The sequence below is a fragment of the Shimia abyssi genome (genome assembly GCF_003014475.1).
GTDB lineage: Bacteria > Pseudomonadota > Alphaproteobacteria > Rhodobacterales > Rhodobacteraceae > Shimia > Shimia abyssi.
In genome coordinates this window covers 57,672-108,568 of sequence record NZ_PYGJ01000016.1, presented here as the reverse complement: position 1 = coordinate 108,568, position 50,897 = coordinate 57,672, and the positions used below count along the sequence as shown (strand labels likewise).

Annotated in this window: 34 protein-coding genes and 5 pseudogenes; 17 read left to right on the top strand and 22 right to left on the bottom strand. The window is 52.0% G+C overall.

The window, feature by feature from the left end; translation table 11 throughout:
- Positions 1-88 precede the first annotated feature (88 nt).
- Genes rfbA through rfbC form a run of 4 tightly spaced genes read right to left on the bottom strand, consistent with a single transcriptional unit; the run spans position 89 to position 3,468 of the window.
- The gene (gene rfbA / locus CLV88_RS18785; protein WP_106609951.1) at positions 89-961 is read right to left on the bottom strand and encodes a glucose-1-phosphate thymidylyltransferase RfbA; all 873 of its coding nucleotides are present in this window, start codon (positions 959-961) and stop codon (positions 89-91) included.
- Positions 954-1,814: a dTDP-4-dehydrorhamnose reductase gene (gene rfbD, locus CLV88_RS18780; protein WP_106609950.1), complete on the bottom strand. Its 861-nt coding sequence runs from the start codon at positions 1,812-1,814 to the stop codon at positions 954-956. The genes rfbA and rfbD overlap by 8 nt, the downstream gene beginning before the upstream one ends.
- Positions 1,814-2,884, bottom strand: coding sequence for a dTDP-glucose 4,6-dehydratase (gene rfbB, locus CLV88_RS18775; protein ID WP_106609949.1), 1,071 nt, complete (start codon positions 2,882-2,884; stop codon positions 1,814-1,816). The genes rfbD and rfbB overlap by 1 nt, the downstream gene beginning before the upstream one ends.
- Before the next feature lie 5 nt (positions 2,885-2,889).
- Positions 2,890-3,468, bottom strand: coding sequence for a dTDP-4-dehydrorhamnose 3,5-epimerase (rfbC, locus tag CLV88_RS18770; RefSeq protein ID WP_106609948.1), 579 nt, complete (start codon positions 3,466-3,468; stop codon positions 2,890-2,892).
- A 200-nt stretch (positions 3,469-3,668) separates the two neighbouring features.
- Here rfbC and CLV88_RS18765 point away from each other — a divergent pair.
- The 3 genes and pseudogenes from CLV88_RS18765 to CLV88_RS18755 form a co-directional block, all read left to right on the top strand.
- Positions 3,669-3,860 (top strand): annotated as a pseudogene (locus CLV88_RS18765) (integrase core domain-containing protein); the annotation flags it as partial.
- 248 nt (positions 3,861-4,108) lie between these two features.
- Positions 4,109-4,597 (top strand): hypothetical protein, encoded by a 489-nt coding sequence (locus CLV88_RS18760; protein WP_106609947.1) that lies wholly within the window; start codon positions 4,109-4,111, stop codon positions 4,595-4,597.
- A gap of 59 nt (positions 4,598-4,656) precedes the next feature.
- Positions 4,657-5,511, top strand: a complete 855-nt coding sequence (locus tag CLV88_RS18755) for a trypsin-like serine peptidase (protein ID WP_133170007.1) — start codon at positions 4,657-4,659, stop codon at positions 5,509-5,511.
- A 188-nt stretch (positions 5,512-5,699) separates the two neighbouring features.
- Here CLV88_RS18755 and CLV88_RS18750 read toward each other — a convergent pair whose 3' ends face one another.
- From CLV88_RS18750 to CLV88_RS18725, 6 genes are all read right to left on the bottom strand, one after another.
- Positions 5,700-7,088 carry a hypothetical protein gene (locus tag CLV88_RS18750; protein ID WP_106609945.1) on the bottom strand — a complete coding sequence of 463 codons (1,389 nt, stop codon included), beginning with the start codon at positions 7,086-7,088 and terminating at the stop codon, positions 5,700-5,702.
- A gap of 168 nt (positions 7,089-7,256) precedes the next feature.
- Positions 7,257-8,678: a mannose-1-phosphate guanylyltransferase/mannose-6-phosphate isomerase gene (locus tag CLV88_RS18745; protein ID WP_106609944.1), complete on the bottom strand. Its 1,422-nt coding sequence runs from the start codon at positions 8,676-8,678 to the stop codon at positions 7,257-7,259.
- Between the two features lie 76 nt (positions 8,679-8,754).
- On the bottom strand, positions 8,755-10,077 hold the full coding sequence (locus CLV88_RS18740; RefSeq protein ID WP_106609943.1) for a UDP-glucose dehydrogenase family protein: 1,323 nt from the start codon (positions 10,075-10,077) through the stop codon (positions 8,755-8,757).
- Positions 10,078-10,232: 155 nt separating this feature from the next.
- Positions 10,233-11,765: a glycosyltransferase gene (locus tag CLV88_RS18735; RefSeq protein ID WP_106609942.1), complete on the bottom strand. Its 1,533-nt coding sequence runs from the start codon at positions 11,763-11,765 to the stop codon at positions 10,233-10,235.
- Positions 11,766-11,940: 175 nt separating this feature from the next.
- The gene (locus tag CLV88_RS18730) at positions 11,941-14,418 is read right to left on the bottom strand and encodes a peroxidase family protein (RefSeq protein ID WP_106609941.1); all 2,478 of its coding nucleotides are present in this window, start codon (positions 14,416-14,418) and stop codon (positions 11,941-11,943) included.
- A 309-nt stretch (positions 14,419-14,727) separates the two neighbouring features.
- The gene (locus CLV88_RS18725; protein WP_106609940.1) at positions 14,728-15,303 is read right to left on the bottom strand and encodes a hypothetical protein; all 576 of its coding nucleotides are present in this window, start codon (positions 15,301-15,303) and stop codon (positions 14,728-14,730) included.
- Between the two features lie 128 nt (positions 15,304-15,431).
- Here CLV88_RS18725 and CLV88_RS23800 point away from each other — a divergent pair, with 128 nt between their 5' ends.
- The 5 genes from CLV88_RS23800 to CLV88_RS18700 all read left to right on the top strand — a co-directional run bounded on the left by CLV88_RS23800 (position 15,432) and on the right by CLV88_RS18700 (position 20,747).
- On the top strand, positions 15,432-15,557 hold the full coding sequence (locus CLV88_RS23800) for an integrase core domain-containing protein (RefSeq protein ID WP_106609954.1): 126 nt from the start codon (positions 15,432-15,434) through the stop codon (positions 15,555-15,557).
- Positions 15,558-15,673: 116 nt separating this feature from the next.
- On the top strand, positions 15,674-17,050 hold the full coding sequence (locus CLV88_RS18715) for a sulfotransferase family protein (protein WP_106609939.1): 1,377 nt from the start codon (positions 15,674-15,676) through the stop codon (positions 17,048-17,050).
- 10 nt (positions 17,051-17,060) lie between these two features.
- Entirely contained in the window at positions 17,061-19,109 is a 2,049-nt protein-coding gene (locus CLV88_RS18710) for a glycosyltransferase family 4 protein (RefSeq protein WP_106609938.1), read from the top strand.
- Entirely contained in the window at positions 19,102-19,872 is a 771-nt protein-coding gene (locus tag CLV88_RS18705) for a glycosyltransferase family 2 protein (RefSeq protein ID WP_165798946.1), read from the top strand. Before CLV88_RS18710 ends, CLV88_RS18705 begins: the two co-directional genes overlap by 8 nt.
- Positions 19,873-19,877: 5 nt before the next feature.
- On the top strand, positions 19,878-20,747 hold the full coding sequence (locus CLV88_RS18700; protein WP_106609936.1) for a class I SAM-dependent methyltransferase: 870 nt from the start codon (positions 19,878-19,880) through the stop codon (positions 20,745-20,747).
- Between the two features lie 656 nt (positions 20,748-21,403).
- On the opposite strand, the gene CLV88_RS18690 is transcribed toward CLV88_RS18700, so the two are convergent.
- The 3 genes from CLV88_RS18690 to CLV88_RS23620 all read right to left on the bottom strand — a co-directional run bounded on the left by CLV88_RS18690 (position 21,404) and on the right by CLV88_RS23620 (position 33,953).
- Entirely contained in the window at positions 21,404-23,197 is a 1,794-nt protein-coding gene (locus CLV88_RS18690; RefSeq protein WP_165798945.1) for a hypothetical protein, read from the bottom strand.
- A gap of 178 nt (positions 23,198-23,375) precedes the next feature.
- Positions 23,376-28,670 carry an Ig-like domain-containing protein gene (locus CLV88_RS18685; RefSeq protein ID WP_106609934.1) on the bottom strand — a complete coding sequence of 1,765 codons (5,295 nt, stop codon included), beginning with the start codon at positions 28,668-28,670 and terminating at the stop codon, positions 23,376-23,378.
- A gap of 141 nt (positions 28,671-28,811) precedes the next feature.
- Positions 28,812-33,953, bottom strand: a complete 5,142-nt coding sequence (locus tag CLV88_RS23620; protein WP_165798944.1) for a calcium-binding protein — start codon at positions 33,951-33,953, stop codon at positions 28,812-28,814.
- A 633-nt stretch (positions 33,954-34,586) separates the two neighbouring features.
- Between CLV88_RS23620 and CLV88_RS18675 the strand changes: the two genes are divergently transcribed.
- Positions 34,587-35,339, top strand: a complete 753-nt coding sequence (locus CLV88_RS18675) for a sulfotransferase (protein ID WP_106609932.1) — start codon at positions 34,587-34,589, stop codon at positions 35,337-35,339.
- A gap of 225 nt (positions 35,340-35,564) precedes the next feature.
- Here the strand turns inward: CLV88_RS18675 and CLV88_RS22880 are convergent, their stop codons facing one another.
- A complete protein-coding gene (locus tag CLV88_RS22880) occupies positions 35,565-35,960 on the bottom strand; it encodes a helix-turn-helix domain-containing protein (RefSeq protein WP_133170005.1) in 396 nt (131 codons plus the stop codon).
- Between the two features lie 750 nt (positions 35,961-36,710).
- Positions 36,711-37,493, bottom strand: a complete 783-nt coding sequence (locus CLV88_RS18665; RefSeq protein ID WP_106609930.1) for an ABC transporter permease — start codon at positions 37,491-37,493, stop codon at positions 36,711-36,713.
- 245 nt (positions 37,494-37,738) lie between these two features.
- Here CLV88_RS18665 and CLV88_RS18660 point away from each other — a divergent pair, with 245 nt between their 5' ends.
- The 4 genes from CLV88_RS18660 (at position 37,739) to CLV88_RS18650 (ending at position 40,054) form a co-directional block, all read left to right on the top strand.
- Entirely contained in the window at positions 37,739-38,782 is a 1,044-nt protein-coding gene (locus tag CLV88_RS18660; protein WP_243403726.1) for a KpsE/RkpR family capsule polysaccharide export protein, read from the top strand.
- Between the two features lie 7 nt (positions 38,783-38,789).
- The gene (locus CLV88_RS18655; protein ID WP_106609929.1) at positions 38,790-39,443 is read left to right on the top strand and encodes an ABC transporter ATP-binding protein; all 654 of its coding nucleotides are present in this window, start codon (positions 38,790-38,792) and stop codon (positions 39,441-39,443) included.
- A gap of 66 nt (positions 39,444-39,509) precedes the next feature.
- A complete protein-coding gene (locus CLV88_RS23615; RefSeq protein WP_279338363.1) occupies positions 39,510-39,632 on the top strand; it encodes a transposase in 123 nt (40 codons plus the stop codon).
- A 200-nt stretch (positions 39,633-39,832) separates the two neighbouring features.
- On the top strand, positions 39,833-40,054 hold the full coding sequence (locus CLV88_RS18650) for a hypothetical protein (RefSeq protein ID WP_106609928.1): 222 nt from the start codon (positions 39,833-39,835) through the stop codon (positions 40,052-40,054).
- A gap of 79 nt (positions 40,055-40,133) precedes the next feature.
- Here CLV88_RS18650 and CLV88_RS18645 read toward each other — a convergent pair.
- From CLV88_RS18645 to CLV88_RS18635, 3 genes and pseudogenes are all read right to left on the bottom strand, one after another.
- A pseudogene (locus tag CLV88_RS18645) lies at positions 40,134-40,334 on the bottom strand (IS3 family transposase); the annotation flags it as partial.
- Between the two features lie 16 nt (positions 40,335-40,350).
- Positions 40,351-41,403 carry an IS110 family RNA-guided transposase gene (locus CLV88_RS18640; RefSeq protein WP_106609927.1) on the bottom strand — a complete coding sequence of 351 codons (1,053 nt, stop codon included), beginning with the start codon at positions 41,401-41,403 and terminating at the stop codon, positions 40,351-40,353.
- A 195-nt stretch (positions 41,404-41,598) separates the two neighbouring features.
- Positions 41,599-41,760, bottom strand: a pseudogene (locus CLV88_RS18635) (DDE-type integrase/transposase/recombinase); the annotation flags it as partial.
- Between the two features lie 79 nt (positions 41,761-41,839).
- Here CLV88_RS18635 and CLV88_RS18630 point away from each other — a divergent pair.
- Positions 41,840-41,965: pseudogene (locus CLV88_RS18630) on the top strand (IS3 family transposase); the annotation flags it as partial.
- Positions 41,966-42,096: 131 nt separating this feature from the next.
- Positions 42,097-42,300, top strand: coding sequence for a hypothetical protein (locus tag CLV88_RS22875; protein WP_133170004.1), 204 nt, complete (start codon positions 42,097-42,099; stop codon positions 42,298-42,300).
- Here CLV88_RS22875 and CLV88_RS18625 read toward each other — a convergent pair.
- The 3 genes and pseudogenes from CLV88_RS18625 to CLV88_RS18615 form a co-directional block, all read right to left on the bottom strand.
- Entirely contained in the window at positions 42,278-43,270 is a 993-nt protein-coding gene (locus tag CLV88_RS18625) for a nucleotidyltransferase family protein (RefSeq protein ID WP_423827746.1), read from the bottom strand. The two genes, CLV88_RS22875 and CLV88_RS18625, sit on opposite strands and share 23 nt — an antisense overlap.
- 164 nt (positions 43,271-43,434) lie before the next feature.
- Positions 43,435-43,712: pseudogene (locus CLV88_RS18620) on the bottom strand (SLOG family protein); the annotation flags it as partial.
- A 380-nt stretch (positions 43,713-44,092) separates the two neighbouring features.
- Positions 44,093-45,097, bottom strand: a complete 1,005-nt coding sequence (locus CLV88_RS18615) for a replication initiator protein A (RefSeq protein WP_106609926.1) — start codon at positions 45,095-45,097, stop codon at positions 44,093-44,095.
- Between the two features lie 396 nt (positions 45,098-45,493).
- On the opposite strand from CLV88_RS18615, the gene CLV88_RS18610 reads away from it, so the two are divergent.
- Both CLV88_RS18610 and CLV88_RS18605 read left to right on the top strand, forming a co-directional pair.
- The gene (locus CLV88_RS18610) at positions 45,494-46,879 is read left to right on the top strand and encodes an AAA family ATPase (protein WP_106609925.1); all 1,386 of its coding nucleotides are present in this window, start codon (positions 45,494-45,496) and stop codon (positions 46,877-46,879) included.
- A gap of 79 nt (positions 46,880-46,958) precedes the next feature.
- Positions 46,959-47,990 (top strand): ParB/RepB/Spo0J family partition protein, encoded by a 1,032-nt coding sequence (locus CLV88_RS18605; RefSeq protein ID WP_106609924.1) that lies wholly within the window; start codon positions 46,959-46,961, stop codon positions 47,988-47,990.
- A gap of 477 nt (positions 47,991-48,467) precedes the next feature.
- Here CLV88_RS18605 and CLV88_RS18600 read toward each other — a convergent pair whose 3' ends face one another.
- Positions 48,468-50,711 carry a calcium-binding protein gene (locus CLV88_RS18600; RefSeq protein WP_106609923.1) on the bottom strand — a complete coding sequence of 748 codons (2,244 nt, stop codon included), beginning with the start codon at positions 50,709-50,711 and terminating at the stop codon, positions 48,468-48,470.
- Between the last annotated feature and the right edge of the window lie 186 nt (positions 50,712-50,897).

Sequence of the window (50,897 nt, the reverse complement as noted above, 5' to 3'; positions counted from 1 at the left end):
GCGAGCCAAAACCGGGGAGAAGGATCATCTGAATTTGGCTGAAGCTGACCGGCTGGAAGCCGGTGGATCTAACCCTAAGAATTGGAAATTAGACTAAAAGGTTGAGCAAGTACTGGCCGTATTGGATCTTCTCGAAGAGTTTGGCCCGGACACGGAGTTGATCAGCATCTATCCACCCTTGGCGAAAGGCGATCTCTTCCGGAGATCCGATCTGTAAGCCTTGGCGTTCTTCGAGCGTTCGGACAAAGTTGCCCGCATCCAACAGACTTGCATGGGTTCCTGTATCCAACCATGCCATCCCGCGGCCCATTTTCTTGACCAACAACACGGCATCATCAAGGTAGCTGTGCAAAAGATCGGCTATCTCGAGTTCTCCGCGGTTCGAGGGGGTGAGATTGCGCGCGCGCGCGGATGCCGTGTTGTCTAGGAAATACAGTCCCGTAACCGCATATTTTGATGTTGGATGCCTAGGCTTTTCCGTGATCTTAAGCGCCCGGTCCTGATCATCGAAATCAACAACGCCGTAGCGCTCCGGATCAACAACTCGGTAACCGAAAACGGTTCCGCCTTCTTTCTGCTCATCGGCCTCAGCAAGCAACGTGGGCAAATGATGCCCAAAAAACAGGTTGTCGCCAAGGATCATGGCGCTGGAGTTGCCTTGTAAGAATTCCTCAGCCAAAATATACGCTTGAGCCAACCCTTCCGGATTCGGTTGTGTGATATAACTCAGCGAAATCCCCCAATCCTTACCATCACCTAGGGTCCGGAAGAACTGTTCTTGGTCTTGTGCTGTCGTAATAACACAAATCTCTCGTATACCTGCCAGCATCAGGACCGACAGGGGGAAATAGATCATCGGCTTATCATAAACCGGCAGCAACTGCTTCGACACGGCCGTCGTGATTGGGAACAAGCGCGTGCCGCGCCCACCGGCCAGAATGATACCTTTTCGCTCACTCATCAGGGAAGTCCTTTTCAAGTTCTGACAGAATTTCTGCCAGGCCCATACGCCAATCCGGCCTCTCAATACCGAATACTTCCTGGATCTCTGTGCAATCTAACCTTGAGTTGAGAGGGCGTGTTGCTGGGGTCCGATAAGATTGGGATTGAATGTCCCGCACCCGGCAATCAAGGCCAGCTTGGGAAAACGTTTCCCGGGCAAGATCTGCCCAGCTTGTATCCGGGTATCCTGAAAAATGGTAGATACCTGCCTTTTGCGGTTGAATAATTAGAGCCCCTGCCATTGTGTAGCACGCCATCGCGATATCGCGCGCGGGTGTAGGACCGCCCACTTGGTCGGACACGATCTCCAGTTTCTGGTTCTCCTGACCAAGCCGCAACATTGTTTTCACGAAGTTTCTGCCGTGTGACGAAAAAACCCAAGAAGTGCGTAGAATGGTTCCGCACCCCCCTTCTTGGAGGATTGCACGCTCACCGGAGAGCTTGGAGCTTCCATAGACATTAAGTGGTGCTGGTGCATCATCTGGAGTGTAGGGGCGGGACCCCCGCCCGTCAAAAACATAATCCGTGGAAATCGAAATGAAGGGAATGGACAGACCGGCACATTCCCGGGCCATTCGTGCCGGAGCTTCGGCATTCACGACGTGCGCCAGCGCGGGATCGTTTTCGACAGCGTCCACATTGGTATAGGCCGCAGCGTTAATGACAGCGTCCGGTGCCTGCGTTTGGATAGTGCGCGCACATGCTTCGGGATCGGACAAATCTGCGTCGGTGCGATCAAGGCACAGGACATGCTCCAAAGCGGCTAATTCGGCTCCTACTTGGCCGGTCTGTCCAAAAACTAGAAACTTCACTACGCGCGCTGCTCAACGTCAGCCGCGAAAGATTCTGCCTTCATGCCAAGGCGTTGACTGGCTCCCTCCCGTTCTAGCAAAGGTCGCCACCAAGCTTCATTATCGAGATACCAAGCGATGGTTTTTTCAAGTCCCTGTGCAAGTGACACCCTTGGCCGCCATCCCAACTCAGTGCGGATTCGCGTGATATCCATGGCATAGCGCTTGTCATGCCCTGGTCGATCCGCGACAAACGTGATTTGCTCCCGGTAAGGTCGCTCTATAGGACGCTTCTCATCAAGAATAGAACATATATGGTTTACGAGATCCAAATTCCGCATCTCGGCTTCACCTCCGATATTATAGGATCTGCCAGTTTTCCCATGCTCAAGAACTGTGAATAGGGCATCCACATGATCTTCCAAATTGAGCCAATCCCGCACATTGCCTCCGTTCCCATAGACAGGAATAGGCTCACCGGAAATGGCTTTGATGATGACCAGTGGTATGAGCTTTTCTGGGAACTGGTAGGGACCATAGTTGTTGGAGCAGTTGCTCAGAACCACCGGCAGATCGTAGGTCTCGTACCAAGCACGCACCAGATGATCCGAACTTGCTTTTGAAGCTGCGTAAGGACTGCGCGGAGTATAAGGGGTTTCTTCAGAAAAAAGCCCTTCCGGCCCAAGTGAACCAAATACTTCGTCTGTCGAAATATGATGAAACCGAAAGCTGGGGCGCCCGACCGACTCCCACCAATCCCGGGCAACCCCAAGCAAAGTACATGTTCCGGCAACGTTGGTGTCCACAAACAAATCCGGGCCATCAATGGAGCGATCAACATGTGTTTCCGCCGCCAGATGCAAAACCGCGTTGGGATTGAAGTCTGCAAACGCCGAGGCCATTGCCGCATGGTCCCGGATATCCGCTTTCAGAAAGGCATATCGTGGATGCTTCTGAACGGGGCCAAGGTTTTCCAGACAGGCCGCATAAGTAAGTGCGTCTATATTGAGCACATCATGCCCTTTGTCCACGGCCATGCGCACCACAGCTGACCCAATAAACCCGGCACCGCCCGTAACAATTAATCTCATACGCTCTAATCCTCCCAAGGCAGCGGACCTGTCCAAGAAAACGGGCTTTCAACATCGGCAAAACACGGTGCTGAGGAATCCCTTGGCGACAAAATAGGCTCTCCACTCAGAAGCCAATCAACCCCAAGATCGGGATCGTCAAAGACCACGGCGCCTTCCTGCGTAGGGGAATAATAGTCCGTGCACCGATATTGCACCACACTCGCAGGTTCCCGTGTAACAAACCCATGCAAAAACCCCTTAGGAATTAGGAGCTGTCGGCCATTTGCAGCATTAAGTTCAACCCCGACCCAATGCCCATATGTAGGACTGCCGCAACGAATGTCCAAAGCGACGTCAAATATTGCACCCTGGCTACACCGAACAAGTTTATCCTGCGCGTGTGGGGGGGCTTGAAAATGCAAACCGCGAACCGTTCCGACCTGTGCTGAAAACGATTGGTTATCCTGCACGAAATCTAGGTCAACCCCAGCGTCGACCAAAGTTTTTCGATTCCAGGTTTCGGAAAAGTATCCCCTCTTGTCCTCAAAGCGATCAGGCGTGAGAATTAGGACAGCAGGCAAAGAAGAGCGTTCAATTAACATTCCAGAGCATTCCATGAAGCCTCTTTGTGAATAACTAGTGGAATGCTACGTATCATCACATCCTTGATGTTTCCTAGCCCAATAAGACTAATGGATATGACGCCACTACTTTTTGCTTTTGGCCATCATCCCAAAAATAGAAAACATGCCTGTGTCCGCTTTTCAGGAGCTAGCCCGCCTCCGCGGCTGATCAGCCCCACCTGAAATACGAATGCGTCTATCTGCACGCGTGGGAGACCGGATCAGAGGCCAAAGCTGGCGTCAGAAAATGGTTCGACTTTTACAACCACAAACGTCCGCATTCTGCCCTTGGCGGCAAACCCCCAGCCGTGGTCTACTGGCTGAGAAACGACGAAACCAAACCCGATCAGCAGGAGCAGAGAGTAGCTTAATTTACGTTAGATACTGTCCAACAAATGGGGAGTAGCTCAGGCCTTTGACATGGTGACGGCTTGAATTGAGATGTGTGGCGAGGAACAATTCCTATCCACAAAATAAACCGGCAGTCACTATCAGTATCTTTCAGTCGATCATAAGACTGATTATCATTAACCCTGAGAACAAGCACCGCAAGCTGATTGCAAATTTTCAATCTTTTGGAAGTACTACCCAACTTCGACGGGACAGGAGAGAGTGCTGAATGGATCACACACAAATTCAAGAGGCGCTAGGACTGGCATCCAGCGCTGTTGGCATTTCAGACAAAGCAACCAAAACCATCAGGGCAGTTGAGACTCAGCTGAACTACGGCAGCGTTGAGGTTGAAGGCGCTCTCGCAGAACTAATTGCCCAGTTGGTGGTTGAACTCACAACAGCCAACATCACAAACACGCAGCTCTACGAAGTAGTTAAAAACCTGAACCGGAAATTTCATGAAAACGTCGCCTTCGAACAAGAGAAGGCACGCTACGAGATGGTCGAAACCGCCGAAGGGGACTATGTATTTCGTATTAAAGACCACATGGTCGACGAACAGCCCATTCACTACATCTGTCCGGTTTGTCTGAATCAGGACAAGAGAATCAGCTATATCGCTGGTCGGCATAGACGAGTGTGTCAAACAAACAGAAAGCATGTATTCAGTTTTGGGAAGAAACCACCTGTCATCAGAACACGTGTGAGGCATTAAACACGGCATAAATGACCGCATGATCATCTGGTAAAGCCTGTATAGGAGCGACAAACCCCGTGAAGATCCTGCGCATATATGTTGTGTGTTGTTTGCTTTCCCTTGGGGTCGTCATGCATGCAGCGGCCGCAGATTCCCCCCTGAAACCGAACTCTGGCTTGCTACGCAAAAATGTCTATGAAAGCACGCTCTCCCCAATATGCAGGATGGGAAATAAACTAAGTGCGGGATGTGCAGCTATCCGCAACAGGGAAATCGTCGACGCGACCCAAATGCCTTGGCGCGCTATTGGGCGTGTGAATTTTGCAAGCACACAGGTTCGAAGCCATTGCACAGGTGTGCTCATTTCCAGCCACGTTGTTCTGACCGCCGCTCACTGCTTATATAATCAGCCTAGGAAATCTTGGATACCGGCGCAAAGCCTCCGGTTCGTCGCCGGATATCAAAGAGGGGCAGCCACGGCAGTTTCAGCTGTTGTGGATTACATTCTGGACCCCGTTAATGATACGCAGAGCCGTAATTTTTCCTCTGCTGTTAGCCAGGACTGGGCTTTATTGCTCTTGGAAGACCCAGTTGGATTGGAGGTTGGTTTCTTGCCACTAAGACAGTTGAGCGCCGAGGAATGGCCCAACCAAAAAGTGGTATTGGCAGGATATGCCGGACTACGAGAGCACGTGCTGTCTGTTGCACATGACTGTGGAGAAGCGCGCTACCGTCCGAATCACGCCACCATACTCCATCAGTGTTCCGCGATGTCAGGCGATTCCGGCGCGCCGCTCCTAGTCACCGAAAACGGGGAGACAAAGGTGATTGGAGTTCTATCCGGGGTCGCGTCCAGCGGATTGAGAAATATCGGCCTCAGTATACCAGTTGCGTCTTTTGTGGACGCACTCTCCACGAAACGCTCTGAATAAAGCCAACTGCACTAAATATATTGAGAGCCTATTGTTATGCGGCGAAGCAATGCTCTGCCACGGCAGCGGCTTCGTTGTAGTGTCGCATGCAGCAAAAAAAGCCGTCCATTTCTCTGCTCGACGTTAACCCCATGCCAAACCCAGTAAGCGACAACATTTGCGCTTGCGGGTGTGCCGTCAAAAGCCAATTACCCCATGAATCGGGACTTTCCAGCATGCCCCTCAAAAAGCTTCCAAGACATGGCCTGTTTGAAAGGAGGTGCGGAAAAATGGCGAAATTGGACATGCTTTCTCGTGTCGAGCCATGCATAGAAGAGTGCGTTCTGGTCTGAATACCAAAGGCTGTTAGTGTCCGACACACTATTTAGGCACGCCTCAAGATAGCTCGACACATATCGGGCAAAATCGCGTGCTCCGGGTGTTTTAGAAAAAAACATCGCATTTGCGGGGAGGGCTTCCCACGGCAGGCGAAACAAACACCTATTTTTTGTCAGAAGTTTGCCCCCGATGATTACTTCAGCATCTGGTCTGGATTCCCCTATAACAGCAATGTTTTGCAAAACCCGCCCATCGATATCGAGCACCATGATCTCATCGTAGATTTCCAGATAATGTGGCAGATAAAGGTAGCGTGAAATGGCATAATATCCGTAGCGATCTCTTTGGCTAAGGCACGCCAACGGCCGCCGATCAACCGAGTACCCAATTCGCACACGTGTTTTGGTTTCCTCAAGAACCGATGTAGGGTCGAACCCGATACAGTGCAGATGCAGGGCTTCACCAGAATTGTGTTCTTCGAAAACGCGGAGAAATCTCTGGAAATATCTTTTAAAATATACTTCATCCACTGAAACCAATGCCGCTGAGCCGCCGGGTTGGCTGTGGATTTTAAAGGGCGGGGTCTGATCGGCCTTTTGAACAAAAACTGGTGCGTGGATACTCCGAATGCTTTCAAACTGACCTAGAAAGGGCAACGTCCATGGTGCTGAGCATAGCACCATCCGGGCTTCTTCATGAAGCCCAGCCATATGGTTTATAAGCGCCTGATAAATCTCCTGTCTCTGGCGGCCTTCATCCCTGACACATGTTTTTTTTAGTCGCGCCAATACCGAGGCGGCATCTACAAGAAATGCTTCTTTTTGCATACCCTCGACGATCCGCGTCGTTTGGAGGCGGACAAACGCCAGAAAATAAAAATCCTTGAGATGGTAAGGCACCCTCTCAAATTGTGCGAGTTCAAGCTCCCCCAACAGACTAAACAGACCTGGCCAGTGTTTTTGCGACATCAATATCCAGCTGATCTCAATGACGGCAGCATCAGATTTTGGAACTGGAATTTCTTTATGCTCCACGATGCGAAGTAATGCATCGCGCAGCTTAGGACAAAAGATGCCCTTCCGTGCTTGTCTGCCAAAATGAAGGATTTTCCACTCCAGCGGCGCCTCGTCATAGGATGACAGGTCTTCTCCACGCGGTGGATCCTGATTATTATAACAAGCGGCCAAAATTTTCGCGTCTTGATCCAGTCTGGGCAGTCGACAATACCTTAGCGCCTTGATCAGCTTCCTCAGGAACAAATGGTGCCTCCCAAACTACTTTTGTCTTGGGGAAAATGGCGAAGGAAACTCGTGTTTCGTTCCGGTGTCGGCAAGAGACAGACACAATCCTTTGCTCCGAGCCTGCCGAAAAAACCTCCGAGGTCGGGACTTGGTATTCTGAAAATCTTCCGAGATAGACGGCAACCTCTATTCTCGCGCATACACATCCTCGTAGCGTACGATATCGTCTTCGCCAAGGTAGGCCCCTGTTTGCACTTCGATAAGCACCATGGGCACCTTGCCAGGATTTTCCATACGGTGCGTGGACCCAAGTGGGATATAGATGCTTTCGTTCTCACTCACCAGTTTCACATTGTTATCTACTGTAACCTTGGCAGTCCCCTCAACCACAATCCAGTGTTCGGATCGATGGTGATGTTTTTGCAGCGATAGCACCCCGCCAGGATGGACGTGAATGCGCTTCACTTGGAATCTATCGCCAATGGCAAGGCATTCAAACCACCCCCATGGGCGGTGATCCTTTGGGAAGGTTGTTGCTTGTTTTACCGACTTGCCTTTAAGAGCGGCCACAGCCAGCTTCACGTCTTGCGCACGCGCTGCATCTGCCACTAGCACGGCATCTGGCATTGCTACGGTGATGATGTTACGCAAACCAATGCCAACGACCTCGAGCGCTTCGTCCTCCGACCGCAGTAACGAATCTTGACAGTCTATGGTCGTCACAGGTCCGGAAGTGGCCACCCCGTTTTTTTCCTGAACGGTTTCCCTCCAGACCGCGTCCCAGCCACCAAGATCAGACCAGCCAGCCGCAAAAGGCACAACGCTCAAATTATCAGCTGCCTCCATTATCGCATAGTCGATAGAAATGTCCTTAACACCGCTCCATGCCTCAGGATCAAGACGCAAAAAATCCAAATCGGGACTGCCCCCATCCACAGCAGCGCGTACCGGCCCCACCAACTCAGGAGCGTAGGCTTCAAACGCCGCCAGAATAGACTTAACAGAAAACAAGAAAATGCCTGCGTTCCAGAGGTAAGTTCCGGCCGCAAGCATCTCTTCAGCAAGCTCAGCATCAGGCTTTTCAACAAACCGTCTCAACGGTATGACCTGTTCAACGTGGTTCCCTGGGGGCTCTGCCAGTTCGAGATACCCATATCCCGTCTCCCCATGTGTAGGCTTGATGCCAAAGGTCACAATTTGTCCAGCTCGCACAGCCTCAGAACCAACCAACACAGCTGCGCGAAATGCTGATGCATCAAACACAACATGATCTGATGGAGTCACAAGCATAAGCCCATCGGGGTCACTTTTTTCCAGCCAAAGTGCAGCAGCCAGCACGGCCGGGGCCGTGTTACGCCCCTCTGGTTCAATCAGGATTGCGCTTGGATCAATGCCGATCTCAGCTAGTTGCTCAGCTACGATGAATCGAAAGTCTGCATTGGTTAGCACCAGCGGCGCCGAGAAATCCGGTCCAGAAAGCCGCTGTGCAGCGGCTTGAAATAAGGTGGTTTCCCCAACCAAGGGCATAAACTGCTTCGGATAGGATTTACGTGACAAAGGCCACAAACGGGTACCAGAGCCCCCGCACAGAAGAACAGGTGTGATCATATCGACACTCTCTCTAATCGGACTTGGTAGGTCCAGTCCAGAATCTCCAGCCGACAGCCATTATGTCTAGATACCCTCACGCTGCTCCGAACCCACCGCGCCCGATGGAACCATAGGCGGCAAAACCAGCGCGTTTGGCATCCCTTGCAGAGTAGATATTACGCAAATCAGCCATGTGAGGGGTGTTCATTTTATTCGCCAGCCGCTTGAGATCGAGGGCACGGAACTCATTCCACTCCGTCAGCAACACCACAAGATCAGTATTATTTGCCGCCTTGTAAGCATCCTCTACCCAACGTACGCCCGGCAGAAGCTCCGCTCCCTCACGATAGCCCTGTGGATCACAGACACGCACCTTGGCTCCCCCTCCTATCAGTGCTGGCACGATGGTCAAGGCCGGGGCCTCGCGCATATCGTCAGTGTTTGGCTTGAATGTAACGCCCAAGACAGCGACGGTCTTACCGTTGAAGGTACCGCCGCACAAACCGAGAAGTTTATCAATCATTCCCCGTTTTATTTCCTCATTTACCTCAATCACTGTTTCGGTGATTTGCATGGGTACGGCATATTCTTGGCCGATCCGCGCAAGTGCGCGCGTATCTTTAGGAAAACACGATCCTCCGAAGCCCGGTCCGGCATGCAGGAACTTGTTGCCGATCCGGTTATCGAGTCCGATACCGTTCGCAACCTGCTTCACATCGGCACCAACCTTTTCACACAGAGCGGCAATCTCATTGATAAAAGTGATCTTTGCCGCCAGGAATGCATTAGCCGCATATTTAATCATTTCGGCACTTTCCAAACCGGTGGTCACAACCGGAAAATCTCGTAGGTAAAGTGGTCGATAGACTTCTTTCATCACTTCAGCTGCGCGCTCCGATTGCACCCCTACAACCACTCGATCAGGTTTCATGAAATCGTCGATGGCAGCCCCTTCCCGCAAAAATTCAGGATTTGAAGCGACGTCGAATTCCAGATTCGGATTGGCCTTGGCCACTGTTTGCTTAACCTTGCGATTGGTGCCGACTGGAACCGTCGATTTTGTCACAACCACGATATAGTTCTTAGCCACTGTCGCAATCTCTTCGGCAGCGGCCATTACATAGGTCAAATCCGCATGTCCATCCCCGCGCCGAGTCGGTGTGCCAACTGCAATGAACACAGCCTCAGCTCCATCCAACGCGCCTTCTAGATCCATGGTAAAGTTGAGACGCCCGGCTTCGACATTTTTTAGCATGAGCGTATCCAGCCCGGGTTCGTATATTGGCACATCTCCCCGTTTCAAGGTGTCAATCTTATTTGAATCTTTGTCAACACAAACAACATTGTGCCCGAAATCTGAAAAACATACCCCTGAAACCAACCCTACATAACCCGTCCCAATTATCGCGATTTTCATGCGAAATACCCCTTAAGATTGCTCAGTTTTCCCAGTGTTAAAACTCTTTTTTCGGCAGAACGTTTCGCTTTGGTACCCTTAGTCTGAACTTCTGGTGGCACCCTACAAACACCATCCAGAACAACAGTCGATGATGGTAGCACGAGCATAAAAAACTAGGAGACCTCACCATAAAGATTCAGAAGCTCATCGACATGTTCGCCGACCTGTTTTGGTGGCATTGCTTCCTGCCAATACGTTTGCAGATCGATGTCGCCACCGAGCAACGCCTCAACCGTGTCATGAAAAGACGAGACAGACCCAGACTGAAAGACCAGCTTGTCACTATTGGCCAGCTCTCGGGCACCACCCAAATTGCTGGTCAGAAGAGGAAGACGACGGGCATGCATTTCAATGGCGACCTGTGGGAGACTATCTTCCCAAAGAACTGGAACAACCCCAACATCGGCGTCCCGCAAAATCTCATCGAGGTTATCGTGCGAATACCCATCTGCAAACCTGATTGAGGCAAAGCGCTCGGCAAGACCAGAAACCCGCGCGAGTGTTGGTTTGTCTGTATTAGCGGCAGCAATAATCAGATGGATGCGTGCAGCCAGCTCCTTCGGAAGTTCCTCCAAGGACTCCAGTAAGAAATAGAATCCTTTGTCCCTTCGAGCATATCCCAAAAATGCCAAACTGAGTGTTCCGTCTGCCCGAGGTAGCTCAAAGTTAGGATCTGTATTCAGGAACCGGTCCGCATGCTGTGTTCCGATATACATGGTTTTTAGCAAAGTATCCTTGATTCCAAAATTGGAAGCTATCCGTGTGACGCGTCGGGACACGCCAATCACACTATCACAATATGCATTGATCAAGTCGACCATTTCGCGGCGACGAAGATCAAAGCCCTGAGATGATGGTGGCTCAATGGATTCGAGAACAGCAGCAACTCGCGGATTGTCTGTCGGGCTCTGTTCACGCGGTTCAGCGGGGTTGTCCGACCCTTGCGGCCTCTTCACTCCAGAGATCCTGCTTAAAAGTTTTGAGGTACGGTAGCCGATTCTCATCAAAGGGAAAAAGAACCCATCAAAGGCAGGCGTTCCAGGCTGAATTCCATGGCGCTTCAATTTGGCCGAAACAGCATTCGCATAGCGGACTGCCTTCGGATTGGCCTGTCCCAAAAGACAATATGCGCACTTACGACCTTCGTCGAAGTTTTCACAGGCTTTAGCCTCTCTATGCCAGAGATTTACCTGCGGGCAGAACGGATAATAATTGTGCAAAGAGAGTACAAATTTGGTGTCTTGAAATTCTTCCTTCAACTTTAAGATCTCAGCAGGAATCCCTTCCAGATTATTGAAATGGACGATGTCATATGGCCCATTCTGATGGAGAAAATCTCTGAAGGTCCGGGTCGTTTCCTCGTGATGAAGCTGGGTAGACGCTCCGAAAGAGTGATGCGATGGCGCAAGGGCCCCAGAATTGACAATCTCAAAGCGCCGACACTCTCCCGGCCCTTCCTCGCCAATCACCTGCCAACGCGGTTTTTGGCTGGTAAGATCGTAAGTGATGCCCGATGAAAGGAAATCGGTGCGGATATCTGGTCTTGCCTTGAGATCTTCGATCAAATTACGCTGATAGACAGTGACACCGCCGCCACGTTTTTCGGGGTCAAGATAGTCCACCCAGTTGTAATACAGTATGTGCATAGGTGAGCCCGACCCTTAAAAGATGTTCTTTTCCGCCAAGAGTTATCTTGTGGAGCATAGCGAGACAAGGTCAGATCCCTGCATTTTGGAAGCCTCTCATCCGGGGGCGCGGCAGGTCCGTGACCCATGTAATTCACCGGACATTTACCTTACTGCGTCGCGACCCTTTTTCGGCTCAGAACGCCAGATCAAACAAGAAGTGATCTTCTGTAAGATGCGTTACAAGCACGCTCTCCAGAATTATAGTTACATCATCAAACGCAATGTGAGCCTCAAAGCGGTGCTGAGACAATGTGAGGTCTTCAAGGCTCGCAATATTGTCCGACAGAATTGCAATCCTGTCATCCACGAGTGAATAGTGACGTATCGTGTCCTCACCATTACCCTCGACAAAAACAAAGACATCTGCTCCCGATCCGCCTTCCAAAAGATCGTTTCCAATGCCTCCCCAGAGAATGTCGTTTCCGTCTCCCGCCTCCACATGGTCATCCCCCTGACCATTGAAGATGATGTCATCTCCATCCCCACCAGAGATCTGATCATTACCGCCACTACCAAACAGCGTGTCTGCTCCATCCCCTCCATTGAGGATATCCCGCCCTTCTCCAGCGCCGCCGTAGATCACATCATTACCATTCCCACTGGAAATGGAATCGTCTCCAGCACCGCCGCCGAAAACGTCGTGCCCGCCGCCGCCCATCACTGTATCGTCGCCCTGACCCGCCCAAGCCGTATTGGACTCTTCATCCGTTTCTATTTCATAGATCAGATCGTCGCCGTCGCCACCAAAGGAAATGTCAGAGCCCATACCTCCATATAGGGAGTCGTTTCCTGCGGAACCGCCCAAAACATCATCGCCCAAACCGCCAGCCAGATAATCATTCCCGTCTTGGGCAAATAATTCATCATTACCGAGACCGCCACTCATTGAATCGTGACCGCTCCCACCATTCAAAAAGTCAGCCCCTTCATCTCCGTGGATGTGGTCGTCGCCATCTCCTCCAAAAAGCGTATCGTCTCCAGCACCGCCGAACAGGTCATCCGCGCTTTCGTGACCATCCATAAAGTCGTCACCTTCCATGCCGACCATCAAATCACGTTCCCAGTTCCCCTCAACAACATCATCCCCCTCAGAGCCTCCAACGCGATTTGACGTCAGGAAGATATCCGCCTGCATGCATTCCACACCAGCAGAGCGCATTAAAATATCGGAGAGGCGAGTTCCTATTATCTCTTCGAAAAGTCCCTCGTCCGTCCAGCTTCGCCTTTGGAACCACAAAGGATCCGCATCGCGTAGACGCGCAAACTGTTCAACCAGTATATTCTGGAATGTTGGGCCAACCATCGCCCCTGGTATTTTTTCCTCAGCCAAGCCGCCGACCCACAAGTCTACATCGAAGACAGAATCGTAAACCGAAGCCAAGTCCTGCTGTACAACAACATCGCGAGTAATAACGCTGAAATCTGCCGGATCTAGAGCCTCTAGATCGATGTCACCCAACAACTGTGAGCGGACAGAAACATAGGTATCAATACCATGGTCCCGCCCCCGAACAATATTCAGAGCCGGAAGAGAAAAGCCTGACATCCCCGCATCATTGACAAGAAAGAGATTCAGTTCGTCAATAACCTTCGTGTCGATTTCTTGAGCATCCGTAGTCCCAAGTCCTCTCATGATTGGTGCTATTCCGTTCTCAGAAATTGCGGAGTTGTTGAAAAACGACGACGCCAAGGAAAGATGCCCCTCGCCTAAAGCATCGCCATTTTCCTTCAAACGCAAAAGCTCAGACGAAACCGTCGAATGTGCGAACCGATATGCCGCGGTAGAGAACTCATTGGTTACCTGCTCGGAGACACCCTCCGAGCTGTCTGCAAGTGGGGACAAGGCATTAGGACCAAGCAAGAGTGGTAGAAACTCAGAATAGGTAATATTCTGAATAAGCGCTTCCACAACAGATCGGGCACCGTCAAAGAGTTGATCATCAGACCAATCAGGATGCTTCTCTCCTAACCGATCAGACCAATAATTGTGCTCGTTGGCCATCATTGTATGAATGGCCGTCAGTGCTACATTTTCGTTTGCTCGCACATCGCCTGCAACATAGAGCGGGTTATCCGGATCATTATCGCCAGCGTTTTCCAATCGCGCCATATTTAGATGTAGATGGTCAATACCATCATATCCCTCGGAGGTTTTTAACCGCCCTCCGTCAAATGTCCGAAGCTCAGTCAAACGCTCACTGTCTGATCCATAGACATTTGACGCGTCGATTAGGGGAGTGATTTTGTTGACCTGCGCTCGAATGTCTCCAGCCGTTCCATCTGAAACATAAGCGGACCTCTGGACCGGTGCGATCAGACCGGCCACGTCCACAAATTCTCCACTATTTGTTGGCGTTAGGCTAATATCGTGGTCCAAGAATTGACCCCAGTAGGTCCAGAAGACGCTAACCCCCAAAGCATTAGGTAAATCTTCCTGCCCTTGGCCAAAAAGACCAAAAGCAACCTGCGCGGCATTGGGACCAATTCGAACACTCTCCACCCCGTCATCGTACGCAGAGGCTGTTAGGCGGCTGATAGGGGTATCGATTTCCCCCTCAGCACCTACCGCGCGGCTTCCGCTCGCAACATGAGTAGCGTATTCTTCAGACAAAGTAGAAACCCTCCAGATATGCCTTGGTCATGGTCGCTTTATAAGGCGATTAGTGACATTTTGCGGCAAATGCCTCCCACGACGCAACTAGATCAAGCCGATACGCATGCAAAGAGCCTATATCAGCGCATCTTTTTCGAATTTCTTCCGTGATCTACCTCAAGGGGCGCGAAGATCACCACGGCATCGGGCGATGCAATGCGCTCCTTAAGTATCGAAAGAACCATATTGGCACGATTTGGGCCTGTAGCTCATCAATGCCCGTAGATTGCAATGATCGCGTAGCGAAGAGTTTAGGAGAACCTTTACTCAATTCAAACGCAACGCATCAGGCCCCTGGTTCCAGCCCTTAGCCATAATCCAGGCTGGCCAAACATCATCATTCCAACCTGCTTTGCGGAACTGATGATGTAAAATTCCCAGCCATTGTCGCAGACTATCTTGTGCGAATGGCATCTTCTGAACGGACGCCTGGTCTGCAACAAAATTGACCAGAACACCATTGCGACCCAATTGCACTTTAAGAGACGTGATTAATTCCTCGCAGTTCACCTGATCGGGTGTTTTGGGTTTGACGGGGTTTTGGTGTTCAATATGACCTAGCGCATTTATTTGTCGCTGCCTCTGCGCATTGTCGGACAACTCTACACGGGTAGCGGTGTTGGGGGCAGCAGAAGCTCGATCTTCAACGCCCAATGTAGGCGTAGGAACCACTTCACTGAGATACTTCACAAACTCCGGGATCATCCGAATCATTAGGCGCCGGGTTAGCCACATAATGTAGATTTGGCTATCTTCTGTCTCAACCGAAATACGAATGCGATCTTCCCGTACGGCGTAGTCTGTTGTGAATCTGCGGATTTCCAGCCTCGATTCTTTTTCCATTCTAAGCACCTATCAGACCACTGTAGCCAGTTGTACATTTCCGAATTTTTAACGCTGGTTGCAATACATAACGTCAGAATGATTTTGGCAGTCCACATCACACCCGCTATGAAACTTAAAACAGCCGCCTGAATTCTACGGTTGGACCCCATCAAAAATGGGGGGATTACCAATGGAGGAAACACTACAACACAAAACGACCTCATAGTGCCTCGGGATATTGCCCAATGGAACCCAAGCCAATCATGCACTAACACTCAAACCGGACCACTCAAGTGGAGCTGATCACCTCTAGCTCGATTATCCAGAAAAATCGACACTACCAAAGGTTGGATTTCACAAATTGAAAACTTGTATAATCATTTTGGCCATGCATCGCTCCGGCTCGTCAGCTTTCACGCGAACTCTCAAGTTCCTCGGACTCTCTCTGCCTAATACGCTGGTCGCTAGTCGCAAGAACGACAATGATCTTGGCTTCTGGGAAAGCCAGCCTCAGGTCGATCTGAATGATGAGTTTTTAAGGACGGTTGGCTCTCACTGGTACGATTTTGCGCCTCCCGACCTAGATCAAGTTCCCGCAGAGCTGAAACAGGATTTTGTCGCCCGAGCGGCCCAGCTGATTGACGACGAATTTGGCGACGCGCCTTTATTCGTCATGAAAGATCCCCGCTTATGCTTACTGTTTCCCTTGTGGCAAGAGGCCCTGCAACAGATAGGCATTCGGACATTGTGCGTCCTACCCATTCGCAATCCCCTAGATATCGCGAATTCGCTCCATAAACGCAATCGTATCCTTCAGGGAGAGAGCCTGGTGTCGTGGCTGCGCTTCATGCTGGCCGCCGAGTGTAGCACCCGAGACATCCCCCGAGTTTTCGTACATTACGATGATCTTCTGGTGGACTGGCGTCAGGTCACTGACCGGATCTCCGCGAATCTGGATTTGATCTGGCCGAACACCTCGGCTTCCGCCGCCAAAAAAATCGATACATTCTTATCAGATGAGTGGTGCCATCACCATGCCGGAGACGCGGCCGTTCTACAGGACTCCGCGATGAGCCCTTGGATCAGGGATGCCTATGAAATCATGAAAGCCTGGAGTCAAGATATTGTGGCTAAGGGTGATCGGAGTAAGCTAGACAAGATTGCCAACGCGTTCGATCAATCCGTACCCGCTTATCGCAGATTTGCCGAGGAATGCCGCGCTTTGTCAGTCCATGCGCGCGAATTCGAACAAAACAACATCAAGCTTCAAGAGGAGGCGTTGAAACACCGCAATGCCGCGGCGGTGGCGCTGGCCCGGGTCACAAAAACTGAAGCGCTGCTAACCGAAGCCAAAGCTCTGGCGCTAGCCGAGGCCAAAGCCAATTCCGAGACACTTGCAAGCGCCGAAGCACTGCTGGCCGAATCCCTGGCACATGCGCAGGACGGGGTGCGCCAAGTCGCAGATGATTACCAAAAGCGCGTCACAACATTGGAAACCGAAAAAGCCACTCTTGTTCAGGAAATGCTGACCCTTCAAGCAACTGTTTCTGAAGTGCGCAAAACACTCCACGACTCGTCTGAAGAATTTAGCACCCGGCTCGACACCTATGCCACCATGACGCGCGCCGCCAAACACGAAGCGGCGAAGAACAGGACCGCCAAGAATGCTGCGGTTCTTCAGAGTGGGCTCGGGGGCGTTGCGAGAAAGGTACTTAACATTCCGCGGCGCTGCCTTCGTGTGATCAAACGCCTGATGAAGTCATGAAAGGTCAGCCATGAACCTTCCCGCAACCACCTCAACTGACCTATCGCGCCTTAAAAACAGCAATTTGTTTGACGCGGAATGGTATGTCACAGCTTATACGGATGTGCTTCATGGCCATCTTGAAGCCGCGGATCACTATCTTAAGATCGGGGGGCGTCTGGGGCGCCATCCGTCATCGCAATTTGACGCAAAAGCCTACGAGAAGGCGTATCCGGAAGCCATGCTGTTTCCCGGCGGAGCATTGCTGCATTACTTGAAGGTTGGGCAGGAAAAAAACCACCACTTTTCACCGGTCACATCTTTCGCCGTCCCCACGCAAGTGCCGATGTTGCATCGCGAAAGCTGGCATATGGATGCGCACCTGCGTGCCAGAATTGCCGATTCCATGGCCCTCGAGATAGGCCCAAAATATGAAGCGAGTGCCGCGATCATCGCGCGTGCCTTTGATCCGGAGTTCTACGTCATTCGCCACCCGGAGGTTTTGTACTCGGGGCTTAATCCCATACAACACTATTTGCAAATCGGTGCGGGCAAGAATTTCAACCCCTCTCCGCATTTCAGCACAAAAATGTACAAAACGCGAGCCCACGACCTCCTAAAATCTGGGACCAACCCTTTTGTACATTGGCTCCAGGTCGGCCTCCATAATGGTCGGTTGGGAGACCCAAACCACAAGCTTCCGCTGATTGCGAAACAGCTGCTTGGGCTGAAAGCACCCGAAGTTGCTCACGAAATGGTAGAGCGACGCACCGACCTGCTGAATCGTTTGAAATACGGTAAGTTGGGAGAAATGGTTGCAGGGGCCACGGAGTTGGATCCATTAATTGGCGCCAGCTGGCCGGAGGCTTTCGCGCCGAAGATGCCGCCATTTCACACACCCCGCACCAGTGATAAGCTAGATGCCCTGTGCGCTCTGCGCGACGCCGCAGGATATCAGCGCGCGCAGTTTGTGCTTGCGGTCAACCGCCCCCGCTGGGGCTGCGGCCTGAAGGAAGAAGGCTATCTGGCCAAATTTCTGTCCGAGGCTTATGGGCCAGAATCTGTCCTGATTATATATACCGACACAAATGATGAGATTACACCGGGCCGCTTTGATCCTGCCATTCGGCAAGTGAGTTTAAAAACGGCGACAAAAGGCAGTGCAGAAGATGTTGCCATCGATGTTCTGCAGACATTTTTGCGCAGCCTTCGTCCTATCGCCTTCTTCAACATTAACAGCCGCTTATCCTGGGTGTGCCAAGTGACATACCAAGCCGTGATGTCGCGCGAGATGAAGATCTACAATTACTTGTTCTGTAACGAGAAAAGTGTTCTTGGAACTTGGGTTGGGTATCCTGTGAAATATGTCTACCGATGTTTTGACTGGTGCGAAGAACTGCTTGTGGATAGCCATTTCCTGAAAGCTGAGCTGATCGAACGGTTTGCGCTGCCCGAAGCTATGCACGCACGCATTCGCGTGATTTCTGCGCCGGTGGACTATTCCGTTGCCTTAGCGCCTGCACCTCCTCTCAAACCAACACGGCCGCGGCAGGTCTTCTGGTCGGGGCGGTTTGCCCGGCAAAAACGGTTGGATCTGCTACCTCAGATCGCCATGCGTATGCCGGATGTGATCTTTCGCGTTTGGGGCAAAGCGATCCTAGGCAAGTTTGATGACTCTACTCTTGCACGCCACAACATTGTGCTGGAAGGGTCCTACGAAACCTTCAGCGACTTGCCACTGGAGGAGTGCGATGCTTGGCTTTACACTTCTGAGTGGGATGGGGTACCGCATCTGCTTCTGGAAGTTTGTATGACTGGAATCCCGATTGTGGGCTCGGTCGTAGGTGGCACATCGGAAGTACTCAAGGATGATCTGAGCTGGCCGGTTGAAGATATCGATGATGTCGACGCCTATGTCGCAGCCCTGCGCGATATTCTGGGCAGATCTACCGAGGCACGGGCATGCGCCACACGCCTACGCGAACAGATGATGAAAGAGAGGGACAATTTCGAACTGACCACCCTGGTTGGCAGCTTTGCCGGATTGGAGAAAGAAAACGGAGATGAAACTCATGGTTGATCTTTCCATTGGTCTTCTGGCGCATGGCGAATCCATCCTTCTGGGGCCCACCTTGCGAAGCGTGGAGCGGGCCTTGGCTGTGGTTGAAGAAAACGGGGTCTCTTTCGAACTCTTGATGGGGCTGGACAATTGCACCGACCAAACCCGCGCCTTTGTCTCCCAGCCACGGTTTGACGCCTGGGAACGGATCAATTTCTCCTTCGCTGATCAGGGCCAAGCCCGCAATGCGCTGGCGGAACGCGCAACCGGAAGGTTTATGGCTTTTCTGGATGCCGATGATCTCTACAGTGAAAACTGGCTTTCCGAGGCGTTGCTTTTCTTGCAGAAAGCCGATGATCAGGGCGCCCGCAATATCGCCCGACCCGAGCTGAACTGGTTGTTTGACGCTGGCAAGAGCGTGCTGGTTGTCCCGTCGCAGAACGACCCACTGTATCTGCCGGAATATCTTCTGGTCTCCAATCCCTTTGATGCGTTGTGTATGGCTCCGCGCCAGGTTTGGCTAGACCACCCCTACGCAAATCGCGCCGTAGCAGACGGCTACGCCTACGAAGACTGGCAATGGGCAATTGAAACCACAGCAGCAGGATGGACCCATGTCACCATACGCGACACGATCATATTCAAACGGCGGCGGGATATTTCACAAACAGTTCTTGCTTCCGGCGCAAAAGTTCACATACGGCAGGTGGCAGGCACAGCTATCGACGAAGGTAGTCTGCTGGATCACAATTATTACTCCCGTATCATCAAAAGGAATAGGTAATCGTCATGGATGGTATCTGGGAAGACTTCATTTCACGTAACGCCCATACAGAGCCGGACCTATCCACCCTGCCACCAGCGAAAGAGCACCTTGAAGCCGACGGCCACTCGTCGAGGTGGGAGAAGGTAACCCGTGACCTCTATGCCGCCCTTGAGGTGGACACGTATCCAATCCCACCCACAGCCGCCCGTGAAGGCTATTATGGGCCACGCCATTTCAGCTATTGGGCCAGCGGGCTGCGCGACATGCAGATGCTGCTCGATTGTGCTGAACGCAACAATGTGTACGTGCATCGCTACTTAGATTTCGGTTGTGCCTCCGGTCGGGTGATCCGCCATTTCGCCGTACAGGAACCACAGATCGAAACCTTCGGGTCTGACCTGAACCGGCACCATGTGGAGTGGGTGAACACCCACTTGCCCAGCACGGTCACCGCCTTCATGAATCATTCGATCCCGTCCCTGCCACTGCCCGACAGTTATCTCGATCTGGTGTCAGCCTATTCGGTATTCACCCATATCGAAGCCTTCGAGACCTCTTGGCTGATGGAATTGCGCCGAGTCATGAAGCCCGGTGCCATCGCCTGGATCACAATCCATTCTCATCTCTCTTGGCTAGATCTCGAAGAGAGTTGGCCGCTCTATAGAGGACTGAAAAACCACAAAGATTTTCCACCTTTGGAAGAGCGCGAGCCAATGACCGAAGACCGCAAGGTTTTCCGCTGGCGCAATGACAAGTCTTACAGCAGCAATGTGTTCTATTCACTGGACTACATCCACAAAACTTGGGGACGCATCTTTGAAGTATCCGAGTTTCGCCGCCGCCACCCCGGATTTCAGGACGTGATCATCCTGAAAAACACCAAGGGCATCTAAGCTCCACTCAGCAGACCTTGACCGCAACCTAAAGCGTCCCGCCTTTAACCTGCGACGTATCCGGCAGCGGTGAAGTAATTCCAGCACTCGTTGGGTGAGTAATCGTTCGGAAACCTCCCGAACTGGATACCCACGCACCGTGATCTGATGCACCGCATCGCGCTTGAACTCATCGCTGTAATTGCTTGTCCCCATGTCGGCCTCCTTGCCTCAAAATTAGGGGGCAAAGCGTCTACAAATCTAGGGGCACCTCAAGTTTCAGGCGCAATGCCGCCGCGCGACCGCTTAACCCTTCCTCAATGTATCGCTGAAACCGCGCCCGAAGCGCGTCTGGCAAAGGTGCTGACATGATCCACCCTCCCAAACAGGATGAATCACAAAATCATACGCGTGGGAATCCCTCTGATTCAGGTTTTCGGCGGGACGCTTTAATCACAAGAAAGAAACTGGAATGGATTCTGTATCCAAACGGCCCGGATCAAGGGGCTGGGTCAGAGGGGATGTCGGTTTTCGCATCGATGACCGCAATTTCGAGACCGGCTACCAAACCTCTCACTGATCTTATTCTTTTAGCAGTTCAGACAATGAAAAACAGCCGATGAAGGTATCGTGTTTCATCTAGGCATGCCGCTCGCGCAATAGAGTTACTCAGCAAACTATCGGTCTGCCGTTCCTCCCATCATCTGCTGAAGGAGTGCTTGCCAATCCGGAGGAATTGTAGTGCTGCCATCCGGGAACGCAATATGGTCAAAGTAATCCAAAGGAAGGCCGTTTTTGACGAGATCGTCTACGGAAGTCACAATGTCGATCCGCTGAACACGAGGGTTCATCAAAAGAGTTCTTGCACACTCGAATGTTGAAGCTGTTTTTGGGACCAGCTTCATAGGCCCGATACCGCAAGTTTGGCCCCAGACCCATCCTTCACCGTGCTGCTTCTCTTCCGGTTGTTTATGTGCTTTGAACTCGTCACCGCTAACAATTTTTAGTGTCGAAGGTATACGACCAGCCCTTTGTCCCAGGATCGCCTTGACGCATTTTTCATGCTTGATCCCAGCGACAAGTGGAATCTGGATGCTTGGCACCGAATTTACTTCCAAAAAACCACAGGTACTCGTTGGGGGCAAAGAAATGTCTCTTGAGATGTAGTCGATACCTATACATTGCAGCCTCATAGCCTCCGCGATTGCCATAGCCATCTGTTTGACGTCGCGATGTGTAATATTCGTCACGTCCGTAAGTGTTGAACCAAGGCTCGTACGTGGGAGGTCAAAAAGATGGTATTCAAAATTCTCCGGAAGAACGCTATCCAGAGACAAACTCCGTTTAGCTAAACGTTTCTTCATTTCATCATTTCTTGGCACGGCATACCCATAAAGAGCCTTAGCAGGATCGGCCAAGCGATTAGATTCCTTCTCGTCTAGCAACGCTTCAATAGTGGAAATACCATCTCCAATAACGCTCGCCGGGACGCGGCGAACAGAGCAAAGATATTCTCCCCGAACAACCATTAAACGATGAACATCGCCTTGCAGCATCTGTTCAATAAGAACCCGTCCCCTACTAAATTGCCAAGCCTCTTCAAAACCTTTCAAAAGTTGATCCGGGGATGTAATTCCGACCGTGACATTTCGTGACTGCTTTCCATCGACTGGCTTGGTCACACAGGGGAAGCCAACTCTTCTCCGGGCTCTTGACAGCCCGGCCTGCGAGCGCACAACACAATCCCGCGCTACCGGGAAACCCAAGGATCGCAAAAACGCCTTAGTCTCTGGTTTGTTGCGGGCAGTTTGGTGGAAAAGGTAGCTATTTTCTGCTATTCCAGTCTCAAATGAGAGAGCTCCTCTGCGACCCCATCCATATTGCCAACAGCGTGGCATGGACGGAACTGCGAAATATGGGATATTGAGAGCATCTGCAGCCTGCATCAAAAATTTAGCTTGATAGTCAGGATGCTTAACGCGGCAAATCTTCAGAATGGACGCTGTCGACCTTGCAAACCAAGTGGCCCAATCTTGATCGAAGGACAATCGCCTTATGCTTTCAGCTGCATGGTCCAAGACCTGTAAGCTCAAAGTTGGATCATGATATCCAATCCATGATATCACTCTCTCTCCGTCCCGTTGGGAACCATGCGACTTCACAAAACCTCTTTCCGCATTAAGAATTTTCCACGACCAGTTTGTCAAAAACGTGCCAACGGCAAGTGCGACATCACTCGGGTCTAGCTCAGCATCTGTGTCCAATAACTCAACCCAGCTCGCCGAAGCCTCCATCATCACCGAAAGAGATTCAAAAAATGACCGTTTCTTGAGAAACCCATTGTTCCAGCTTACTCTCACCACTGGATCAGAGGAATGAATGTTAGGACCAGTATAAACGCGCTCGAGCTGAAAATATGAACCTGGTTTTCTGCTGTCACCTCTTGTCGCCGACATAAAATAGAACCCCAAATAACTCTCAATCGGACAATCGAAACATACTAAATGAGGGAAGCTGACAAAAGAAGTGGCCTACCCACCCTGAAACTTTCATCGTTCCTATGACTAGATTGCGCCATCAAACCTTAGGATCAAACACCTAAATCACAAATTCTCGGGGCGCCCAATCTCAAGATCAATGCAACGGCCCCTACAAAATCGTTTCGTCAAACCAGCCCGTGTTCGTTGTGAAGTCCGCAACTGTATGACCTTCAAGAAGAATAGTAGTACCGTCTGCGGATAGCAAAGCGCCATTTGCTGTATCCGTCATTGCGCCGAGAGCCTCTCCTTCAGAGGTGAGGCCAAGACCCAGCACATTCAGAAGGTCCATCTCGGCAAAGCTGAAATCACTGATCGTGTCATCCCCATTGCCTGAGGCGAAAGCGAAGGTGTCAGCGTCAGCGCCGCCGGTCAGAAGGTCACCGCCACCACCACCCCAGAGTTCATCGGACCCAGAGCCACCAGTGACTGTGTCATCACCACCTCCGTTGAACAGCAAGTCGTCATCGGCACCACCATTGACAACGTCATTTCCCCCACCGCCAAAGAGGATGTCATTGCCCGCATCACCGTTCAGAGTATCGGCTCCAGTACCTTTGCCTCCATAGAGGATATCATTACCTCCACCTGCAGAAATCAGGTCCCCTTCCGTCCCACCTCCGAGATTTTCGTTGCCCGCTCCGCCCAGAACGGTGTCTGCACCGGGTCCTGCCCAAAGCGAGTTAACAGAGGCATCAGTGTCTTGCTCGTCCAACACATCGTCACCGGGCCCACCAAAAACCACGTCAGACCCAGTGCCGCCATATACTGTATCGTTGCCCTGGGCACCGCCGATCGTGTCGTTACCAGCACCTCCTCGAATGAGGTCCGCTCCCATGTCTCCTGGGCCCGCAAAGACTTCGTCGTCACCGTCGCCGCCTTCTACAGTGTCAGCCCCGATGTCGCCACGCAAAAAGTCGTTGCCGGGCCCACCATCAAGGAAATCGTTGCCATCGCTACCCAGTAAAGAATCGTTTCCACCGAAACCTCGGAGAAAGTCATTCTCTGATGTACCGCGCAGTTCATCGTCGCCCTCTGTACCCAGTATAACGTCGCCTGGCGCAATAATTGCAGAAGCTTCAGAGATAACCTCTTCTGCCGTTCCGCCACCATCTGTGTAAGACACTAAAACGGAAAGAAAGTTATTGATATCTGCTGCGACGGGGATGTAGCGCTCTCCGGTTGCTTCCCCGATATCTTCGCCGTTGCGCCGCCATTGGTAAGTAAAATCGCCAAGCACATCGACATCACTAAGAGCGTCTGTAACGGCATCGATCGGGAGCCCCTCAATGGAAAACCCAGAAAGGGTGACCACACCTTCCGGGGCATCGTTGACAGCTTCAACCTCTACACTAACAGTCGCTGAGCTGATTGCGCCCTCGCTGTCAATCAGTTCGTAGATCAGCTCTTCTGTTCCGTTCACATTAAGCGCCGGTGTGTATGTGATGTTCCCATCAATATTGATTTTGGCGCTCCCAGTACCCTGCGCAATGACACTCAAGATCGCGAGATCATGACCTTCAGGGTCACTGTCGTTGTCGATCACATCGATGGTTACGGTCTCGTCTTCCTGTGTGACGGCGGCATCGTTCACGGCGATCGGCGCATCATTGATGGCACGCACCACAACCGTCACCTCGGCGCTGTCTTCTTCGCCTTCGCCGTCCGCAATAGTATAGCTGAAACTGTCAGTTCCTGACGTTTCCGCGTCTGGCGAATACTCTATTTTGCCATCAACAAGCGATACGGACCCCATACTCGGAGTGCTGACATTCGTGATGGTTGGAAATTCATTGTCTCGGTCGAGATCATTGGACAGCACATCGATAAGGATAGGTGTGTCTTCCTCGGTGTAAACCCGGTCGTCCGCAGCCTCTGGGGCATCGTTGATGCCTACGGTGACCGTAACCGTTGCTGTGGCGCTGCGCCCGGTGGCATCTTCGACAGTGTATGTGAAGCTATCCGTGCCGATAAACTCTGCATCTGGGGTATATGTTACCCCTGTTTCCCCCAATTCTGCTGTGCCGTTCGATGCATCGCCGACGCTCAAAATGCTTACCGTGTCACCATCAGGATCGGAATCATTAAAAAGAACATCAATTTCAACCGGCAGGGCTTCTTCGGTTGCTGCGAGATCATCAACAGCGATCGGGTCATCCGGTGTCGGCGCGACGATCACGTTCACCTGGCCCGTGCTAATGCCTCCATTTCCATCACTCAGCAGATAGGTGAAGACGTCATCGCCAACGAAGTTTTCTGACGGTGTGTAGGTGACGCTGCCGTCTTGATTGAGGGACGTCGTCCCCGATCCCCCGGATGAGATAGACAGGATGCTGATACTATCCCCTTCCGGATCGCTATCATTGTCAATTGGATTGAGCGTTGCGGCTGTGTCCTCGTCCGTAGCGAGCGTATCACTGAGAGCTAAAGGTGCATCGTTTATGGCCTCAATGGTCAGGGAAACACTCGCTGTCGCGCTACCACCTTCCCCGTCACCAACGGTATAATCAAAGCTGTCGCTCCCAAAGTAATCCGCAGCCGGCAAGTAGACGAGCAATCCCTCGATGGTTTGTGAAACGATCCCGTGATCGGGTTGTGTGAAGCTTTCAATCGTTAAGCTGTCTCCATCTCGATCACTGTCATTTGCCAACGGGTCAATCGCCACGGCACTGTCCTCAAGGGTGACGGCACTGTCATCGACCGGTTCCGGATCGTCGTTGCGCGCCTCCACTGTGACTGTGACAAGGCCGGTGTCGCTTAACCCCTCACTGTCTTCAATGGTGTAGAGGAAACTGTCGATACCAAAAAAGTCGCTAGATGGCTCGTAGGTCACGTTGCCATTGTTATCGTGCTCGACAGTTCCATAGAGCGGCACCCCTAGGGACACGAGAGCGACCTGTATGTCTTCAGCATCGGAATCGTTGGCAAGCACGTCGATTACGACGGACTCGTCTTCAAAGGTGCTCGCCATGTCTTCCAGAGCGACGGGCGCGTCGTTTGTGGCCACTACGGTGACACTGGCGCGCGCTGTGGCGGATCCCCCGTTTCCATCGCTCAGTGTGAAGTCAAAACCATCGCTTCCGTTGAAGTCTGTGTCCGGCAAATAGGTTGCAGTGCCATCACCGTTGATGGTCACATTGCCGTTGGTCGTCTCACCCACGGACGCTACCGTCAGTCGGTCCCCTTCTACATCACTGCCGGTTGTCCAAAGCGCGAAAATCGCTGGGCGATCCTCGCCCGTTATCCGTGAAATGTCGACCACCACCGGATCGTCATTGACGGGATTAATCGTCACACTGACTGTCGCGACATCAACACCGCCATTGCCGTCTGAGACAGTGTAGGTAAACGAGTCCAAGCCATTGAGATCGAGATTGGGTGTATATGTTACGGTGCCGTCACCATTGTTGGTTACGCTGCCGGACATACCTTGTGCCACATCGGTAATGGTTAAGGGATCACCCTCAATATCAATGTCATTATCGATGAGGTTAAGCGTTGCGGCTGTATCTTCGTCCGTATTGAGCGTATCATCAAGCGCCACCGGCGCATCATTGACGGACTCAATTGTGAGAGAAACACTCGCCGTCGCGCTACCACCCTCCCCGTCATCGACAGTATACTCAAAGCCATCGCTGCCAAAATAATCTGCGTCCGGCAAATAAACGAGCAAGCCTGCTTCATTTTCCGAGACAGATCCATGGTCAGGTTGCGTGAAGCTGTCGATCGCCAGAATGTCGCCGTCTCGATCATTGTCATTTGCCATCACATCAATGGCCACAGCATTGTCCTCAGGTGTGACAACGCTATCGTCAACAGGTTCCGGCGCATCATTGACGGACTCAATTGTGAGAGAAACACTCGCCGTCGCGCTACCACCCTCCCCGTCATCGACAGTATACTCAAAGCCATCGCTACCAAAATAGTCTGCGTCCGGCAAATAAACGAGCAAGCCAGCTTCATTTTCCGAGACGGAGCCGTGGTCGGGTTGCGTGAAGCTGTCAACCGCCAGAATGTCGCCGTCACTATCATTGTCATTTGCCAAGACATCGATGGTCACATCAACGTCCTCAAACGTAACAGCGCTATCGTCAACAGGTTCCGGCACGTCGTTGACGTTCAACACGTCTAGGGTGAAACTCTGCGTGGCAGTGCCTTTGCCATCAAAGAGTCCAAAGCTAAACGAAGCGTTGCCGACATTTGCCTGAGTTGGTGTGCCTGAATAGGAATAGTTTACCTGAGATGGCCCGTCTGTGGTTCCAACATATTGCATCCAATCCGGAACAGAGATGTCCCTGGGCGTTAGGACATCACCGTCCGGATCGGTTGCTGAAAAGGTATAGGTAAAAAATTCGTCTTCATTGATAGTTGTCGGTGGCGTGCTTGTGAACACAGGCAGTTCGTTAAGAAAAGTAACCGTTATGTCGCCCGTTTTGTCAGGATGACTGCCGAGGTAAGTGTCAATGCGGTTGCCGTCCAAATCGGTGGAAGTGACTACGGTGGGAAGGTTCCCGATTCCCCAAGCGTTGGAGCTGCTAACTCTGTCCACACCAAACTGAAAATCCGTAATGATGATGTGACCAGGCCGAGGTCCAATCAAAAATTGATCCGCCCCGGCACCGCCGGTCAATGTATCGTTACCGCCGCCGCCATCAATCCTATTCTCATCACTGTTGCCAATAATGACGTTGGCAAGGCTGTTACCTGTAGCATCGATGTCCAGAACCCGGTCAGGACCGTATTCGTTGTAGCCCGACCTCAGTGTCAGGTTCTCGACATTTGCTCCCAGCGTATAGCTGATTTCGGTTTCCACCGTGTCGGTGCCTTGATCCGCCAGTTCAATAACCGTGCTTCTGGCTGTGGAGGAGAACGACTGGAAGACGTAGGTGTCATCGTCCAACCCGCCAAACATTGTCTCCGTTCCGTAAATACTGCCCGCGAAAAACGTGTCGTCGCCCGCCCCGCCGTTCAATATGTTGGTGTTTGGACCGCCAAAAATCGTGTCGTTGCCACCCAGACCGTTGATTGTGAAATCAGCTTTGCCCTCTGCGGAGGTGGCACTGCCACGTAGAGAGTTTGCCCCATCGGTGCCGTTGATCGTAAAGGATTGACCTAACTGGCCGCCGAAAACATATATCTCGGCATTCTCAACATCTGTGATCGTCACGTAGGTGATTCCGTCGGTGGAATACCCTGCAACCAAATCGAGGATAACGTTCTCTTCAAGGGTCTCCACGGAACGCCAGGAGAAAGTGACCCCGTCTATATCACCAGCACCGTCTATGGAACTGCCAACATCATAATACGGGGCACCGTACTCGTAAATGAAATGGAAATAATCTCTGTCAGACGTCCCGGCATAGTTAGCCACGTTTTGCAGGATATAGCTTGGTCCAAAACTTGCCATTTTTAGCAACCTCTTACGATAAAGTTTCGAACAAACAGCACAGAGCTACGTGCCCTGCAAATGCATCTGACCACGTTGGAATAGATCACCAGCTTTTTGAATGGGGTGGTCTGGCGTTCCATTTTCGGGCTTGAATAGCCCCTACAATATCGTCTCATCAAACCACCCAGTGGATGAAGTGAATTCTGCAACCAACTGTCCGTCAAAAAGAATGGTTGTGCCGTTTGCGGACAGCAACGCACCGTTTACAGTGTCTGCCATCGAACCGAGAACTTCGGCTTCCGATGTTAAACCCAAGCCAAGCACGTTGAGTTGGTCCATTTCGGCAAAGCTGAAATCATTGATCGTATCGTTGCCATTTCCTGCTGCGAAGACGAAAGTGTCTGCACCTGCGCCACCCGTCAGGAGGTCATTGCCACCGCCGCCCTCCAGAGTGTCATTGCCTCCCGCACCATCGAGATGATCATTAGCTGCAGTACCCTCAATACGGTTTGCACCATCATTGCCGAGTCCAGTGCGCCCGATATCCCCAACAAAGCGCAGCGTTTCGACTTCCGGGTCAAGAGTATGATCAACCGAGCTTTCAACCGTATCGTCACCGCTATCCTCAAATTCCACTATCCAATCATTGAGGTTATCCACCTGATAGAGATCATCACCGTCGCCGCCCGCCATCCTGTCACGCCCAGCCCCGCCGATAAGGGTGTCGTTGTTCGCGCCTCCGTTAATGACATCGTCACCTTCATCGCCGTAGAGCAGGTCCGCGCCGCCGTTCCCACTCATGCGATCAGATCCCTCGCGCCCCATGACCACATCGCCCACATCTGTGCCGTTCAGAACGTCGTCATAAGCGGTACCGTCAAGCACGGGAAGGTCGGCGATTTCGAATGTACGGTCGGTGAACTGCACGACTTCAATGTCGCCCGCGATGATGTCCTCGCCCAAACGCTCCGCACCGTCGATCTCGAAAATACGCAGTCCGCCACCTTCGATGCGGCGGGCTGTATAGTTTTCCGACGAATAGTCAAAGATCACGGTGTCACGTCCCGCCCCACCAACATGGCTGTCGAGACCTTCGCCACCCTGCAAGGTGTCATCACCGGCACCCCCAATCAGAGTGTCACTGCCCTTATCGCCCTTGAGCCAGTTCGCGCCCTCGTCACCTGTCAAAGAGTCATCCCACTCCGATCCGGTGATATTCTCGATACTTTCCAGAACATCTCCCGTGGCATCACCGCCTTCAATCACACCCGTGCCAAGGTTGATTGTGACAGCCGCTTCCGATGCCAGATAGCTGGACGTATCCGACCCGGCGCCGCCGCGGATCGTGTCTTCCCCAATACCCCCATGGAACGTGGTGTCTTCACTGTTGCCGAGAAAATCATCATCGCCCAATCCGCCTACGATGGTTTCGATCCCATCAAAAAGATCGATTGTGCCAACGTAGCGCCCGACGACCGTAATGGCTTGCTCTGCGGTGCGCAGTACAAAATCAGGAAGCCCGTCTACCGGGAGCAGGTCGGCAGGGCCACGTGCGTATTCCGGATTGAGGCGGAAAATGCGTTCAGGTGTAATTTCAGCCACGTTCTCGACAAGATCATCGCTGGGATCCGGTGTACCACGGTCAAGTGTGCGCGTTGTGAAGCGGATTTCGTCTGTTCCGGTCGCAATGAGATCCTCGGGGTCCCCGCTTGGCCCGATCTCAGTGGACAGACTGTCTGTCCAAACCGGAAAATCGACTTCCACAAGGCTGTTTACAATCCCAGTGTCGAGGCCCTGCCGGCTACCGACCCCGGCCATGACCACGGTAATGCCGTAGTCCCGGCCCGCGAAATCGAGCGTATCATCACCATCGTCGCCGCTATGCAGGTTTGATCCGCCGCCGCCACTAAACCAGTCGTCGCCTGACCCGCCCCGCAGCGTGTCGTTCCCGTCACCGCCCAGAAGGACGTCATCTCCTCCATTGCCTTCCAGCAAATCGTCGCCGCCATCGCCTGCCAGCGCATTGTCAAACTCGTCGCCCCGCAATGTGTCGTCTGCATTGGTGCCTTCGAGGTTTTCGATGTCGATGAGTGTGTCGCTTCCCGCAATCCCAGTCGTCAAATCTGCAACAATGCCACCCGCTTCGGTCACGATGCCGTCTGCAAGGTTTTTAGGGGTAATCTGATAAAGGTTGAACGAAGCTGTATCTACACCCTCGCCACCATCCAGCGTGTCGTTTCCGTCGCCGCCATGTAGTGCATCATTGCCAAGTCCTCCTTGCAGGAGATCATGTCCGGCATCCCCAAAGAGGAGATCCGCGTCGCCCCCGCCGTTTATAGTGTCATCCCCCAACCAGCCCAAAAGGAGATTGCCAAGATCATCGCCAACAAGCAGATCTCCAAATGCAGACCCGGTCAGAATTTCGACTTGATAAATCTGGTCAGCTTCAGCAAAGCCGCCCGTCCCAACCCCTGTCGCTAAACTAACCTGAACAGCTGCATCACTTGCCTCATAAGTCAGCTCATCGATATCCGGTCCACCGATGAAGACCTCTCGCGCATCTCCTGCCACAAATAGATCATTGCCGGAGCCACCAGCGAGGGTAGTGACTGTCTCTAAATCAAAATTACTGTAGGAATTTTGATTGATAGTACCAAGGACATCATCTCCAGCGCCACCATTCAGTATGTCGGAGGCAAGCTGGCTACCAAACAGAACGTCGTCGCCATCATAGCCTTGAACCTCCATTGCCCTTCCAGGTGTGCCGACAGTCACAATATCACGCTGGGCGGAGCCTTTAATCAGATCGATTCGGAACAGGGTCGCAGCGCCAAACAGCGCCCCATCTTGGGTTTGAGGCGCCGAAAGCCCATCAGGTACTACAGAGTCCGTCGCTCCATAGATACCGGCCGTAGCTGGTATGAAGCGATCTGCAGTCCCACCACTACGTCCCAATGTGTCAAGTGTCCAACCGTTCCCAAATCCAGTATCAATATCAAAGAAAAGTTGGAGAGACAGGCCGCTCTCAGACATATCCAGAGTGTTAAAACCAATTACCGTTTCTAGACCAGCAATGTCTCCATAAATTTTGTCTCCTTCGATGCGCGTGTCTCCACGATAGAAAAACGTGTCATCACCAACCTCGCCCACAAGCATGTCAGCTGCGATCGTTTGACTGCTGAAATGGTCATTGCCTTGGCCTCCAAAAAGCGCGGCTGAATTGCCGGCGGTGCTTCCCCGGAGGTCATCATCTCCTGCGCCAGCTAAAATAAGCTGATGTAAGCTGTCTGCAGCTTGGATAATGTCTGCGCCAGCGCTGCCGACTATTTCGTCAATGCCTTTGATTGTATCCACGCCGATGCGATCACCTGCAACGATGCCTGAGGCGTATTTGGACACCTGCTGCACACCAGGGCTGAGCTCGCCTAAAATGACAATGCCATCGGGCAAATCCAATCGCTCATTCACATAGCCCGTCGTTTTAAACTCTGGAAAATCAATGTCGTAGGCGTATCTAATTCCGTCGTGTTCCGGGCCATAGAACACCGTCGAGCCGAAACTTGACGTGTCTTCAATGAAGTCATCGCCCAATCCGCCAACATAATAATTTGAACCGTTCCCACCCATCAGGGTGTCATTTCCACGGTCACCAATCAGCCAGTCGTTCCCATTTCCGCCAAGAAGAAGGTCGTCGCCACCAAGACCACGAATGGAATCGTCACCGTCGCGTCCGTTGATCAAGTTGGCCTGATCATCTCCCCAGAATATGTCGCCGTAGTCCGATCCGTTGATCCGCTCGACATCCTGGATCATTGAGAACGGAAATTCGGAGACATATTCGGAGGCGGTAGGACCAAAGAAGATTGATCCCTGTGGGACATACTGCCCATATGGATCCATATCGATTTCGACATCGGTGGGCCGATAGAGGGCTCCGGAGAGCCCATGAGCGAGAAACACTGAAACCGCCCTCGGCATGTCGTTGAAGTTGACCGCGTCCTCTCCATCCCCGCCCAAAACGATATCAAACGTCCCATTCCGAGAGACAAGGAAAGTGTCGTTTCCTGCTCCACCGTCAAGCCTGTCTCCAGGAAACCCGAAGTATTCTGAGGCAAGGCCATTGTCGCTTGAGGCAAGCCGGTCGTTTCCGGGGCCTGTCAGGAACTGATCAAAGCCCGCGCCGCCAAATGTCCAATCGACGCCGTTTGAGGTCAATACAGGCTCGCCGTCAACGAAGACATTTGAGAACTCTTGGGTAACCAGCGTAATGTCACCGTCTTCTGAGCGGGTTTGAATGAAGGTATCAATCTCGTCGATATCAACGACCATGTCGTCGAAGATCAGGGTTTCAACCCCCTCCAGGGTATCGGTGCCGTTGTTGCTTGGTCCGAGGTCACTGTAATCCGCAATGACCCATGTGCCCGAAGCAAATCCTTCCGGGGTGAGCCTGGAAAGGAGCCCAAAGTCTTCGATCTTGCCGTTAAACAACACAACGTCCCGCCCGGCGCCGCCTATGATCAGGTCGTCTCCGCCGCCGCCAATGAAGAAGTCATCACCAGCTCCTCCATTCAGCGTATCGTCGTAGATGCCACCCAGAAGGATATCATTTCCGCCCTTGGTCGTTGCCGTTTCAGGACCGGGTTTCGCGAGAGTCCCGAGATAAACTTCGCCCTCACTATCGGAAGTACCCCGCAGTGTTGCCTCAAGCGCGTCTGATCCAAGTTGTACGACCAGCCTTTCAAGCTGTGCAACGATATCTAGGGAAACATAATTCTCAAGGTTTGTTAGTTGGGTGGTAAATTGGGCAACAATCGGTTCAAGGAAATCAGTATTCGGCAACAGGTCAGTCACTTTGGATACGAGAGAATCGATCACATCACCAATGCCCGTCTTCTCCACAATCCATTCCAGAGCGCCCTCTAAAGGGCTTAGGAGCCATCCGAAAATGCTGTCTAGGGCGTCAATAACGGGCTTCGCTTTACTGACCACACTATTGATTGGTCCAATAGCGTAATTGAAGGCGGAGACTACGCCATTAAGCGCAATAGCAAAGGACTGAATAGTTGCGAGAACCGTCGATGACGACAGAAGCGCGGTGGCGGCATCTATCGCAGTTGCAATTGGCTTCGCTAGTGTCGCAGCAGGCTTTATGAAATCCCCGGCATCTTCGGTTCGGCTTTCGATCCGGGCCACGTGATCCGCGATGCGCTGTTTCAACGCTTCAATTTTCGGGTCCCCGTCTCCAATGTCAGAACTGGCAAAAACCAAAGCGGCGTCCAGTTTGTCACTTGCGGCCGCCATCTTGTTGGACAGATCATTTATTTTTCTGGATGTTTCTTCGATCTTTGCTTGATCAAAGGCATTTTTGAGGGTGTTATCGGCTTTGCCAAGTTTACCATTTGCCTGCTCCCAAAATTCAATGTTCTTGATCTTGGACTGAATTCCTTGCGCCCACGCTTTTGTTTTCTCCGCAATGGAATCGAGAGGGCGCGAAACAAACTTTAAAAAACCAACCTTACCCATAACTCTGGCTGAATATTCTGCACCGTCGGCAATTTTCTCAAGAGCCTTTGCTGAATCCCTCAAGATCTGGGGACTTTCAGTGAGGCTTTCGACCCCCTTTATGGCCTTACGGAGGCTTTTTGCGGAATTTAGCGCATAATATGCTTGGCCCAAGTCTTCAAGTTGTTCGGCCAGATTCTTGGTATGTTCTGGCATGTTCCACCTAAAATAAATGTATAATCATGAAGATCCACAATGAGCGAAATTACTATAAAAGCAACGTTTTTCTGATCAAAACAGTGAGACACACGTCACAGTATTTGGTGTGCCAGGAGCCTGGTTGCCGAGAATAATTCGATCACGAGGGTTGCAGTAACCCGTTGTATTGGCAATGTAAGTTATGTCGGTGCGTAGCTATGTAAAGGGGCTTCCGTGTTTCGAGAAATTCAGAATTTTCGCGCCCGTGTGAGGTTACGTCAGCAGCCTCGACAGCATGTCTTCCTGATCACGTATGGGAGGTCTGGGTCCACGCTTGTCCAGAAAATCCTCAATACCATTCCGGGATATTGCATCCGGGGTGAGAACAACAATTTGCTCTACCACCTCTTTCGCAGCTGGGCAGCCTTGTCGAACTGCGAACCTGTCCAGTCGCACAGGCGTATAGGACGGTCCCTGACATCAGAACACCCTTGGTTTGGAAGTGAACAGGTCGACCCGGACACGCTAGGGCGGAATCTGGTCAGCTTTTTCGAACGTGAGGTACTTCAACCTCCGCCAGGTACCAAGGCCTCGGGCTTCAAGGAAATCCGATATCACCAGGATCCGGACAGGTTTCACGATTTTCTGGATTTCATGCACCGATTTTTTCCCGGCACTCGGTTTGTTTTTAACTACCGGGCACATGATGACGTCATGAAGTCCGGCTGGTGGGCACATCAGCGACCGGAACGCGTCAAAGAAATTCTGGATCAAGCAGAAACACTGTTTGAATCGTATATGTCCGCGCATCCAGATCGTTGCATCCGCATCGACTATGATCGTTACGCACAAGACCCGTCTGCCCTTCGACCTCTTTTTGACTTTCTCGGCGAGGCGTTTGAAGAAGGCCAAATCGCTCAGCTCATGGACGCGCGCCTCGACCATTTGAAGGACGACAAGAACAGATACGCGCCGCCGGACCCTTGAAACTGGACCCGGTGCGCACGCCGCTCCTCTCACAGAAATGCAGACTGCCACCGCCGGTGCGGTTTCCGGAGACAATCATGGGAGAAAATGGACATGACACCGTTCGTGGGAGGCAGGTCACCAAGGTTGCGCTTGCCGGATACCACTCCTGATACCGGGTGCCTCAGATTAGTCTTGTTGGGTATCGACGAGCTGGATTGTATCCCCATTCGCAACCCACTCCGGTTAGATTGCTTTCTGTGCTGCCAGATCCAGCAACGCTTCCAGCGCCTGCCTGAATGAACCTTCAACTTCGATATTCCCTCTGATGTCGGCCATCCGGAACATTGTCAGAATTCCCAACTCAGCGTCTGTCAGTGGCACACCAAGTACATCCAGCAGAATCTCGTGTACTCCGGGATGATACTCTTCGATCGCAAGGATCAGGAATTCCTTCTCATCCATACCCAATGTTTGAGATAGTGCCGGAATTCTATTGAGTGGTACTCGGGTGGTGCCTTGCTTTATCATGCAAATGACATTGGGATGTTTCAAACCAATGCGGTCCGCAATCTCCCTTTGTGTTAATCCTGATGCATCTATTGCTTTGGAAAGCATGTTGGCGGTGGGGCTGAAAGTCATCTCGTTGAATCCTCGCGATCATGTTTGTGATGCGATATGATAGAGAATGCGCAGCGATCCTTCTGAGGACGCCGTGTTTCCGCCTCTATAAGGATGCTTGCCAATTCAGGTCTTGCATCAAGGGAACCCACCTTAGGCAGATTAGCCTTCATCTAGGACTTCGGATACTGAGGTCGTTTTGCGCGGGCTGCAAAGCACATTTCCCCGTGTAGAAAATCGCGATTCCGCACGGGGTTTTTACGGGGATAACCGTCCCCTCGCCCTTCAGCGCTTCCAGCGCGACCTTGGCCGAGTATTGCTCCGCCGTTCACACTCCTTCGTGTTGATGGTCAGTAGACTACAAATCGCAGCTTACGTCAGTGTCCGGTTTTTGGGGGCTAGCTCATTCCGAAGTGGTTGACGACGCACAATGGAGGGGAAACGCCTGACAATCAGGAAGCAATGCAAAGTGCCAATTCGACGATGATCAACCTTATACTTATTTAGTCTTGTGATTGCTCGGGCTTGTTACCTTCAAGACGTCTCAAAGCACGGGCGACAGTCGAGGCTGGCCGTTCAGACGGAACAAATACGCCTTTTCTGGCCCCGTCGCCGTTTATTTCAGAGGCCATTAGGTTCCTGTTGGACGTCATTGCAGCGGTCAACGCCGTTCGCAGTTCGTCGATGCTGATAATTTCTGTTCATGTAAAGCACCGTCTCTCTATCACGTGGCGTACATTATTGTTTTATAATTATTATCGCGCACCCACATCAAAGTTCGCCAAGATTTCTGTAATGCTTGCGCAGCAGCAGCAATCCGAGAACGAGTGCGATTAATGCAATCGCCATAACGAACAGGGTCGAAGCATACGCAGCGCGGTAACTTGGATAGAAGCCTGCGCGCATCAGGCCAGTCACGTGGAACAGAGGGTTGTACCAAAGCAGATCTTGCGCGACCCGGGGAAGGTCTTCAAATATGTAGAAAATGCCTGATGCCAAAAACAACGGTCGCGTCAGGATTGACCATACTTGCATCCATGCGGGAAACCACTCGAAAAGAAAAGCGTTCAGTGTCCCCAGCCCAAGACCCAATATGGAGGCAAGAAAAAGAGCGTGCAGGATCTGGGGATAATCGAGAATTGCAGTTGTGTCTATGACAGCGAGTATACCCGAAATCACGACAATAAAGACAATCAACTGCGTGAGTGTATTCAGTATAAACCGGGCAAAGAGAGCATCAACAAAGGTCACATCAGGGTAAGCTAGGAGCTCTCGGGAAAATCTCAAAGCGCGTGAGGTCGTGTTTGCGACCATATTATAGAGATTGAAGGGTAGATATCCAGCAGCATAAAAAAGCAAGAAACTGGTCCCCAAAGAGGGTGCGCGCAGGAGGAGCGAGAAAGCAAAGGACAACAGCACAACCGCTGCTACAGGGTCCATTATCGCCCAAAGATAGCCACCGGGAGAGCGACCATAGGTGGTCGACATTTCCCGCAGCATCAGGGCGATCATAATCCTGCCGGAACGGTATTTCGGCAGGGAAGCCACTTTCATTCTACCTACTGCCATTTCGCTGTTTAGCACCCCTATGGATTTGTATGCGGTGGTTCTGTAAGACTTGTCAACGACAACTCCCATTCAGCCAATACTTGGTTTTCATCTTGCAAAAACCCCTCCCAAGCGTGCCACCCGCAGCCCAGCCAGACGACAAACGGTCGTTTGCCCTAGAAGCAACTGTGAAACCCCGCCACAGGGGTTTAGCGTTATCTTTTATCCTACTGGTCCCTGTGCTCTCCATAGTGGCGGCATTCTATCTCTGGGTAGTTGCCGAAGACCAATACGCCTCCATTACTGGGTTTACGGTGCGCAGTGAAGACGGCACCTCCGCGATTGACGTATTGGGGGGGCTGACGCAAATCTCCGGAGGGGGGGGGGCAAGTGATGCCGACATCCTTTACGAATTCATCCAAAATCAAGAACTGGTGAAAGCCATTGACGAAAAACTTGATCTTAGAAAGATCTACGGAGCTCCCTATCCTCGCGATTTCGTGTTCGGGTTTGATGAAAAAAAACCCATTGAAGATCTGGCATCGCACTGGAGGCGCATGGTCAGAATCTCCTACGATTCCATCACTGGTCTGATTGAATTGCGCGTGCATGCGTTCTCCGCGAATGACGCCAAAAACATCGCAGAAGCGATTGTTTTGGAGAGTTCCCGCGTGATCAATGCGCTGTCCGAACAAGCTCGCCGGGATGCAACACGGTATGCTGAAGAAGACCTCGGGTTGGCTGTTGAACGTCTCAAAATATCCCGCCAAGCAGTGACGGAGTTTCGCTCTATAAATCAGATCGCGGATCCGACAGCAGATATTCAAGTCCAAATGGGATTGATCAACACGTTGCAACAATCATTGGCTGACGCGTTAGTCGAGATAAGTATTGTTTCAGAGACAGCCCGCGCGTCGGATCCGCGAATGACGCAAGCAGAAAGACGCATCAAGGCGATCAGGTCCCTCATTGCGGAAGAGCGCCGCAAGATCGGTGTGGGCGGAACTTCGGCGGAAGGCGGAGACTACGCCGAAGTTCTTGGTGAATTTGAACGTCTCGCTGTCGAGTTGGAGTTTTCCGAACAGACATATTTAGCCGCACTGACAGCTTACGATATCGCCCGAGCGGAGGCCCGTCGAAAAAGTCGGTATCTTGCGACATACATTCAGCCAACACTCGCGGAGAGTTCCGAATATCCGCAGCGGCTAATGCTCTTCGTAATGGTCACATTTTTTGGGGCCTTGACTTGGGCGATCTTTGCCTTGGTTTACTATAGCATTCGAGATCGACGCTGAGGGCGATGTGATCAGATTAGAGGAACTACGTAAACGCTTCAGAACCAACGCCGGTGAAAAAATCGTCGCAGGCGGAATCAATGCCGTTTTTCCCACCGGCGTATCAGTTGGCCTGCTCGGGCGCAATGGAACCGGGAAGTCGACTCTTCTGAGAATTATCGCGGGTACATCTCGTCCGGATTCGGGAAAAGTATGGTCCGATGGCACCATATCTTGGCCTGTCGGGTTTGCTGGCAGTTTCCACCATGATCTAACCGGTGCGCAAAACACGCGTTTTATTGCGAGGATATATGGTACCGACAGTGATTCATTAGTGAGCTTTGTTGAAGATTTCGCCCAGCTGGGCGCACACTTTCACATGCCAGTCAGAAGTTATTCTTCGGGCATGAAATCCCGGCTCGCATTCGGGGCCTCAATGGGTATCAGATTTGATACCTACCTCGTTGATGAAGTTACAAGCGTCGGTGACGCAGCATTCCGCAAGATAAGCGGGCAAATCTTCAAGGATCGTATGCAAGACAGCGGAGCAATCGTTGTATCGCACTCAATGTCACAAATCCGTGAACTATGTCAGGCAGGTGTAGTGTTGGAAGGAGGTCAGCTAAGGTATTTTGAGGATGTAGAAGAAGCAATCAGCCATCACAACGCCAACATGGGGTAATCCCTCCTTAAATTGGAGGAACTCAAAAGTAGAATTTTCTTGGCACTATAACTAAGGAGGTTTTTTATGAAGATAGCACGATATGCCGACGCACAGATAATGGACCTCCTAAAGCAGACGGAGAGTGGTATGCGCGTTTCGGAGCTGTGTTCGGAATACGGGATGCGCAGCACAAGTTTCGACAAGTGACGCACACAGTTTGGCGGCACAGGCGAATCGTTTATTTCCGAGATGGGGTCGATTACGGATGAGAACCGGCGCTTGAACCACATGAAATGCCAATTTGCATTACTGGTATTTCTCGAATTTCAACCTTAGAAAACAGATATTCTGGGCAGTGGGGTACGTCTAAGCCTCATTAAGGGCTAGCCAAAGTAGGAGACCATGAATTGCCGGATCGTTTTGACAAAAAGATAATTGACGCAAAGGCATTGGAGGAACGCTTGGTTGCTGATGGGTGCCACTTAGACGCGCAGATTGTGGGGCGCTTGCGGAAGGCGGCGAGAGCTACACACAACACGCTAAGGTTGGCACATCGGGACAACATGGAACTCAGGGAAAAGATTAAAAAAATTGAGTTTTTATTGGCTTCTGACAAAGAGCCCAAGTAAGAGACAGGCCTGTTGCTGTGAGGTACCCCTAGTTTCCTAGACACCTGCCTGGTTCAGTTTCTGCTGTCTGATTTCGAAGTCAACCAATGCCCGGCAACACATGCAAGGCATGTGTGATAGGGGGCGACAGCATGCCGTTGTTGGTGTGCTTGCGTTTCGGGTTGTAGAACAGCTCGATGTATTCGAAGACGTCCCGCCTCGCATCTTCTCGGGTTGGATATATCCGGCGTCTGATCCGCTCCCGTTTCAGGAGTTGAAAGAAGCTCTCAGCCACAGCGTTGAAGCTCCTATATTCGTCAAGCAGCGATTTGGGCTGATTTCGGCACACAGAGATGGCTGTAGATTTCACGGACGATGTAGCGTTTGAGGCATCGAATGATCTCGCTTTTGCTCTTTCCGTCTTTCGTGCGTTTCTTGACATAGGCAAGCGTTGGTTCGTGGCTACGCATTCTGACGATGGCCACACGATAGAGTGCTGCGTTGGCTTGCCGATTGCCGCCTCGGTTCAAACGAAATCGGTTGGTTTTGCCGCTGGATGCAGGAATGGGACAGACTCCGCAGAGCTTCGCAAAGGCTGCTTCCGAATGGATGCGTGTTGGATCGTCGCCAACGAGGATCAACATCTCTGCAATGGTCAATGTTGCAATACCGTGTGAGGCCATCAGAGCTGGTGCGCGTTTGGCGACAAGACGTTCCAATTCTCTGTCATGTGCGAGTATTTCTTCATGCAACCACAACCAACGGCGTGCCAAGGCGCGCATGGCGGTTTTTGCTGAGGCAAGCGTCGTGTCGATATCCCCGGGTCTGAACCCTGCAATATGCCGGATCAAAGCAACCTTTCCTCGGATTTGGTCAAGCGCGTCACGCAGATCCGCAGGCGCGTTGATGATCAACGTCTTTAGGGTCACCATCGCCTGTGAGCGTGATTTAACGGCAGTATCGCGTGCAATCTTTAAGTGCCGGATCATCTCTGACGACCCTGTTTGTGTTTTGGGGAGTGCTGTTGCTTGCCCAGAGAGAACGGATCGTGCAGCACCCTCCGCATCCAAGCTATCAGTTTTGCCTTGCGTGTATCGCATCTGCCGATTTGGCCGCGTAACCTCAACCACGGTGTGTCCCTGGGAGAGCAAAGACCGTGAGAGGCCCGCGCCATACGAACCCGTTCCTTCAATTCCAAATGCAAGAACCTGTCCATGAGATCGCGACCAGCGTTCCAACTCCAAGTATCCCTTCGGATTTGCCGGAATGGACAGCGCCGCCAGCCGGGTGCCTTGCGTATTGATAGCGACGGCAACATGGGTTGCTTTGTGAGTGTCAATGCCGATGATAACTGGATGTGTGGTCTTCATAGTGCCCTCGTTGCTTGAGACATGCCCAGGCACCGATCCGAGAGGACAGAACTGTGATGGGGCGTCCCCGTCAGGCTCCTATGAGGTCACATCTCGCCCGTTGTCGGGGCGACTTGACGGTCGACACGTCAACGCAATGACACGCAGTCAATCGTAGCATGGGTCAGGCCATCAAGCCGCAATACCATATTCACAGTCATGGCAGTTCCCTCGTCGGCTCATACTGGCTTCCAGGTTGTGCTGACGAAGGAACGTCTGCCACTCCCGGCTGGTGAATTGCGAGCCCTGATCGGAATGCACTGTCACCCGGCTTTCTGGCTTGCGACGCCAGACGGTCATCCTGCTTGAACTCGTCGCTGTAATTGCTTGTCCCCATGTCGGCCTCCTCGCCTCAAAGTTAGGGAGCAAAGCGTCTACAAATCTAGGGGCACCTCACATGGACTTCATGGCCGATCAACTCGCAGACGGTCGGTCCTTCCGAACGCTGAACGTGCTGGACGACTTCAATCGCCAAGGCTTGGCAATTGAGGTGGACTTCCGCGGCCCCGCCGTGGAAGCCGTATTTGTGCTTGCAGAAGCGTCAGCAGAGGGCACGAACGGGCCGACCCCGTGCGATCCACATGGTAATCCCCCCTAAAATTAGTGGTGTTCAAAAGTAGAATTTTCTCGGCAGGATATCTGAGGAGATTATTGATGAAGACAGCACGATATAGCGACGCACAGATCATGGGCATCTTGAAGCAGGCAGAGGGGGGTACGCATCGTCTCCCACCAGACGCGATGCAGATGGGCCGCGCGCCGACGGACCGATGGAGAGGGGATGACGGTGCCGGCTGCTGCAAACTGCCTATCACATCCGACCTTGTTGCGGCGGTTACGTGCCCAAGCTGTCGATGATTGCCTTGGCCTGGGGCATTCGCGTCAGCGAGTTCCCGATATGCTCGCGCCAACGCGGGCCAACCTCCAGAGCGGTGGCATGGGCGCGGGCCAAATCATCGGGCCGGTCCTCGGCCATAGCCTCAATCAGGAACGCTGCCTGCTCCCGGTCCTTCGCCGATTTGAGGCTCCCCGCTCCGTCACGCCTTCGATCGGCAATGATCAGCTTGTGGATCGCATAGCGTTCCGGGCGCGGCACCTGCACGAGAATACCAGATCTATAGATCGCCGCCGCATGGATTGGCTCGGCGATCAGGAAGTTGAGATAATTCAACGCTTGGGCGTTCACGCCCAAGGCGGGCAGCTCTCGGATGGTCTCATCTCCGAAGGCCGGGGTCAGGAATTCGACCAACTGGCCGCTGCCACCCTGGGCCCAACGCCAGGTCCGACCTTGGTCAATAGCCGGCAAAGGATCAAATTTTAGTGCCGAGAAAGTCTCGGCCAGACCCGGGTCGACCTGATCCTGCAACGCCACGCTCAGTTTTTCGAACTGGGCGATGTCGATGTCGCCGGTATTGGCCATGCCCCCCAAGGGTAAACGAACACCAAGCTCGCCTTCATAGAGGCGGAAGGCATTCGTCCCGACGATGGTACCACCCAAGCGAAAGGTACCGGCTGCGGCCATGGCCGACAGGATTGAACCAGTCGCCCGGTCGGTGGGCGTCATGCCTTCGGCACGCAAGAGTCGCACCAGCCTCGACCGTTCCGCTTGCCGCTCCTTGGCAGTCGCGCGCAGCTCTTCAATCCGGTCGATGCGCGCGCGCGTCTCGTCGCTGTCCTCGCCGATATAGATGAACTGCATTTCGGTTCCGACACGGCGCGCGGCGTACCAATAGGCATTGTCGCCGCGTTCCTTGAGCGTGGGCTTGCCTTCGACACCGGACAAGGCGTCGTCCTTCAGGAGACGCACCAGATCAGTGTACGCGCTCATAGCGATGCTGCTGAGAGGTATCATGCCAATCATTTCCAAGTTTTGCTTGGCACGCATGTACCTATCAAAACATAAAACTGCTAGGCAAAAGGACTTGAGGGCACCTCCACATCCCTGAGAAACGACGAAAGGGCCGCGCTAAGCGCGACCCCCTATCTTCAATCCTACGACGCCTTCTTCGCCGGGTCCGCAACCCGCATGACCGTCAGGCCTTTCACTTCCGCCTTCTGCCCGAGGTTCAGCGCGTGCTCGCGCCCACCGAGCCGCAATCATCTCCGCCCCGTGCTTGCCCCTTGTGGCAGAGAAAGATCTCCTGATTGCGGTTCTGCCTGATCCGCTCGCGAACCTTGTCGAGCGTGTTGAATATCAAATCGACATCAGTCCAGTCGGTGGCACCCGAGACGATCATGGGCACCCCCTCGACTTTCGACTTCTCGGCGGTTCCCAAAACCCACATGCGCCAGATCGCCCCGATCGCACATGCTCATATCAACCTCAAAGGCACCATCACCTTTGATCTCGAGCAGCACAGAAATACGGGTCAGAATGAAAGAGAGGACCCACAAAATGCAGCAAATGAACGACGTTGAGGACCATATTCAATGAAATCAATGATTTAATCAGATTAACGCGACAAAATCCATTTAAAAACAACTGCTTGCTTATGCAACATACCGCAGCCCCGTTACGAAAACCCCAACCCAGGCAATCATGCACTAACATTCACATCGGACCACTTAGGTGGAACTGATCAGCCTCCTCAAAGCACTGAATGATATTGATTTTCTGAAATCTGGATGAAGTCGCCACAAGGCACTTCACTTACCCTTGAGATCTCTTTTTCACCCAACCGATGAACGCCTTATCCGGGCTCCTAAAGCGGGGTTGTCCAGATAGCATCCAAACCCGGCGCCATTCTGCCTCAAGCGCATAAACATCATAACCCGGCATCAACCCCCGTATTTCATCATACACCTCTGGTTTGAGAACGGGGGCATTGGAGACATCTACGACGCTGTCTCTCCGCGTAACACAGATAATATCTCCAGGTTCCTCCTCAAGACGATAATCTGGAAGGTTGTCAGCAGAAATCATATCCCTGAGCATTTTTCGGAACACGCGTCGAGGGGAAGCTGAGCCTGATTTCTTTAGTAGCGTTTCGACAGAAACCCGCCACTCTGGTTGACGTCCGCAATGCTTACGGCTCAACTCATATATCCGTCGTTCTAACGGTTTGCGAAGCTGAAAATAGTCCCTACTAATTGTCAGAATCGACTTGGACATAACAGCCCGGAAAAGCCACTCTGAAAGCGTCACCACCACATTGACCATTCGGCCGCTTTTCGCTTTCCGAACAATTCGCCAATTTTCAATCAAGCCGAAACCGCTCGTCGTCGAAGTCTCACCAGTCGCTATGTTCGTTGTAATACGTGTCCCAGCCAATCTTTCGAACGCATCCTTCAAGCGTTTATAGCCATCCCCAGACGCATCCCTATTTGTCGCCGAAAGTAGGTCTGCCGCTTTCAAATGAAGTGTTCTGCTAACCAAGCGCCCAAGGTTTAGAGCAGCCATGAGCTGGCTAATGCAATAAATCAGAATATCCTTATCATGAATGGTCGCGAGACCCTTGACCGACGGAATAACTTGAATCGAGTTCCCGTTGTGCTCGTAGTGCAAAACACGCCGGTCTGGGCGTGTCGAAAGAGAAAATAGTGGATGCTCCATTGATACCATATCATTCTTTGGAATCGCATCGAAAACATCACATACAAAAAAGTCACCTTGGCCCAATCCTACAGACCCATCAAACAGAGCTTTCTTAGTCATTGGTACTGCATTCACCTCTACGGGTTTTTCGTAGTTTCATTAACACCCCACGCCTTCATCGTAGTCAGTTACCTTCACAAGGTCCACAATCTGAAGTGTGGGATCGGAGTCATACAACTGTGGTACCAGAGTCACTTTTGTGTGGTATCAGAGTCACCTAGATCACAATAAGCCCATATTATATGTTTAATTTCAGTGTGTTAATAAGTTACCAAGATCACTATAACAGAGATAACTAAAATATAACTAAGTAGCCCATCAAGTCGACTAAATGGACGATTTCCAGATAAGATATTGAAAACAATGTATTAATTATATATATGTTGCTAAAATATTTACATGTATCAATAATTTGGGTACATAGCGGTATAGACGATACATCAGGCCGAGGATCATATGAAATCATCCCCTCCACCACCCCCCTACTTTGCCATTTCACCAGATGCCGCAATGAAAATTGTCGAATCACCGGTTACCACAAAGGACTTCGAGAATATTGCGAACGCCTGTTTTAGGGGGCGTTCAGATCTTCGCAGTCGCGGCATCGATACTCGCGGAGAAAAAAAACTTCGGTTGTTCTCGACTTGGGAAATCACACGCTACCTTATTCCCGTTGCGACAGCGCACTTCAGACGTGTTTTACGACAAAACCCCGCGCTTCCTCAGGGGCGTTCAGAAGTAGAAGGGGGCTCAAAATGGTTTTCTATGGACGAAGTTCTTACGCTTCGGCAATTTTTTGCAGCCGAAGGCTCCAAGGCAAAAGAATATCTTCCCTATCGACCAAAAAGTTTGCCAGCCAAGATTGTAACAGTTGCTTCATTTAAGGGCGGCGTTGGAAAAACTTCGACTACAGCCCACCTTGCGATGTCCGCTGCGCTTGATGGTTACAAAGTACTAGCCATAGATTTGGATAGTCAGGGCTCAATGACGTCTATGTTTAATGGGTACGTTGATGACGAATGGGGAACCGTATTCCCATTACTTGCGCGGCACTATGCAGAACACCTACGCCGCGAGAACAAGAAACGATCGGACAGGGGGGACCCACCAATTCCGCTTGACGACACGCTTTCGGAAGCTTTGAAGAAAAATGCCCAGAGCCTAATCCAAAAAACACACTGGCCCAACATAGATCTTATTGGAGCACAGCTTGATCTCTATTGGACGGAATTTCAGATTCCTGTATGGAGAATGGGATCACGGACTTGGAAACTCTGGGATGCTCTTTCGGAGATCCTCGCGCAAGACAGCATCCTCACGGAATACGATATCATCTTCTTGGATACTCCCCCTGCCCTCGGTTATCTAACAATCAATGGCCTTGCGGCTGCGGACATTGTCCTAGTTCCGACAGGTGCAAACTTCTTGGAGTTTGACTCAACCGGCCGTTTCTTTGACATGCTTCATTCTACATTTGCTTCCATTGAAGATGCAGAGAATGTAGCCGCCAGAGCTCTTGGAGCTGAGGAACTGCAGTTTGAATGGGATGCGGTCTGTGCTCTACTCACCCGATATGACAAAAATCAACAATCGGAAATGGCTAACCTGATTCAGTCCTACCTTCCTGAAACTCTCCTGCCCTATCGCCAAGATTTCACAGCATTGATTGGTCAAGCTGGAGAGCAGGTAAGCGGTATCTATGAGGCTGACTATCGGGATTTCAATCGCGAAACTTATATCCGTGGTCGCGCCACTTTCGATGAAACATACGCGGCGTTTAAAAGACTCCTGCTAGGAAGTTGGCGAAGAGACGAAGTAGCGATGGAGAGTAGTAAAGAGTGATGCCTCCTTTTATTAAGGTCATGACATTTTAGAATGACACGAATACCCTATCAAACGACAAGCGGTCTGGAAGCAAATAATGGCAAAGCGAAAACGTCTTACACCTGCAAATACGGCCTTTCTTTCACAGGAGCCTGAAGGCAGTGAGCGGTCGTCGCACACGTCATCTCCGCCAATTGCCCAGGTCGTCGAAGAAAGCTCCGAAGCTGCAGCTCTGTCAGCGCTTTCTGATGAACTTCATACCGCTCGCCAGGAAGGGCGCATGATCGAAAGACTGCCTCTGTCCAGATTGAAAGACGACTTTCTCGTTCGCGACCGAATTACGATGGATGGTGGAGAATTAGAGAGTCTTGTCACCAGTTTACGGGAACGTGGGCAGCAGACCCCAATCGATGTGACCAAATTATCCGACAATGAGTTCGGTCTAATTTCCGGTTGGCGGCGTGTGACTGCACTTAGAAGACTCTTTAAGGAAACTGACAATGAACGGTTTTCTACCGTTCTAGCCATCGTCAGAAAGCCTGATGCATCATCAGACGCATATAGGGCAATGGTTGAAGAGAACGAAATTCGTCTTGGTCTGTCATACTATGAACGCGCTAGAATCGCTGCGAAGGCAACAGAACAAGGAGTGTTTTCTGACAACAGAGAAGCCCTAAAGACACTCTATGCAGCCGCCTCTCGCGCCAAGCGCTCAAAAATTTCTAGCTTCATGGAAATTTATTACGCATTGGATGGATGTCTGAAATTCCCCAAAGCCCTACCGGAGCGACAAGGTCTGCTCCTTGCAAAGGCTCTAAAAGGAGACAAAAAGCTTGCCAGACGCCTTAATGATCGGTTGAGAAAGACGCCGGCTACGACGGCGGAAGCTGAATTGAAACTTCTAGAAAATGCAGTTTCCAAGCTTGAATCAACTGCAACCAAAAGTGTTTCCGAAAGACAGCATCCTAGCAAATCCAAGATAGGCAAGGGGAAAGGTGACGGAGGCCGTCAAAACATACTGATTGAGGCTGAGCTCGGCGAAGTAGATCCTCTCATAACAATCCGTGGAGTGGGCGTGGACGAAGCCTTTCTATCTAGACTCAGAAAGTGGGTTGAAGCACAAGTCTAATGCAGAGATTGAACTTAACGATATTTGTGATCAGATGAGTTGTATTTGGTCTCCCCCGGTTTGATGGACGTTGAATCCAGCCCTTCAGAGGCGATCCCTTCGTAGTCGATCAGTTGCGCCTTCTGGGTGTTCCCATCGCCAACCTATGATGCTGCAGCTACCGCCCTCCGGCTCCGGAAGCCATCATCCCAATGGAAACCAGGCCAATCATGCGCTAACAATCAACTTGGGCCCGTCAGACAGCCCTCCCAGATCCTATCGCATAGGAAACCCAGCCAACCCAGAGAAATCATCGACTTACGGGGAAACCTCCCAAACTGGGGCAGCTACTGAGGCATTCGCTGGCTGAGTGCAACGAAGGTCCGGGCTGTCAGAGAGCCGCTGGAGGGACGTTAGAGGGTGCTGGAGGGACATCAGAGGGCGGCTCCTGGGGAGACCCCCCCGCGCCAGCCTCCCACGCCCTTCAGACCGCGACTGTTAGAACACTGTGTCGTCGAACCAGCCGCTGTTCGAGGAGAAGTCCGAAACTGTCTGCACTTCGATGATCACGGTTGTTCCCTGTGCTGTAAGATGAACGTTGCCGTCAACGTCGGTCATGGCAGCCAGCGCCTCAGATTCAGACGACAATCCCAAGCCCAGAACATTGAGAAGGTCCAACTGAGCAAAGCTGAAGTCGGTGATCGTATCTGTTCCGTTGTTCTGGACGAAGGCAAACGTGTCTGCATCGTCTCCACCGGTGAACTGATCGTCTCCGCCCGCACCCCAAATGGTGTCAGATCCAGACCCACCCGAGACCGTGTCAGTTCCTGCACCGTTAAAGATCAGGTCATCCCCAGTGCCGCCATCGATCAGGTCGTCCCCGCCGCCAGCGAAGATTGTATCGTTACCGGCTTCACCATTCAGAGTGTCGTTGTCCGGACCCGCACCGGGATAGATCACGTCATTTCCGGCCCCGCCGCTGACTAGATCCGCGCCAGCACCGCCACCGAGTACGTCGTCTCCATCTCCTCCAATAACCGTATCCTGACCCGCCCCGGCCCAAGCTGTGTTGGAGGACGCATCAGTTCCGCTCTCGTCAATCAGGTCGTTACCCGACCCGCCGAAGGACTCGTCCGACCCCGTTCCACCGAATATCTGGTCGTTACCTTGAGCCCCACCCAGTGTGTCATCGCCCGCGCCACCGAGAATGATGTCGTCGCCCATGTCCCCGCGACCGGCAAACACCTTGTCGTTTCCATCGCCGCCTTCAACCGTGTCGTCTCCCGCATCTCCGCGCAGGAAGTCATCGCCGTCGCCACCATTCAGTGAGTCATCACCAGCTTCCCCAAGCAGGGTGTCCACGCCTTCGTTGCCCTCAAGAGTGTCGTTTCCGTCGCCACCTTCAATGGAGTCGTTGTTTTCCTCTCCTTTCAGCAGATCATTCCCGGCATCGCCCAGAATAGTATCGCCTCCAGCCAAGCCGGCTAGCGTATCGTTGCCGGATGTTCCCGTGATAAGGTCGTCGCCGTTGGTTGGGACCAAAGAGGGGAGGTCCAGATCAAAGTGCCTTGCGAATACACCTTGCTGCGCTCCATCCTGTTGCCAACTTTCCCAAGCGACAAGGATATTGCCGTTCCTTAGAGCAGCTACACTTGGCGCCCATTGGTCGCCAGGTCCAAAACTGTTGACATCAAACTCAGATCCCACCGGTGAACCGGTAGCGTCGAAGCGCTGTCCATGAATACCGTAGTCAAAACCACCCAACAGAACAAAGCTTGACCAAGTTACAACAAAGCCTCCATCTGAAAGAGGGGCGACACTTGACTGCCATTGGGAGTAAGAGGTGTAGCTGTTGATTTGGAACTCATAGCCTACGGTTTCTCCGGACGCGTTGAAGCGCTGACCGAATACACCCCAGCCTCCTCCGTCCTGTGACCAACTAGTCCAAGTCACTACAAAACCACCGTCCTCTAGGGAAGCGACGGATGGCTGCCATTGGTCGCCGGGAGTGAAACTATTGACCGGAAACTCATTGCCAACTGGAGCTCCGCTGCCGTCGAACCGTCTTCCAACGATTCCCCACTGCGCGCCATCTTGCAGCCAACTCTCCCACGTAACCACGAATCCGCCATCCTTGAGAGCGGCGACGCTACTGGATTCCTGATCGTTGGCGGTGACGGCGTTGATTTGAAACTCGGAACCTACGGCGGCACCGTCGTGATCGAAACGTTGGCCGAATATTCCCCATTGCGACCCGTCTTGTAGCCAGCTTCCCCAAGTTACAACAAATCCGCCATCTGCCAGACCGGTTACACTTGCTTCGCGTTGATCATCTGCTGTGACTGAGTTGACTTGGAATTCTTCACCCACCTTAACTCCAGAGCTGTCAAAACGCTGGCCAAAAACACCTTGGCCTGAGCCATCCTGACCCCAGCTAGTCCAAACAACAACGAAGCCACCGTCTTCCAATGCGGTGACATTGTCGCCCACTGTATTATCGGTGTTAATTTCCTGATTTCCAGCCGTGAACGCGTTGATGCGAAACTCGCCGCCAATCTCATCCCCGGAGGGGCTGAAGACTTGGCCAAAAACACCCCATTGGGACCCGTCCTGCTGGTAGCTCTCCCAGACCACGACATATCCGCCGTTCTGCAACGAAGCGACGCTGGCCGTCTGCTGATCATTCGGAGTGTGAGAATTTACCTGAAAATCTGATCCAATCGGTGTTGGTGTAGTCGTCATTGAAGCCTCCCGCTGCAACCAACTGTTGCGCCCTATTTTACCTCCACTGACCTCCTGGGTCGTTGATCTGCCTCAGCGGATTGAAACAAAAAATGGTTTACGTCTCCCCCGGCCAGCACGAAGCCAGCCGAGGGAGTGGTTTACGCGGGGATCTTCTTGGTGGTCACGTAGTCCGCCAACCACTGC

Bases quoted from the DNA above. Each gene is read 5' to 3' on its own strand.
- rfbA (WP_106609951.1), bottom strand. From the start codon at position 961: ATGAGTGAGCGAAAAGGTATCATTCTGGCCGGTGGGCGCGGCACGCGC.
- rfbB (WP_106609949.1), bottom strand. From the start codon at position 2,884: ATGAGATTAATTGTTACGGGCGGTGCCGGGTTTATTGGGTCAGCTGTG.
- rfbC (WP_106609948.1), bottom strand. From the start codon at position 3,468: ATGTTAATTGAACGCTCTTCTTTGCCTGCTGTCCTAATTCTCACGCCT.
- CLV88_RS18760 (WP_106609947.1), top strand. From the start codon at position 4,109: ATGGATCACACACAAATTCAAGAGGCGCTAGGACTGGCATCCAGCGCT.
- CLV88_RS18745 (WP_106609944.1), bottom strand. From the start codon at position 8,678: ATGATCACACCTGTTCTTCTGTGCGGGGGCTCTGGTACCCGTTTGTGG.
- CLV88_RS18740 (WP_106609943.1), bottom strand. From the start codon at position 10,077: ATGAAAATCGCGATAATTGGGACGGGTTATGTAGGGTTGGTTTCAGGG.
- CLV88_RS18735 (WP_106609942.1), bottom strand. From the start codon at position 11,765: ATGCACATACTGTATTACAACTGGGTGGACTATCTTGACCCCGAAAAA.
- CLV88_RS18725 (WP_106609940.1), bottom strand. From the start codon at position 15,303: ATGGAAAAAGAATCGAGGCTGGAAATCCGCAGATTCACAACAGACTAC.
- CLV88_RS18715 (WP_106609939.1), top strand. From the start codon at position 15,674: ATGCATCGCTCCGGCTCGTCAGCTTTCACGCGAACTCTCAAGTTCCTC.
- CLV88_RS18710 (WP_106609938.1), top strand. From the start codon at position 17,061: ATGAACCTTCCCGCAACCACCTCAACTGACCTATCGCGCCTTAAAAAC.
- CLV88_RS18705 (WP_165798946.1), top strand. From the start codon at position 19,102: ATGGTTGATCTTTCCATTGGTCTTCTGGCGCATGGCGAATCCATCCTT.
- CLV88_RS18700 (WP_106609936.1), top strand. From the start codon at position 19,878: ATGGATGGTATCTGGGAAGACTTCATTTCACGTAACGCCCATACAGAG.
- CLV88_RS18685 (WP_106609934.1), bottom strand. From the start codon at position 28,670: ATGGCAAGTTTTGGACCAAGCTATATCCTGCAAAACGTGGCTAACTAT.
- CLV88_RS23620 (WP_165798944.1), bottom strand. From the start codon at position 33,953: ATGGCGGCCGCAAGTGACAAACTGGACGCCGCTTTGGTTTTTGCCAGT.
- CLV88_RS22880 (WP_133170005.1), bottom strand. From the start codon at position 35,960: ATGACTTTCAGCCCCACCGCCAACATGCTTTCCAAAGCAATAGATGCA.
- CLV88_RS18665 (WP_106609930.1), bottom strand. From the start codon at position 37,493: ATGAAAGTGGCTTCCCTGCCGAAATACCGTTCCGGCAGGATTATGATC.
- CLV88_RS23615 (WP_279338363.1), top strand. From the start codon at position 39,510: ATGAAGATAGCACGATATGCCGACGCACAGATAATGGACCTCCTAAAG.
- CLV88_RS18640 (WP_106609927.1), bottom strand. From the start codon at position 41,403: ATGAAGACCACACATCCAGTTATCATCGGCATTGACACTCACAAAGCA.
- CLV88_RS22875 (WP_133170004.1), top strand. From the start codon at position 42,097: ATGAAGACAGCACGATATAGCGACGCACAGATCATGGGCATCTTGAAG.
- CLV88_RS18625 (WP_423827746.1), bottom strand. From the start codon at position 43,270: ATGAGCGCGTACACTGATCTGGTGCGTCTCCTGAAGGACGACGCCTTG.
- CLV88_RS18615 (WP_106609926.1), bottom strand. From the start codon at position 45,097: ATGACTAAGAAAGCTCTGTTTGATGGGTCTGTAGGATTGGGCCAAGGT.
- CLV88_RS18610 (WP_106609925.1), top strand. From the start codon at position 45,494: ATGAAATCATCCCCTCCACCACCCCCCTACTTTGCCATTTCACCAGAT.
- CLV88_RS18605 (WP_106609924.1), top strand. From the start codon at position 46,959: ATGGCAAAGCGAAAACGTCTTACACCTGCAAATACGGCCTTTCTTTCA.
- CLV88_RS18600 (WP_106609923.1), bottom strand. From the start codon at position 50,711: ATGACGACTACACCAACACCGATTGGATCAGATTTTCAGGTAAATTCT.